This window comes from Shewanella maritima (assembly GCF_004295345.1).
In the GTDB taxonomy this organism is placed as follows: Bacteria; Pseudomonadota; Gammaproteobacteria; order Enterobacterales; family Shewanellaceae; genus Shewanella; species Shewanella maritima.
The window spans coordinates 57,672-115,342 of record NZ_CP036200.1 but is presented as its reverse complement, the minus strand read 5'-3'; the positions used below and the strand labels follow the sequence as shown (position 1 = coordinate 115,342).

The window sequence follows — 57,671 nt, the reverse complement described above, 5'->3', positions numbered from 1 at the left end:
GCAAGTGGTGATGCTATATCAAGCACGCAAGATGGATCAAACAGACCATTTCACCATTGCTCAAGGTGGCGAAATCAATGAGCTTTCTAAATCTGAGCTAAAAAAACAATTCAAGGGCGAGAGTATTGCAGCGTTTAAAGAGAAAGATCTGTAACGCGAATACTTAACCTGCAATGATGATAGACGAAGCCGCTAATAATGTTATTAGCGGCTTTTTTATATTGATGAACTCCAGAAGCAAGATAACCGTTACTTTAGCCATTCAGTTATTAAAAATCGCGTTTACGTATAAATCATGAGCAAATATTTGATGCAATTGTTCAAATAATGTGTTGAATTTGTTAAGCTTTATCCTTGTTTATTTTCTGTCAATTGGCAAATTCAATGCCGTATACAAGGATATGTTTTGATTAAAGACAAAATAAAAACGTTAAATTTAAATTGGGTCAAATTCTTACCTCTGTTATTGATTATTGTTGCAGTAATCAACTCCTATTACATTGTTATTGAAGGCCATGTTGGCGTAATCAAACGTTTCGGTGAAGCTAAAGGGCAAGAAAACCCTGGGTTACATTTTAAAATCCCATTCATTGAAACCGTCGAGATGATCGAAGTGCGTACCCGTAAAAATGCCGAAAAGATGGCATCTAGCACCAAAGAGCAAATGCCTGTTACTGTTGAAGTTTCTGTGAACTGGACGGTAAATAAAGAAGCTGCGCTAGATCTATTTAAAAAATATGGCGGCTTAACTCAGTTTGAACAACGCATTCTTGATCCGCGTTTCCGCTCAGCAACCAAAGATACTATCCCGCAGTTTGAAGCTGAGCAGCTTATTCAGGATCGCGCCAGCGCAATTCAAGGAATTGAACACCGTTTAGCTGCTGAGATGGAAGGATTCCCGGTTATTGTTGATAACATTCAAATTGAGAATATCGTGCTACCGCAAAAGTACATTAACTCAATTGAAATTAAGCAAACTGAAAAGAACTTAGCTGCCGCGGAAGAGCATAAACTTGAGCGTCAGCGCCTTGAAGCGTTACGTGCAGTAAATACTGCAGATGCAAAAGCAAAAGGTATTTTGAAAGTAGCTGAAGCTGAGGCGCAGTCAATTTTACTTAAAGGTAAAGCTGAAGCTCAGGCGATTGAAGCAAAAGCCAAAGCACTTAAAAACAATCCATTAATTGTTAAGCTGACTGAAGCGCAAGCTTGGGACGGTAAGTTGCCTTCAACCATGTTAGGTGACGGTGCGATGCCAATTATGGATTTAAGAGACGAGAAAAAGTAATTCTTTAAACACGTCTACCGTATAAATCCGGCACAAATGCTTATTTGCGCCGGCTTTTTTGTACCCAACTATTTCAACTATACAGCTATCTCAACTTCTATCTGGTGCATTAATTGGCTCATTCAATTGCTGTGATTGAAACTAACCCTCGATATGATTAAAGTATGCGCCAGTATCAAAGTAATTCATTGTTAGTTGTCCCTCACGAGTGCGTTATGTCATTACCCCCATGCCCAGTTTGTCAGTCCCAGTATGTATATCAAGATCAAAGTCAGCTAATCTGCCCTGAATGTGGTCATGAATGGAACCCACAAGAGTTAGCCGAACAAGAGTTAGTCATTGTTAAAGACGCTAATGGCACTGTCTTAACCGAAGGCGACAAGGTCACGATTGCCAAAGATTTGAAAGTGAAGGGCAGTTCCCAAGGATTAAAGATAGGCACTAAAGCGCTGGTAAGACGAATTTTTGATACTAAAGATCATCAGCTCGACTGCAAAGTTGATGGTGCAGGCGAAATGATGATCACAGCTCAGTTTGTTAAAAAGGCATAAGGGTAAGACTGTACTCTACCCTGGGTGCTAGAATCGAATTCATTAAACAGTTATGTTTAGGCTAACCATAACTGTTTGAACTAGAGAAAAAACGCCGAGTGAAAGCTAGTTTACTTGGTATCTAAGCAGTACTTCGTTATCTAATACCACATTGGTTGACCAAATAAAGCTTGCCCCCGCACCGCTGAACTTATCAATAAAGTTCATGTAGGCCTTTTTATTGTTCACGCCAATTTCATCGTCCGAGTAAAGTGTAGCTTGAGGCCAATCGTTTGAATCAAAGTCTTGCTTCATCCAACCATTAGGGGTTGCCCAGTGCGCAGCATAAGCATTTTCGCCATCATCGATGCCTTCAACTGTGCAAGATTCAGATAAACGCTTGTTACCCAGTTCAGTTAAACAACTTAAAGCATAAATAGGCGCGGTATAATAGGTTTGAGCTTGCCAATCTGCGTTAGTGACTGTGCCATCGCTAAAACTTGCGATAAATCCACCGTCACCTGGATGATATGCCTTGCCACGGTTATCTTCTGTGCCTAAGCCAAGGTTTTCTTCCCAATCAACTACCTTTACAGCAATGGTGTACGGCTTGTTTACTTTGAATTTAACGACACTTGAATTAAATGGCGTAAAAGGAACAGTATCGACAGCGATAAGTTTGCCATTTATGTATAGTTCAAAATAATTGTCGGCAAAAATATACCCTGTGATTTCTTCCCCGTCCGCATCAACGACAACAATGGGAATTGAGTCTTCATCTACACTAGCAATGTCTTTAGGTGTGATGTTGGCACACTCCTCATAAAGATCGTACGCTTTCAACGCACTGGTATAGTGATTTTCAGCGGGTACGGTCCAAACTGAGCCTTTATTGTCAGTAATTTCGCCAATACCAGCGATACGACTTCGACCATTGTTACACTGAAATAGATTATCAATTACTGTCGTAGCTCGGCCTTGTGTAATACTTGCTGTACCCGTGTAATCAGATATATCTGTGTTTACCGGGCGAGGGCTAGTTTGAGAGCAACCACTAAGTAATAGCGTTAATGCAGCTGAGGTTAACAAGTGTTTGTTGGAGATTTGCATTAAAGAATCCGAAATTGATTATTGAAGTGTAAGTGTAGCGTTTAATTGCTGGTGCGTTTAAATGACGCGTTCCAATGTAGATGATTAACTTGAAACAGTGCGGCGATTTTAGCTTATTAAAGTGTAAATTGACGTAAGCCATAGGCAATGTTGAGTAAATCTTAGTTGGTTCGCAGAGCGACCACTATCGGGTTAGTAGGCCTTTGCTATAGTTGAAACGAATATTCAGCTACGTCGAGGTGCGAGTAGTACAAACAAAAAAGCAATGCCAATGCATTGCTTTTTGATTTTTTCTGGGTGAAAGGAGTTAGCAAGGCTTAACCTAGCTGGCGTTTCAATTACTCAACGCTTAGTTCACCAAACAGGTTTTGCTGCATTTTGGCTTTGATCTGCTCGCTTGTTAAGCTAATTGAGAGTAAAAAGTGCAGTTTCGCAAGCGCAGCTTCTACCGTCATATCACCACCTGAAATGACTCCGGCGTTCGCCAACGCATTACCAGTCGCATAACCGCCCATATTAACTTGCCCCTGAAAGCACTGAGTTAGGTTGACGATGACAATGCCTTGCTCATCTGCTTGCTTTAGTGTGTCTAGCAGGGCTTTGTTTTGCGGTGCATTACCCACACCATAGGTTTGTAATATCAGCGCTTTAACGGGTTGCTGCAGAATATTCTTAAAAATATCCACCGCCATACCAGGGTAAAGCGTCACCACACCAATGGGTTGTGGGCTGATGGTGACAACATCTAATGGCAGCGCTGTTGCCGTACTTATTTTGCCTGCTTTTAGACTGATTTTAATGCCAGCTTCCAATAGGGTTGGGAAGTTTGGCGATGCGAAGGCATCAAAACCATCAGCATGAGCTTTGGTTGAACGATTACCGCGAAATAGCTTGTTATTGAAAAACAGGCATACTTCAGCCACAGGATAATTGGCCGCAATATAAAGCGAGTTAAGTAAGTTGGTTTGCCCATCAGAGCGCAGCTGCGCGAGCGGAATTTGCGAGCCGGTAACAATCACTGGCTTAGACAAACCATGTAACATGAATGACAACGCAGACGCAGTATATGCCATAGTGTCAGTACCATGAAGAATAACAAAGCCATCGTATTTATCGTAATTGGCTTTAATGTCGTTGGCGATCATTTGCCAGTCAGTTGGCGCCATATTCGATGAGTCGATCAGCGGGCTGTATTCATGAATCACAAAATCTGGCATTTCTTCATGATAAAACTCTGGCATAGATTGCACACAACCAGTTAAAAAGCCTGCCGCAGGTGCGAAGCCATTTTCAGTTTTTTGCATACCGATTGTACCGCCGGTATAAGCGACATAGATGGAGCGTTTAGTCATGAAGGGAATTCGTTACTTATGATGATTTATGGCGCAAGTATACGAATAAAAAAGCGTTAACCCAATAAAAAAGCCTGCGTTTGCAGGCTTTTATTTAGATTTGTGAGTTTTCTAGTCTTGTAGAAAACTAATGCAGCTAAAACGTATGTAGCTCACCCAAACTAAAAGTTACACGCTTCACAGTAGAGGTAAGCATGGTTTGGGTCATCAAACATAGCAAATTGCTCAAGTGCGCTGCCAAATTGATTTAGCATTTGGCTTGCAATAGAGCTGTTTACAAAGCTTGGTGGAATAAACTCTGCTGTCGCCCCCATTAGCTGCTGCACAAATACTTGCTCAGGTGATAGTGGCTCTTCAACCAACTTGGTATCAAACTTGTCCATATTTGCAAGCTCGGCAGCCTTGGCAACAGCTTGGTCAATATCTCCTAGCTCATCAACTAAGCCAAGTTGCAGTGCACGCTTACCTGTCCAAACTCGGCCTTGTGCAATAGCGTCAACTTGTTCAAGTGTCATTTCACGCTCATTGGCAACAAGCGAGATAAAGTTGAGGTAACCTTTTTCAATATGACGTTGAATTACGCTTTTAACGTTATCACTGAGTGGGCGCGCAGCACTTAAACCAGCCCATTCTGAAGTGGCAACACCGTCAGAGTTCACGCCAATGTGCGACAGCGCTTTATCAAATGTGGCAAACATACCGAAAATACCGATAGAACCGGTGAGGGTAGTCGGTGTTGCGTAGATAAAGTCGGCGCTGGCAGAAATCCAATAACCGCCTGACGCAGCGTACGAGCCCATACTAACAACAACTGGCTTACCCGCTTCTTTAAGTGCTAATACTTCTTGGCGAATTTGTTCTGACGCAAATGCGCTGCCACCTGGGCTATCGACACGCAAAACCACCGCTTTAATATTTGGGTTAAAACGCGCTTGCTTTAATAGCGCAGAAGTTGAGTCACCACCGATTTGTCCGGCAGGTTGTTTACCATTAAGAATATTACCTTTAGCGACAACAACACCGACTGAGTCAGTTTCTACAAAGGTAGGCAACTTAGCGTTAAGCTTTAGGTAATCATTGAAGGCGATATGCTTGTAGCTTTCACCATCATTGCTGACTCCGACCATTTCGATCATCGCGTTGCGAAATGCTTCAGCAGAAACGAGCTCATCAACCCAGTGCATATTCTTCGCAACAACTGCAAATTCACCATCGGCTTTATCGAGCTCAGCCATAAACCTTTCGTGCTCTAACACTAGGTCATCAGCGGGTACGTTGCGGTTAGCGCCAACAGTTTGTGAGTAGCTTTGCCAAAGATCGCTCAGTAATTGATCACTTGCTTGTTTGTCATCTTCTGACATGTCGTCGCGTATAAACGGTTCAACTGCCGACTTATATGTACCGACTCGGAACACATGCATGTCGATTTTAAGTTTATCTAAAGCTGATTTATAAAACAGGCGATAACGAGATAAACCATCAAGCGAAACGCTGCCTTGTGGGTTTAAATAAATGGTATCAGCGTAACTGGCGAGAAAGTATTGCTGCTGGTTATAGTTGTTGCCTTTAGCAATCACCTTTTTACCAGCATCACGAAACTCATTTAACGCTTCACCGATAGCGGTCATTTTGCTGATCCCAGCTGAGCGCAGCTGAGCGAGATCTAATACGATAGCCTGAATACGAGTGTCTTGGGTGGCGTTTTGGATAACGTAGAGAATATCAGCCAGTAAGATTTCACCATCAGGGTTATTGTTATTGCTTTGCTGTAATATGGCTTCAAACGGGTCGACATAGCGTTTCTGGTCAACAATGTGACCGGTTAAGTCGAGCACGAGCGCTGAATTATCTTCAACAATGATCTCATCTTCGCCAACCATTAAGGCCACGAAAATAATCGCTAATACGGAAAAGAAAACCAAATTAACAATAACTAGACGAATGCCATTAATGACTTTACCAATGAGGGTAAACATCTTCTTTAAAAATGACGGTTTATCAGCCATTAGCTACTCCTGTAACAATCTAATGTGCTTATGCTAACCGAATTCAAAGTTAAATGGTTAATTGAATTGTAAAGGATTTTAACAATCTGCTTTGCCAGGGATTGCCGTTGTTTAACTGAAAAGGTATGCTGGTTTAAATCACTTGTTTAAAAAGGATGTTTGAATGTCGTTTCCACATTTATTAGAACCTTTAGATCTAGGCTTTACGCAGCTAAAAAATCGCGTACTGATGGGCTCAATGCACACAGGCTTAGAGGAAGAAAAAGGCGGATTTGAGAAACTAGCTGCATTTTATAAGGAAAGAGCTGAAGGTGGCGTAGGTCTGATTGTTACTGGTGGTATTTCACCAAACTTTCGTGGTCGTCTAGCACCTCATGCATGTCAGCTAACTTACCCATGGCAAGTTAGTAAACACCGCATTGTGACAGACGCTGTACATGATGGCGGCGGTAAAATTTGTATGCAAATCTTGCATGCTGGGCGTTATGGTTATCATCCATTTAGTTTAGCGCCAAGTAAGATCAAATCGCCTATCACGCCGTTTTCACCCTCTGCCATGTCTTCAAGACAGGTAGACAAAACCATTAAACACTATGCTAATAGCGCAGAGCTTGCCAAACGCGCAGGGTATGACGGTGTAGAAGTGATGGGCTCTGAAGGCTATTTAATTAACCAATTTATTTGTGCTCGCACCAACAAGCGAACAGATAAATGGGGCGGCGCGTTTGAAAACAGAGCGCAATTCCCGTTGGAGATCGTTAAAGCGATCCGCGAAAAAGTCGGTAAAGACTTTATCATTATCTTCCGCTTATCCATGCTCGACTTGGTAGATAATGGCTCTACCTGGGATGAAGTCGTGCAACTTGGTAAGTGGCTAGAGCAAGCGGGCGTAAGCATTATTAACACCGGTATCGGCTGGCATGAAGCACGTGTCCCAACAATTGCTACTAGCGTGCCTCGCGGCGCGTTCGCTTGGGTGACTGAGCGTTTAAAATCTGAAGTTAAGGTACCGTTAGTTGCGACAAACCGTATTAACACGCCAGAAATAGGTGAACATATTATCGCCTCTGGTCAAGCAGATATGGTGTCGATGGCGCGTCCATTTCTTGCTGATGCAGAATTTGTGAACAAGGCTGCTGCAAATCAAAGCAAGCTAATTAACACTTGTATTGGTTGTAACCAGGCATGTCTTGACCATACTTTCTCTATGAAGCGTGCTACGTGTTTGGTTAACCCACGAGCATGTTATGAAACTGAGATTAACTTTAAACCCACCACAAATAAAAAGCGCTTAGCAGTAATGGGCGCTGGTCCTGCTGGTATGGCATTCTCTGTTTATGCGGCTTCACGCGGGCATGATGTCGTGCTGTTTGAAGCAAAAGGCGAAGTCGGCGGTCAATTCAACCTTGCCCGTAAAATTCCAGGCAAAGAAGAGTTTGATGAAACCATCCGTTACTTTCTTAACCAAATCAAGCTGCATAAGGTCGATTTGCGTTTAAATACTCGTCTAGATGCGGATGTCATTGCTAATGACAAGTTTGATGAGATTATCGTAGCCTCTGGTGTTGTGCCGCGCGATTTGAAGTTACCGGGCTTTGATAGCCCTAAAGTGGTTAATTATCAACAAGTGCTTAATGGCGACGTGGAAGTCGGCGAAAAGGTCGCACTTATTGGTGCTGGTGGCATTGGTTTTGATATGGCGCACTTTTTATGCGAGCAAGAGTCTTCGACGTTGCAACCTGAGAAGTGGCTCAAGCAGTGGGGTATTGATAATCAATACACTGATGCGGGCGGCTTAACAGAGCCAGAACAACATAAGCCTAACCGTGAGGTGCACTTACTACAACGTAAAACGACTAAGATGGGTAAAGGCTTAGGTAAAACTACCGGCTGGATCCATCGCAGCGTGCTTAAACAACATGACGTTAAAATGCATACTGGTGTTAGCTATGACAAGTTTGATGAAAATGGCTTACACATCACTATTGATGATAAACAGCAGGTACTCGATGTCGACAATGTTGTCTTGTGTGCGGGACAAGAGTCAAACCGCAGTATGCTTGAGCAAATGCAGTCGAGTGGTTTGCCTGTACATATGATAGGTGGTGTCGATGTTGCCGCAGAGCTTGATGCTAAGCGAGCAATTCGCCAAGGGGCGGAGCTGGCGATGCAAATCTAGCCTTTAGTCGCTCAACGTCAAATATAAAAAACCTAGCACTTCGCTAGGTTTTTTATGTCTATTTAGTTTAAATCCTTAGCCTAGCGTTTTTCGTTTAATACTAATGCCTTAAATATTTCTTAGTGATGCTATGTCAACTAGGATTAAAACAATACTTACATTAACTCCGCCTGCGAAGTGTATGGCGAGCGGATTTTTAGTTAAAGCAAGGACACTTCCATGAAAAACACTTTAATCAAGCTTGTAGGACTGCCATTTGCGGTATTGTTGATAGGCTGCGCAGCACAAACTGAGCCAAAGAACATGCCCGGTAGCGATCGTGATGAACATGGTTGTATTGGCTCTGCTGGTTACACCTGGTGCGCAGCGACTAATCAATGTGAACGTCCATGGGAGCTAGCGGAACAAAAGGGTTTTGAAAACACCGAGAAAGCATTCGACGCTTTTTGCAGTAAGTAATTGTTTGTTGTAAAAACAATCTGTGCTTGAATGTCACTCACTCCTAGCTGAACTAAAGTTGCCAGTTCTGGGAAACCACTTGAATAGATAGGTAATGCCTAATCGAATGGTCACGACCTACTGAAGGTGGCTGATAACAAAAAGGTGTTTCACTCTGCAGCGAAACACCTTTTTAATTGAGTGCCAACGTCACAAACGTTGTTGCCTTAACTCGGTAAGAAATCAATTGACCAAATCGTGGTCATGACTGAGACATCTTCTGCAGCAAACTTAATCTTGCGTAAGACTAGCGTTAACTGACGTTCAAGCTTGGCATTGTTTAACTCGCTAGAGTTAATTTTTACCGCACTGATGCTACCGTTTGGCTCAATAGTGATTTGGAACATAACCTTGCCTTTGAGCATAGGATCTTTCCTAAGTGCGCGGTTATACAAAGAGTACATACGCGATTTATTTGCTTCCAAGGTTCGGCGTATCGTTTCCTCTGAGCGTTGCCCCTTAGTGCTAGAAAGCTTGGCTTTCTCGGCTACGGCGCCTGCTTGTGCGAGCACTTCTTCTTCGGCAAGACGCACCTGTTGGGTGCTTTTAGTGCTTAACTCACCAGAAGACACAGTTTGAGTGACTGAAGATTTAGCTAAACTTTGAGTTTGCTCACTGGCTGCAGCAGCAATCATCTTGCGCTCAACTTTAACTTCATCGGCCTGACTGTTATCCAATGTGGTGGTTGAAGGTTTGACTTCAAACGCTTCACGCATAGAGAACAGCTCATCTTTCATTGCCGCTAACCCCGCGTTCTGGGCCTTTTCGCGGGCCTGTTCACGAGAGGGGGCAACAGGGATCTTAGGTGGCTCTTTTTCTGCTTCCTTAGGCTCGGGCTTCACTTGCTCTTTTTTAAGCTCTTCAGGCTCAGGTTTGGGTTGCTCTATTGGTTTAGGCGGTGGAGGAAGTTGCTTTTCCTTAAGAATGATCTTGGCTAATTGCGGTGGCAACTGCTCTTTAACTTCTCTTGGAATTTCAGCTTGCTCAAGCATTGGCACTAATACAGCGAAGAACAGGTAGCACAATAACAGCAGTGACAGAATCAGCTTAAACTGCTTATCTTGTTTAGAAGGCGTGAATAAATCACCCATCGACTGCTCGCTACTGGCACTAAATTGAGTTGAGGTTAAACTTGCTTGGCTCATTTACCCCTCACTTAGCTTTTTAGCTTGCTGTTCAACCGCTAACGACATGTTGCGATAACCCGTTTCGGCGCATGCTGCCATTATCTGCTTAAGCAGGGCATAAGGCGTTGAAGCATCGCTGAGAATGGTTACCGCCCGACCTTTAAGCTGCTCTGACTCTGTCAGTTCTGGTCGTTTACTTGCCTGATAGTTAAGCTCGTTGGTTAGCGCTTTGACAAACTCTTCATGTGGCTGATGAATATTGTCATCGGCCTGGCTTTGCCAAACAGCGCGGTCTTGGACAAGCACAGTTTGATCGATCACGGTAATGACTAGATTTTCCACCGGCAATTCTTCGGCTATCGACACTGGCAGCTTTATCTTCTCAATGTTTTGCAACACGCGAACTTCAGACTGATTCACAATCAAGAAGAACACTAAGATGGTAAAGATATCCATCAACGCAACCAGGTTTAACTTGTTGCCAGCTTTTAGGCGCTTGTGATGTTTTGCAAGGCGTTTAGCTCGTGGAGATTGCTTCATCATAAGTTGCTACCTCCGTTTGCAGCCTGACTGCGCTGCAGCGATGCATCACCACCACCTAGTTGCTCACTTGGTGCATCACCAAGAGAGATCAACGGAAACAACTCTGCATCAACAAGGTTGGCAGCGACGACGGCTTTAAATGAGCGTACCGTATCCATTGCAGAGACAATGGTTTGGTAATCAACGTTTTCACCAAGCAACAGCACGATGTCGTTTTTCTCAATCCCTTGCTGCTGAAAGGTCAGCTTTAAGTCTTGTAAGTAAACTGACAGCGCATTGAAGTCATATTGACCTTGCTCAAGCTCGAATCGCTTAAGCAAAATCCCTTCTGGGTAATTAAGGTCAAACCTGTCTTGGGTAATGACCAGCTCTAAAATTTTGGGTTTGTCATCGTTGTCTGCAGTGTTTTGCGAAAGCGTTGGCAGCTGCAGGTTCAAGATGCGCACCTGAGAGAAAACCAAACTCAATAACAATACCGGAACCAGTACGATCATTAGGTTCATAAACGAGGTAATATCGAGCTCCGCGTCTTCTCTATTTGGACGACGTCTTCTCATTGTTAGCCTCGGCTTTTATCCGACTGAGCGTTAAACGACAGCGAGTTTAATAGCTTGATTCCAGCGACTTCAATTGAGTCAACAATGGTGGCAGTTTTAGTCTGCAAACTAGAGTGAAATAGGATTAGCGGAATCGCGGTGATCAAACCAAACGCGGTCGTGTTCATCGCAACCGAAATACTCGATGACAGCAGATTTGCTTTTTCAGCAGGGTCGGCACTGGCAACGGCAGAGAACGCGGCAATAAGGCCCATAATTGTACCTAGTAGACCCAGTAGCGTAGCGATATTGGCGAGAGTGGCAATGTAAGGTGTGCGCTTTTCCAGGCGCAGCATGTACTCCATCATGGTTTCTTCCATGGCGTACTCAACATCCTCACGGCGATTAGCTTGACCTAAACGGCTAATACCACTGTGCAGCACGTCAAAAACAGGGGCTTTGTGGTTATTGGCGTGTTGCTTAATCGCGTCGATGTCGCCAGATTTAAGTGCAGCACCAATCAGGTTAAATGCTTGGCGGTTTTTACGGTTTACCGAGCTAAGGTATAGCCAGCGCTCAATAGTAATGGCTAAACCTACAACCAGCACTAGGGCAATAGGGTAAATAAATGGCCCGCCATTTTGTAAGAATGCAATAATATGGTCGGTAAAGCTCATGGTCACTTCCTTTTTATGTTATCCGCCGCTTATCTGCGACTTGTTGATTTGCAATTGTTTCTGCTATTTGTTTGCAGATTTAATTCTGTGTCGACTTGTTCTGAAGCGAATAGTCGAGCACTCGTTGTTGAAATTGTTTTGGGTTAATAGGCCGGAACTGCGGCAATTGAATTTGTGACTGTGCGCCCTCTACACGAATAGCCTGATCGATGCCTTGCCACGGCATAATGTAAATCACTTTTGGTTGCTCTGAAGTACCCGTTACCTGACTCTCAATCACTATGGTTTTTCCAGAGGCTTTAGTTTGCTGACTAGACTCGTTGTTTGCGTGAGCCATGTTGGATATAAGCCCCAAAATAGGTATCAAAATAATTGATAGTAAAGAGTCTTTCTTTCTTCCGTGTAGGGTGAAAGCAATGCTTAATAACTTTTTGGGTATGAATTTTATTAAACTAAATGTCAGCATCATGGCATTTGCTCCAAAGGTTGTGACTCGGTTGATGCTTCGGATTGTTGGCTAACGTTCGTGCCATTATTGATGTTAGGCTCGTTATCCGTTTTGGCTGGGATCTCAACGCCGCTGCGGCGCATTTTAATTTCAAGCCCAGCCAGATAGCGCTTAGCTAAATCATCAGTTGGATTGTAATTCAGGTACGCGCTGTAGTACTGGTGTGCTTCAAGGTACTGACCACGATATAACTCAAGCAGAATTGCCAGGTTAAGTTGGGCTTGTGGGTAAGCTGGCCATACCGATAGGGCGCTAAGATAGCTTTGCTGCGCAAGTTCAAATTCACCTTGCTGCCTTGCTACTTGTCCGCGAAGTTGCATTGCAAAGGGATTGTTGGGAGCCAAAGTTAACGCGTGGTCGATATTTGCTTTGGCTTGGTCAATATTACCTGTGTTTAATTTGATGATGGCAAGATTCACCCATACGCCGGAAAGATTGGGGTATTTACTTGCAAGGTCTTCAAGCTGCTGCGTTGCTTGTTGCCACTCTTGCTGCTTGATTAATTTAAGTGCTTGCTGGTACTTAGCTTTATCAGCGCTAGATACTGACTCAAGCTGGTTGCTGGCACTAAGTAAATACTGGTTAGCACCATTCGTTGCTGTTGCAGCACCACTCTGGGCATTTGCGCTGTTTGTTGTTACTGAGTCGCCTACATTTGGATTAACTTGATGCATCGCTGCCATTTCGCTGCCGATACTCTTAAGCTCTTCACTGGTGTTAGAAGATTGCTGCTCGCTTGACTGCTGCCCGTGTGTTGGTGATGTATTGCTAGCGCAGCCAGTGAGCGTGGACACAAGTAAAGCAGCTACAAAACTAATTATTTTTCCCTGTTTAAATCGCGCTTGATGCTTATAAGCAAAAGGGGCAAATGAACAGCGCTCATAACATTGATGCATGAATACTGCTGGGCTAATACATGGTTTCAATGACATCATGTGTTAACTCCTGTTTTTGATATAGTGCTGGGGTCATTTCTGCTAGTGCGCTAAAGCTTTTTTCAACCCATTGGTTGAATACATTTTGCCATGCTCGCTGACTATTACTCTCGTGGATTTCTATCGCCTTTTCCTCAAATGGATAAGCGAGCTCTTCGAGTAGAATTTCGTATTCTTCAAGTGCGAGTTCGTCTAGATCTGTCGGTCGTTGCGAGTCCATCACATCCGCCGCTAAAATCCGATACATTTGCGCTAACTGATATGTGGCTTGTGGCACGCGTTCTGCTAGTGCAAGATCAAGTACCTGTTGGTAATAACCAATCGCTAGCTTCATTTGTTTTTGCTTACGCTTTAGGCTTTTAGGTAGCGGATGGGTAAGTTTTACCCACTCAAAGCTCTGCTTGTGAGCCTGGCCAAGTTCAAATGCGGCAGACGAGGCGAGTTGTTTGTTACGGGTGGTAAAACTGGTACCGTTATGCACCTCTTGTTTATGCGCTGATAATATCTTGCGGTGCCAAAAATGCATCTTGTTGGTTTCACCATCTTCACGGTAAAACTCACTCATTTTGAAGCGAACTTCCTGAGCGATATCGAAAGGTTGAGGGTAGCTATGAGCATAAGTGCGGAAATGCTTAAGTGCATTATCGCGATCGCCTGCTTTAAGGTAATAATCTGCCGCTGTGTATTGAGCTTCTCGCTTAAGCGCTACGTCAGCTTCATCAGCACTCGCAATGATAACCAGCAGTTGCTCTGCCGCCAGATCCCAACGCTCTAACGATTCGTAAGATTGGGTTAACTTAGCTGGAATAGATGCGCTCATCGGGTTGTTTGGGTAGCGCAAGGCAAGGACTTTAAGTAAGTCGGCGCCTTGTTGCCATTGCTGCTGCGACAATAAAATATCAGCGGCTTCAAACTCAGCGTTTGCACGGTAGTCAGACTCAGGGATTTGTTCCCCTAGACGCAGAAAATGTTCTACTGCGACAAGTGGTTGCTCGCTCTTTGTCTCTTGCCCTTGCTGGTAAATACTCGATGCCAGCAAATTGCGCATTTCCTTATTGTTGCTAGGCTCGTTCTGAGTAAAGTTAAGCGCCAGGGCATAAGCAGACTCTGCCTGCGCATAAAGCCCAAGCTGATACTGTTGATGCGCATACAGCTGGCTTGCCAGCTGCACTTGTTTCAGGGCTGCACCTGAAAGGTTGGAATTGTTTGAATTTGCTGCTGTTAATTGCTGAGCTTTTCTTATGCGGCCAATATATGTCGGATTGTAACTAATGCGAGTTTGCCACATGTCTTGAGCATCGACTTGAGAGGAAGAACTCGTCGATAATAGATCCGCTGATCGTGCAGTTGATTGTGCTATTGATTGCGCAGTTGGCTGTTTAGCCACTTGATCGGCAAAATCGAATTTAGCATCTGTGCCAGCGTCACCAGTTTTATTCGTATTAATGCTAGCAATCGTCGTGGTCATAAGTGGCGCTAGGTTAGCGACAATCAATTTATTTCGCTCATCAACGCTACTGTCTTGTTTGGTTATCACTCCATGTTTAAGCAGTAAAAAGTCAGCATAGTGCATCAAGCGCTGCGGTTTTTCGGCTTTAAAAGCTAGCTCTGCGGCAACCGCTGCGAGCGCTAATGCGCGCTTATCATCGCTATAGTGGCTAATAAACTGATCGTCGAGCTGATCACGTAGACGTTGCTGCGCTAAGTGGGTGTCGCTTGTCACTGCCCTAAATTGTTTAAATTCACTTAATTTAAGTAAATCAATATCTTTACGTACAGTAATGGTCGCATCATAAGCTGCCTGGCGTTGCAGTTTACGTTGCTCCTCACTTGCCTGCGTCATTACCGGGTAGGCAATCTCTTGATAAGTGGCTAATGCCACGTGGTAGCGTCTCGCTTCAAAGTTTGCATCAGCGTAAAGGTATTTATCTTGTAGTAGATCGTTCGTATAAAGGTTTGCTTTTGCAAAAGGCTTAGATTGACTGACCTCGACTAACTCTAGGTAGACCTTAAGTGCATCGGCAGCGTTTGCAAATGCGTCGACGCGGCTAACAAATGTTTGCTCAGTAGCTTGAGACACTTCAGATGCTGGCGTAGTTTTTTTTGCGTCTGCGCTTGCATTGGCGTTGATCGATTGAGCATAAGCATAACGGCGACGACCTTCTTGCTCACTAAAGCTAAGTAGTTGTGGGATTAACTCGGTGCGGATGTCATCGTTTGCATTAAGCCAAAACTCACTATCTAAACCATAACGGGTTACATAGTTTTGTTTGAGCGCACGCATTGCTGCAAACTTGCCTTGAGTTTGATAAAGCTCTAACAGCGCTAGGCTATATCTAGCGGCCCAAACTGAGTTAGGTGCTAAATCTACGTAAGCTTCATAGGCGCGCTCAGCATCAGTAGGAAGCTGCTTACTCAATAAGAATTTAGCTAGGTTGTCGAACAAGATATGTTGGTATCTCGATAAGTGCTTAGCGTCCTGGTTGTCGGTGATCAGTTGTACTAACGACTCTGCCTGCAGTTGTTGACTAAGTGAAATACTCAACACCCTTTGGGTATCAATCGCAATATTCTGAAACTGCTGATTCAGTGTCTCAAAGCTAAAGTCTGCGGTTTTCGCAGCAGTTTGACTATCTGTAGAGTCAGTACCCGTTGTATTAGCTTTGAGCGCAGATGGACTTGATTCATGTAAGTCAATCATGGCGTCAAATACTGCAAGAAATTGATTGTCAGCCTGATAAAGCCTTGCTTGTTTAAACAGTGCCCAGCCAGACATGTACATACTATTTAACCGGTACTTATCGCCATTTGGCGCAGCAATGACTTGCTTATAGGCATCATAAGCTTGTGCATATTGCTTTTGGTTGTAATAGATTTCACCGCGCCTAAAGTTGAGCTCAGCTAAATAAATACTATTTGGATAGCGAGATAGTAAAGATTCAATTTCACTGAGGCTTTTTTGTTGATTACCCTGCAGTTCATAAGCTTTGGCTAATTGATACTGGATCTGCTGATTTTCCGGGCGGCTAGGGTAGCGTTTTAGCAATGACTCATAATCAGTCACAAGCTCATTTAACGCTTTGGCATCGCTGGCGAGGATCAGCTCGGCATTGGCATTGGGATCGCTGTCGATTTGATCCAGAGCCGCCAAAGAGTCATGTTCATAAGACTCTGTATCGAGCTGCACTAGTCGATACTCTACGGCACTGCGGGTAGTCGGGTCTGGCTCAGTCAGCAGCAATTCACTATAAATTGCTGCTAATTTTTGCCTGCGCTGGTTTTCAGATAAACGTGCATTGGCAAGCGCTTGTTGGTTATTAGCCTGTAGGTTGGCATCGCCTTGCCGTTGCTCTGCCATTTGTCCCAGGGTAGCGCGACCTTGATTGGAATAATCTTGCTCGCCGTGCTCAGAGCTTGAGCAGGCAAACAATAAGCTAGTAGTGATCAACACCGCCAGCGGCTTAACCTTTGGTTTGTATTTAATATCAGTAAAAGGATTCATTGCCGAGGCATGCTTGTGTTTCATATCTGTGCCTCTTTAATGTTTACTTGTTGACGATATGCTGCCTGGGTAAATGTACTGGTTTCATTCATCGAAAGGCTATTTTCAAGCACATGGCTTTTGTCAGGCTCATGGCTGCTAAGAGACTGCTCTAGCTGGGTTAGCTGCTCTAATAAACTTGCTAATTGGTGACGACTTTCTAGTAAGTGAGATTCAAGCTTTTGCTTTTCCATCATCACAAATTGCGCTACTTGCGCTTTAATGTCGGCTTGCAATACCTGGTTAACCGTGACCAGTTGTCTACTAAGCGAGTCTATCTGGGACTGATATTGGCGTTGTGCCTGGGCATATTGATTTAATGTGTCGCTGTTAGCACTACTTTTTTGTAGCGATTGATATTGCAGGTTCAGCGAATCAGCGGCTTGCTTTAGCTGTTTAGCTTGAACTTGATGCTGCCACAGCGCCTCAGGAAACTGCTGAGACAATTGCCAGTTTAATACGCCTTGTACACGCTTTAGACGGTCAATGTAGTCGGTTAAATCCTTTGCACCATCCAATTGGCTAATACGTGTTAAACCCAATTGGCTGCGTTGAATACGAGTGAGCCAGTCTTGCTGCTGACTATTGGCAAACAGGGTTTGAGACTTAACAGGCGCAAGCTTTGCCTGCTCAACTTGGTCGGTAAGCGCAGTAACTTGCTGGTTAAGTTCGTTAATCAACTGCTGATAATTAGTGTTTGCCCTTTGGGTAATAATTGATTGTCTGCGCTTTTGATTCATTGCAATGGTGTCAGCTAACCACACACTTTGATCGTTTAAATCAGTAACGGACTGCGAAATCGCACGCATACTGGTTAATGTAGTAAAACTGTGCTTAAGAGCCGGGCTGTTGAGTGCTTTATTTATCCATGGTGAACGACTATTGCTAGAGACTAAGCCCAGTTCTGCTATTTGCGAGTCTGAGTTTAAGGTTGTAGGTCGCGGAGAGCTCAGCGCCAAAACATCAGCACTGTTAGCAAAGGCGCTTGAAAATTCGTCTAATGACTTTATCAGTTGTGTATATTGGTTTTGTGAATACTCAAGTTGGACGATGGCTAGATATGCATCTTCAATCCGCTCAAGGGTTAGCGAAGGATTTAGCTGGCTTTTATTTAGCTGGCGTGGACTTAGCTGATCGCTATTCAACTGCGCATCTGTGTGATCGTCACTCAGGCTTTGACCATATTGATGACGAAAAATAAGTGGTACTTGAAGCAAATACGCCTGATAAGCCAAATCAGAATAGGGCGCTTGTTCGGTTAGCAGTTGATACATTTGCTTAGCTAACTTTCTGTTGGCGTGTCTGTTGTTATGTTCAACACCAGTAAGTTCACTTGCGGCATGGGCGTACAAGAAAACAGCGCTGTTAGCATAGGGGCTTTGGCCTGGAAAATCTGATAGTAGTTCAAACGCTTGGATGTAATCTTGCTCTAGGGTATAGGCCTGCGCTTGTAGCAAAGTCGCATAATCTACAATGGCTTGTTGCTGCATTTGCGAATGTACACTTTGTGAGTGGTAAGCGACGCCTGAACCAAGATTTCCATCTTCTGAGTATTCATCCGCAGCAAATGAGAAAAGCGATTGCCAGAAGCCTTGTGGTTCATCTTGCCAATGGCGGTTTTTAACCTGCTCAAGCTTAGTGATAGCTGATGAGTTATCACCGTTTTGCATATCGATAAGCGCTTGATTAAGTTTTAAATAGGCTTGCTCTAACGACTGACTATGCTCTGCATCAGCTAATTCAGACTGTGATTCATCTTGATTTACCACTAAGCCTGCTTGTTCGTCATCGATTGCTGTCACTAATGAAGGCGCGCTACTTGGCCAATGTGCCAACTGATTCATAATGCCGTATTTAGCGGCATAAGATTGTGGTAACCAATCGATGCGAGCTAGGCTACGTTGAGCTTGAGTGAACTTGCCTTGTTCTATGTACTGCTCAGCTAATTGTAATAAGGCAATTAATTTTAGTTCTTTGGTGGTAGTGGTATTTTCATCTCGATTAGTGGCAACTGTTTGTTCAGGTTTAGTTGTTAGTGGTTTAGTTGCCTGTGATTTAGATGTACGGGAATAGTTAGTAAGCTCAGTTAGGGTCTGTGTTGCCCGCGCATTTAGCCCAAGGTTAACTTCAAGTCCTGCCTTAAATAACTGGCTTTTAAACGAGCTACTGTTATAACGGGTTTGATTTAGTTCGACCTGTGCAAGGGCGCGTTCAAAGTCACCCGCAAAATAGTGAAATAACGCTAGGCGGTAACGTTTCTCGTCAATATCTGTGTGCTTTTTAATTGCGTTAGTAAGCTCTACCTGTGTGCTGCTAGCGTTCTGATTAGCTGTTAGATCAGGACTTTCGTTTTGCTGAGCAAGTGACAGCCGTGGGCTTACTGCCATGAATAGGCCGAGTAAAGCGCAAGCTAAAGGCTTAAGTCTAATGTGGGACTTAATAGGAACGTGTTTCTTCGCACATAGGTTGACGCGATTTTGAGATTTGCGACTCGAGTCTTTGATTAGTGCTACATTGCAGTGCATTACAGGACCCATTGCTCTATCTGCACGTCAGCGCGGTAACTTGACTCACTATCGACAACTTTTAGTTCCAGCATCACAGCTTCATCATCTTTTTCGAATTGATAGTTTGCTGCGCGCTGCACAGTGCGGCCTTCGTTGTCTAATCCAGTAACTATGGCTGTTAACTGGTGTTGGCCTGTTTTTAAATTACCTAGATATAAACGCTGTATTCCGCCGCGCTCTAGTGCTGCTCGTTGGCGTTTGGTGTAAAGTGCGCCTGCAACGTTATCGCCGTTAAGCTTGACCTCAACACTATCAATCTTAAAGAAACGTCCTACATCTACTGATACGAACACCGCAACTTGCGTGCTTGCAGGGAACAATAGATCTTCTTCAAGTACAAACAGATCGCGGTTAAGTTTCAATACTTCGCTTTTTAATGACTCGATATCGTTACCAAGTTGTGTACGCGTCTGTTCAGTGCTGGTGGTCGCATCATTAGCTGCTGCCGAGAAAATGCATAAACACGTCACTAACAGCGCGCAGCTGATCACCGCTTTAAAAAACGCTACGATTTTTTCTATTAGCTGCTCTTTATTCATATAAAAGACCTTTAACATCCTGTTGTCGCTAATTGTTAGAAATACACGCTATAAAAAGCGCGGATTACATTGGCGGAAAACTTATAAAACGGTTCGTTGCCTACGCCGCCTTCAGCGGTAGGGTCGCGGAAATTGTTGTAGTTAAATTGAATATAGTCCCATTGCAGTGACGCTTCTGATGGCCAATCATTGATGCTCAAGCTTTTTGGCATTGTGTACGTCACCCCTAGGCCGTAAGTCATGTCATTAAAGTCACTCAGCTCCTTGTCGCGCGCCATAAAGTTTTGTGCATCGCGGTAAGGAAAGAGGTCGCTATAAAAAGAGGCTTGGGTTTGTTGGTAATAACGCAGCTTTAATTCAAGTTCGAATGATTCGCCAATAGGGTGACGGTAGCCAAGCTCAACATCATTTGCCTTAATGTCCCAACTGTCGCTGAAATAGCGATAGTGTAAAAACAGCGCAGCTCGATAAGGTAAGAAATAACTTGTTGATAGCTTGCTGGCAAAAGAATTGCGGGTTTCTGGGTAGACTTCTGCTTGATATCCGACACCCGATGGCACTGAGTTATCGATAAAACGTACTGTGCGGTAGGGGTTATTGAGATAACCTTTGTCGGCAATCGCTTCAAAGTTGAGCGCTGCAGTCATATTGCGAGTGAGGATCTGACTGATCCCCGCGCGCAGTCGGTATTGTTCGCTGGTCTCAAAGAAATTATCGTCACCATTGCGACGAATTTCATTATCGCCGTAGGATAAACCTAAACTTAAATTAGTGAGATCGCCAAAGGTATCCTGAGAAATTCCCAAACTAAACGACTTTGCGAGGTAATCATCCTCATGGCTTTGGCGAGCATTGACTGTCATTAGTGTTTTATCGTTAAGGTATTCAAGCCCTAATTGCCCCTCATGACGAGTTTCTTGATAGGGACTTGCCGTACTAACAACATCAATGGATGCTGATGAAATGCTATCTAGATAATAATATGCAGTAACAGCAACCGATTCGGTTGCTTTTTTACGTAGCAGCACAGAAGGGCCGTCGATCTTCATGCCGCCGCCCTCATAGCTGTGGTACAAGACATCAGCGCGATCTGGCTCTAAAATCGCAGCTTGTACATTTGCAGTTAATGCCAAAAGAGCGAGACTACAAACAGAGCAACTCAATAATGATGTTGCAGTTAATAAAACACCCTTGATGCGAGATATGCCCATAAGCATCCAATTTACCATTGAGCAAGCTTGGTTAGTTACAGCCACAACCGCCACCTCCGGTACCTTCAGCGCCGCGACTGGCTTCACGGCCCTCTAACACGTGCGCAACGTGCATGTTGGCAACAGGGTGACGCGAAAATTTCATAATCGGATCAGCCAGATTTTGCCTTTCATAAGGTTTTACCCAAGGTTCAATATTCATTGCGCTGCAACCTGTTAACGCAGAGAGTGAAGTTAACAGGGCAATGAACAAAGCAGGCCTTTTCAATGCAGACAAGCTATAAACTGGTGAATTGTAAACAGACATAAACGATTCCTTTGGGTTACTTATTCGCGAATAAGCGTCTTAATGGCTTTGGCATATTTTTTCTCATAGCCATCCTGATAGCCGTAATAGACATTACGAACACTGCCACTGCGATCGATGATGACAGTGGTCGGCATCGCTTTAACGTCATAGTCTTCTGAAAGGGTGTTGGTCTGGTCAAACAGAATAGGGAAGCTTAAATCTAAGCCTTTTAGAAAGTTGCGACCGGCTTCGTTGTCTTGTTCAACGTTTACGCCCCATACCTGTACGCCAAGGTCTTGGTATTTATCCTGTAATTTTTGCAGTATCGGCATTTCTTTACGGCATGGCCCGCACCAAGAAGCCCAGAAATTAAGCACAATAATTTCGCCGCGCTGCTCGGTCAGGTTTAAATTGTCGCCAGTTAAGCTCTTAAGGGTAAAATCAGGTGCGCTGTCACCAACCTCTACGGCTTGTACGCTCGCGCTTAATGCTAGACAAAGTGGCGCGGCAAAGCACAGTGGTTTGATTAACGTGTTTTTGATAGTCCTGATCATTATTGCTTTGTCCTTGATTAATTCTTTTCTGTTTGTGACTACTACTGATTATTCGTGACTAATATTCACTGTTCGCAATGGCTAAATTTGTGAGTTAGTGATTGTTTGGTTCGCTAATCTCACTAAAAGTACCAGGCAATACCCGTTGCGAACGTCAGGTTATGAGTGGTTTTAGACTCGCCAGTTACCTCTGTATTAAACAGGTAATCACTCATGCTGATGTCCCAGGCCAAACCATCAGTAAAAAACACTCGATAGTTAGCGGTAATGTCTATGGTGAATTGGCTATCTCCTGCAAACTCGGTACTGCCGCCACCTAGCTCGAATGAAAAGATGCTGTTAAATACTGTATTTTCAGAGAAGAAAATTTCACCTGGTAAGAAGTTGTAGCCAAGGTTTAACCCGTAGTAGGTCATCTCGCGCTGCTCGTCAGTAAGCAATGGCGCTGTGTTGGCTAACTTCTCAAAACTTGTGAGTCCGGCTTTGGCTCTGGCGTAACGCGCTTTTACATAAAAATGCTCGCTGATGTGATAACCAAGGTGACCGCTAAGCCACAAGCTAGACTCAAAGTCTTCAATAGACATCAAGCCAACTTTGGCGCCAATTTCCCAATTTTCTGAGTCAATGACATCGTCTAGCACTTCGCGTCGGTCGACATCGGCTTTTACTGGAGTTTGCTCTGCGCTATGGATCACTGGCGAAAATACGCTGCCAGCCATTAGCGTAACCACACCCAGTTGACGAATGGCGCGGGTCTTAACAGCTAAAGTCTGTGACACCGAAGGTGTTAAAGCCCTTCTCTTTAAAAACAAGGGGTTTAAAAATATACGCTGAAACCAATTTTCCATGTTTCTATCTCTTCGTTAACGTCTCTGTCGGTTAGTGCTAATGACAAGTTGTACTCTGCGCGAATAATAAAATTACGGGTAAACGGGTATTTAACCCCGAGTGCGCTAGTCATAAGTGTGTGTTGTCTGTCATGGGCATCAGCAATAATGCTGTGTGGCTCAATTTGAATGTAACCGCCACCTACACCTAGGTAGGGGACGACATACCAATTCGGAAAAGGGTGTGCTAGCAACATACCGGTGTAAAGCGTGCTATCTGAGTTCTGACCAAAGGCTTTAGCGAAGGTGAGCTCTGCACTAAATACATCGCTAAAAGCGTAATCTGCGTATACCCCAAGGTAGTTAGCACCCTCTAAGTCGCCATACATAATGCCAAACTCGCTATCGCGCTCAGCAAATGGGTACATTTTTGGCGCAATAGCGACCGTTTCACCTTGATGAGCAAGGCTTTGCAGTGCGTCTTCGTGAAACCATCCTTCAAGCCCTGAGCGAGTTTTTACCTTGTACCAAGAGGTGCGCTTTAAAATAACTTCAACTTGATCGCCTTGTTCAATAACATGCTCAACCGGATAACCCTTACTAGGGCCTGAGTGCAGCTCGATAAACGGCACTTGAATGGTGACCTGTATTCGGTCGTTTTCTTGTTCAGTTCTTTGAGTGGCTTTAGTTGCTTTAGGCGCAAGGTTAATATTCTGGCTGTCGTTATTGGCATACGCAGGGGCTGATGCAATTGAGCCTGTCGCGAATAAAGTTGAGACGAGTAAAGATGCGACAAGCAGACGTGTGTTAACTGACACGTACTTAGATGGCATAAAGTTATTTATTATTGTTGTTCTCACTATGCTTGCCTGTATTTTTATCTGCTTTACTAAAGTTCATCGATGCTGCGCAAAGTTTTTGCACTCATGCGCAGCAAATCATTCTTGAGTGTAAAACGGGGTGTTGTAGTACTGCGCCCCAATATCTAACCATTCGCTAATCAGCTTTAATTCTGCACTCGTTAACATGCCTTGATGGGTAGGGTTAGCCATGACTTCAAAAAAGCGACTACTTGCTGCCGCACCGCCGGTACGCAATATGCTGTTAACCGGCACAGTGGTCATCACTGGGATAGGATTGCCGTCTTCATCAAGAATTAGCTCGCCGTCAGCATCGGTTTGATATACCACGTCACCATTTTCGTCGAGTAGCTCGACTAAGCGGTCAACCAATACACCTTCAATTTCTTCTAGCTCAACATCATTGAAAAACAGCTCGCGATAACTGGTCATGTGAGCAGCTTGATCGCTTGAAGGCGAGTTTAGTAATTCAAGTTGTCCTGCTGGCACCATGGCTAACGCGTCGCCATCAACGCGGTTATGACAAGCAATACAGGTGTTATCAGCGATAAGTTCTTGAGTTTGCTCATCAACAACCAATCTTGGCGTTTGCCATAGTGGCTGAATATGTTCTTCGTAATTAATTTGGATCCGGCAGTAGGCGTTCCACTGGTTAAAACAGCTACTGCCATTAGGTACTAATGTAGTTAAAGCTTGGTACTCATGTCGCTCATCAGGGTTCAACTCCGAGAGAGCTTCATCTGTCCAAATATCTTGGTAAACAAGGTCACTACTTAGCTCTGGTAAACCTAAGTGAGTCTCTACCACTTCGGCCATGGTTTGACCTTGCTCGGCAATCAGTGACGGCTTGGTATTAGCAAATGCGCTACCGCCAGTCGCGCCAGAGTTAATTGATTGTGGCTGGGCGTCGTATCGACCATGGGGCGCGGTACTTGAAGCAGTGTGACAGCCGATACAATTTAAGGTTTCGCCAGGTCTTACTGACATCCATTGTTGATGACGACCACCAATTCTTTGGCCGTTAGCATCTAACATGCTAATGGCAAACGGTGTATTGGCTGGCACTTTAACTTTTACTGAGCCGTCAGGTTGCACTGGTGTATAGCCAATAATTTCACGCATCAACTGATTACTGCTGCGGCCAAAGTCGGTATTGGCAATATCACGAACTTCATCTGGCGGCATCGGCACGCCGCGCACTATCCTTAAATAACGTACCGGGCGCTGAGCAGCCGTGACTTTCGTTGGGTCTTTAATATCATTAATGCCGTTAGGCGTTGCGTTGGTGATGGTGACGTCTTGGCCGTCAAAGTCATATACGCTTCGAATATGCAGTGCGCCTGCTTGGGCTTGATAAAGCTCAAAATCAAGCTCGTTGCCGGCAACGCGATCTGCGATAAAGGTTTTAGGTGTGCTTGTCGCTTGCATGACCAAGGCTTCGGTAAAAAAGGTATTTGACTCAGGTGTTGCGACTAACTGCTGGGTATTATTAGCGTTATCAAGCAGCCATAACTCATACAAAGCGGGCGCTAATTTTATATCTGGGCTTGCTAATTGCTCGTCTGTTAATTGGCCACAGCTTCTAATTTGCTCTTCAACAATCACACGGCACAAATCCCAGGAAATTAAATAGCGCTGACTCTCATCGGGTAGGGCAAATAGCGAAGATAAACGTCCATCAGGATTAATTTGATCGCTGAAATTAAATTGGTAACTGGTAAATTCAATATCGGCGATGGCACTGCCTGTGATATTGCTATCGGCAATTGTTTGGCGATTATCAATAAAGTCGGTGATGTTGATGGATATTGGCTGACGGTTAGTTAAGGTTTCATCATTATTTTGCGCCAGCAGATAAACTTGACCATCTGGTAATTGCTTAGTACCGATATAGTTTAAATTGGTCAATTGCCCATTTAATTCTTCATTATGAGAGTGCCAACCGAATACTAACTGATTGTCAGTACCATCTGGGTTCATCGAATAAAGGTTAATGCCGTGATTGCCACCCATGGCATCGAGACGGCTGTACAGTACTTTGCCGTTTTGCAGTATCAATGGATAAAAGTCGTGGCTTAGATTAAACGTTAACTGCTTAATATTGCTGCCATCGCCATCCATAATATGGATATTAAATGTTGGGTCGTCACGAAACTCATCAAGCGCAGTGTATTGAGGTTTACCTTCGTCTAACAAGATCGCGCGTGATAGCTTTTGCCTAGTTGATGCAAAGATAATTCGCCCGTCAGGTAAGTAAGAAGCCATTAGATCATCAGCCAACTCGGCAGTAGTATCGTCGGCAATAATGCGACTAAAACTTTTTGTTGCTAAATCAAATCGCCAAATGTTCCAGCTAGGCTGCTCATCTTCATCTACGCCTTCGATTTCAGGGGCGCGGATAGAAACTAAAAATGATTGACCATCATCAGCAAGGCTTAAATCACGAATATCTATGATTGGGTGAGGGGATTCATCTGCTGCTGATTCAGCACCGTCGGTTGCAAACAAAGCATGACTGATGTTTTCCGCGAGGGTATCTGCAAACGCATTTTGTTTAAACCAAAGCTCGGCTCCGCCATTAAATCGGGTTGGGTCGCTGATATCAAATATTGGCGCGGCAATATTATTATCAATATTTTCGTGACTGCGCTGCAGCATAATCACAGGGTATTCAACTAGTACAGGATCGACCTGTTGTTCACGAACGGCTGTTTCCGTATTGCATGCAGTTAATAGATAGCAAGCGAATACCGCTGATGTTTTAAATGCAAGCGGTGATCGCGATCGAATATGAGTAAGCCGATTAAAATTATTGCGCTTTATGTTTATTTGATTACTTAACTTGTGAACAAAATTAAGTGCCATCTATCGTTCCTTGATCCTAAATCTAATGTGTTAAATTTAGGTTTAAACCTTGTAATAATTCTTGACATTATTGCCGTCTAGCCCCAGTGTTTCAATACTTTTTTAAAAATATATTTGTTAACAAAATGAATTTAACATCAACAAATTAGCTAAATTCTACGTCAACAATTTGTCGTTTTGATTAATTTGTAAACAAATGAAAATAAGTATCTGGGAAGTGTGTATGGACACAAATACACAAAGAATCAACAAGGAACGCAAAATGATTCCATTTAAAACAACGTTTAAATGGTTCGGTAAAAATGATCATAAGAAAGCGTCAATTTTTTGCACGAGTTTGATCGTTTTGTCTATGGGCTACAGTGCGAATTTGACCGCTGGCAGTCTTGAACAAGCTAAAAGATTACATGATCGCTTAGCTGGCGTACCGCCATCTGAGCAAATAATTTTGGATATGGCTCAGTTAATCGACGACAACAAGCCAATTGAAGCTGCCTACATGGCGATGTCTTCACCCGCTTTTTATTCCAGTACCTTAAAACTGTTTGCAACGCCCTGGACTAATATCGATCAAGATAGTTTTGAGCCACTCAATGACTATTCCGCGACAGTGATTGGTATGGTGCGTGACGATGTTGATTTTCGGCAAATTTTGCAGGCCGATACTGTTTATGTTGGTGACGATACGCTTAATCTGCCTGCTTATAACACTAACAACAATGCTCATTATCAGGCGCTAGAAGATGGATTTATCGATTTGCAGCAACATCTAGTGGCAACCAGTCAATCGTCTGTTTCAAATGTTCCAGCAGACGCAACAGCAGGTGTACTTACTACAAGGGCTGCAGCTAAGGCATTCTTTTATCTTGGAACCAATCGTGCCATGTTGCGCTTTACCTTGATGAACCACTTATGCACTGACTTAGAGCCGCTAAAAGACAACAGCTTGCCTACTGATAGGATCCGTCAAGACGTTAGCCGCAGCCCAGGTGGCGATAGCCGGTTATTTATTAACAATTGTTCTGCCTGCCATACTGGCATGGATCCGCTCGCGCAGGCGTTTGCTTATTACAACTATGAGTTTGATTTAGACAATGACCCACAAGGTGAAAGCGGCGCAGTAGTATATAACCGCGCTGGCCAAATTGACCCTGAGACGGGGACGCGTGTTCAAGCTAAATATCATATTAACTCCACGACTTTCCCATATGGCTTTGCCACGCCAGATGATGAATGGCAGAACTATTGGCGAAGCGGTATCAATCAACATTTAGGTTGGAGTGATTCGTTGCCGGGCAAAGGCTATGGCGCGAAATCTTTGGGGCAAGAGCTAGCAAACAGTGAAGCCTTCGCACAATGCCAGGTTAAAAAAGTATTTAAAGCGGTTTGTCTGCGCGATGCAGAATCTAATGCCGACTTAGCGCAGATAAGCGCAAGCACGGATTCGTTTAAGCAAAATGGTTTTCAACTAAAGCGCACCTTTGCTGAAGTTGGCAACTACTGTATGGGAGAGTAAATGATGAAATCCATGAATACGCTTTCCCTTACCGCATTGTTGATTGCCCTATATGGATGTGGCGGCAGTGAGGTAGAGCAAAATCCACCTCAGCAGCAAGACCCAACCTCAGATGTTTATAGTGGTCCGCCACCAGCAACTGAAGACATTCAAAAGTATAAAGTCGCCTTGTGGGATAATATTTCGACTCAAGATAAATGTGGCGCCTGCCATACCGAAGGTTTGCAAGCACCGTATTTTGCTAGTCGTAATGACGTAAATGATGCCTATGCTGCGACAAACCCGCTTGTCGATCTTGCAACTCCGGCAGATTCTCGTCTCGTTGAAAAGGTAGCTGGCGGACATAACTGCTGGCTAGCAAGTGATGTTGCCTGCGGTGAAACCATGGCGCAATGGATTAAACTTTGGTCAGATGATCGCGTATCAACAGCCAATACAATTGAATTAACCGCACCAGTTATTCGTGACCCGGGCTCAAGTAAAAACTTTCCTGAAGATGCTACGTTGTTTAGCCAACATGTTTATCCGATAGTGAATCAATACTGTGTGCAGTGTCATGATGAATCCGCTGACTTTGCCCAATCGCCATTTTTTGCCAGCAATGATTTAACTTCAGCCTATGAAGCGGCCAAAACGGTGATTAATCTCGGTGAACCAAGTCAGTCCCGTCTTGTGGTCAGGCTAGGTAGCGAGTTCCATAATTGTTGGAGCGATTGTCAGGCGAACAGTGCAGAAATGCTAGTTGCAGTGAACGCGATGAGTGATGCAATTGAGGTCGATGCGATCGATCCAGATATGGTGGTGTCTAAGTCTCTACGCCTTGTTGATGGTATTACAGCATCAAGTGGCGGGCGATTTGAAAATGACATGATTGCGCTTTATCAGTTTAAAGCCGGCGAAGGTAACATTGCCTATGACACATCTGGCATTACACCTGCGGCAAACTTAACCTTACAAGGCGATTATGACTGGCTTGGCAGTTGGGGCATAACTTTCCGTAATGCTAAAGCGCAGGCCAGTACTGCATCGAGTAAGAAGTTTCATGACTTAATCACCGCCACCAATGAATTTACCATTGAAGCCTGGGTAACACCCAACAATGTGGTGCAAGAAGGGCCTGCACGCATTGTGTCTTATTCAGCCGGCGACAACGATCGTAACTTTACTCTAGGACAGACTCAGTACAATTATGACTTTATGCTGCGAACAGCAGCGTCTAACGCCAATGGCGATCCTGCGCTGAGCACGCCTGATGCCAGAGAAGTGCTACAGGCAACACTGCAACATGTTGTTGTAACCTACAATGCGCAAACTGGTCGCAAAATTTATGTTAATGGTCGTTTGATCGACATAGTCGATGAGGATATTGCACCGCTAGCAAGCTGGGACGATAGCTTTGCACTCATTCTTGGGCGAGAAGCATCAAATCAGCATGTGTGGCAAGGTGACATCCGTTTACTCGCATTATTTAATCGTGAGCTAGAAGCTGAGCAAATCGCGCAGAACTATGATGTCGGTGTTGGTGAGAAGTTCTTCTTGCTGTTCTCAATTAGCCATTTGATTGACTTAGCCGAAACATACGTGATGTTCGAGGTGAGTCAGTTTGATAACTTTAGTTATCTATTTAACGGCGCATCCATTGTCAATATCAATGGCGATAGCGTTGCCGAAGGTTTTGAGGTAAACGGCATCCGCATTGGTATGAATGGTAAAGAGAGTGCTCAAGGGCAATCTTATGCAAATCTGACTCGAAATATCTCAGCAGGTCAGGCTCTTGGTGAACCGCATCCTATTTCACCATTGGGCACGATTATAGGTTTAGAAAAAGGCCCAAGCCTTGATGAGTTTTTCTTAACCTTCGATAAGTTAGGTGAGCACACCAATGTGCGTGTGCCTGGGGTGATTGTCACACCAGAAGAGCTACCCGCAACGACAGAAACCGCCCATATCGGTATTCGCAACTTTGCCGAAATAAACCATTCTATGAGTAGTTTAACCGGCGTTAGCCCTGCAAATATAAAGGTGTTCGATACCTACCAGTTGGTGAAACGCCAGCTACCTAGCATTGAAAATATTGACACCTTCATTTCAGCTCAGCAGATGGGCGTAACCCAACTAGCTATCGCATACTGTGATCAAGCGATTGAAGATGTCAGTATCCGCGATGCCTGGATGCCAAATATTGATTTTAATCAACCGCCCGCGGTTGCACTGAGTCAAGCTAATCGCGCCGATATGATTGACCCAATTGTCAATCGTATGATGCCACTGAGTTTATCAACGCAGCCACAAGCCCTTGATGTGAGCGATGAGCTAAGTGACCTAGTCGATAAGCTATCGCAGTGCTCAACAAATTGTGATGCGCAGCGTACTCGCACTATTGCAAAAGCAAGCTGCACTGCTGTGCTTGCTAGCGCAGTCATGCTTGTGCAGTAGGAGGCGCGGTTAAGAGTATGAAGATAAGTATCAAACAAAGTAAAAACTTCAACTTGGTAGGCGTTTTACACAATAGCAATTTGAAAGGACATCATTATGAGTAAACCAAGGACCAAAGGCGTTAATGAGCCGTTGCTATTTGCCGATCACCGCCGTCCAATTAGTCGCCGAGACTTTATTGCAACCGGCTTAGTAAAAGGTGGGCAGGCCGTTGCAGGCCTTTCGCTGTTTAGTTTGTTTGCTGATGTTAATCAGGCGCAAGCAGCGTTATCGCCTGATCTTGAAGCGCTACGCAATACCTGTGGCATAAATGTACAAGGTGCAGGCAAAATTCCGTTTATCAGCTTTGACTTAGCAGGCGGTGCAAACATCGCCGGTTCCAACGTGCTAGTCGGGGGAGCTGGCGGTCAGCAGGACTTTTTGTCGACCGCAGGTTATAACAAGCTCGGGCTACCTGGCGATATGGTGCCTTCGGTTATGGATCCGAACACAGGTGCATCAGATTTAGTTAATACCGACCTTGGTTTAGCCTTTCACTCAGATTCAGGCTTTTTGCGAGGCATATTAGAAAAAGTGTCAGCCGACACGGCAGCTAAGATTAATGGTGCAGTAATACCGTGTCGCTCAGACAATGATACTGGCAACAACCCCCACAATCCCATGTACGCGATTGCTGCAGCTGGAGCCGATGGTTCATTAATGCCCTTGATTGGTTCGCGCAATACTGATTCTGGTGGTAATTCGATGCCAGCTGCCAATTTCATCGATTTAAGTAAGAGGCCAACCAAAATTGACCGACCAACAGATGTAACAGGTTTGGTGGATGTAGGTGATTTATTTGGGCTGTTATCGCAATCTGATGCCGTCACTGTTATGGAAAGTATTCAGCGGATCAGTGCGCAAAAAATGGCGAGTGTGAATACTCAAGTAACCCGAGAAGATGTCATCAAAGACCTGGTTAATTGTGGTTATGTGAAGAGCGCCGATTTAGCTGACAGGTTTGGCGATCCATCAACGCTTAACCCTGTGCTTGACCCTGATATTGTAGGACCAGCCGGCATTTTCTCCATTAACGAGTTTGATGGTGAATCTGAGTTTCAAAAAACAGCTTCAATCATGAAACTTGTGGTTAACGGATACTCGGGGGCAGGCACGGTCACAATGGGCGGCTTTGATTACCACACTGGCGAGCGTGGCACAGGTGAGCTAAGGGATCTACGCGCTGGTCGCTGTATGGGAGCATGTCTTGAATACGCAGCTCGTCGCAATATGCCGCTTATGCTTTATGTGTTCAGTGATGGGTCAGTAGCCAGTAATGGCCGAATCGACGACTCTGAAAATGGTCGCGGTAAAGGTGAGTGGACAGGTGATAATTCATCGACGGGCGCAGCTTTCTTCTTAGTATTTAATCCAAATGGTAAGCCGCAACTTATGGGCGGCAGCGAAGAAGAAATGGCGCGTCATCAACAAATTGGTTTTATGCGTGACGATGCATCAGTCGATACGGCTTCGGCGCCGTCTGCAAATAACGTGAACTTGTTGGTTGATACAGTGCTACTTAACTATATGGCGCTCCATGGTGAGCAGGGCATGTTTAATCAAGTAGCACCAAGGCAAGGGTTAGGACCCAATGCGATGTTAGATGCATTAACGGCTTTCCAACCAATAGTGTAGATTTATATATTAATGGAGTTAACTAGGTTAACTCCATGTGTAAATCATTATCGACGATGCACTGAGACTAAATGCCTGATAAACACAGCAGCACGTATTCTTGTTGTCGTAATATGGAATTAACCAGCTATACAATGTTTAATTTGTCTGCAGACCTGTTGAAAAATGCATTGTTTGCTGGTTATCGATAATCACAGCTTCAAAGTCTTTTAAGCGGTTAACTAGGTTCATTCCATCTTGTAAACCAAGTACAAACACGGCGGTTGAAAGAGCATCGGTATAGGTGGCGTCGGGCCCAATTACCGATACGCTAACGACTTTTCGTGCTGAGTCGCCTGTTTGTGGGTTAATGATGTGGTGGTAGCGTTGACCATCTTCAATAAAATAGCGCTCATAATCCCCCGATGTTGAGATTGCTTCGTTTTCTAACGGCAACCTTACTGCTGTTTTGTCTTCAGCTCTAGGGTGTTTGATACCAATCAGCCAAGGTCTTCCTACTCGATCGCCAAGTAACAAAGTATCACCTCCCGCGCTGACTAACGCGTGTTCTACTCCGGCATCTTTTAGCAAGTTAATCGCTTGCTTGATTGCATGCCCCTTAGCTATGCCGCCCAGATCAATCTTTGTTTTTGGGTGACTAAACGTGACGGTAGTCGAATTGTCGTCTAATTTCACAGCTCGGTAGTTAATCGCATCGAGTGAGGTTTGGATAGTATTTTCATTTGGCTTTTGCTTGGCGCGATAATCATAGTGATAACCAACTGATGCATAGGTAATATCAAACGCCCCTTGGGTAAGGTTGGCGATTTGCTGAGCTTGTTTTAACAGCTTAAATAACTCTTCACTGACTTTGACGGTTTTTTGGGCTGCTTTCTGGTTCACCATAGAAAGTTCACTGCTTGCTATATACGGGCTCATGGATTGTTCGATGCGATTAAGCTCTGCTTTGACCTCTGCGATAAGCTGTTTACTCGTTTGCTCTTCTTCCTCAAGTTTAAGTTTCTCAGAATCGAGATAAAACTCTACGTGAGCGCGAGTGCCCATAACATCGAAACTATGTTGATACCATTTAGCTTGAACATTAGTGCAAAGCAGCATGAGTGGCATAACAATCAGTTTGTTGGCGATAAACTTTCTATGGCGTAGTTTTGAACATGTAGTGATGACAGCTGAACGCATAATAAGAATTTGTTTGAATTATAGTGCTGTCAGTTTAAGGAATTATTGTCTAGTGCGTAAGGGGAAATGTTAACTATTAACCTAGCATTTTACACTCGATACTCGGCACAACACTTAGCACTTACTATCTTCTACTAGGTGTTAATTGCAAAGTGCTCAGGACGAAGATGATTAAAGACCATTGCCAAAACATAGTTTTAGGCAACGGTCTCACGTACATAGAATTAGTGGGCTAATAGAGCTGCCACACTAGGGCGCAATTTTATTAACCTTGTATTCTAGATTGTAGAAATGTGCTTCGCCTTTACCGTTTTCAAACTGGTTATACACGCCGGCTTTGAAGTAACTTAATAGGTGTTTCCAATAACTAATATCGTGATTAACTTTGGTGACACCATCCACTTTAACGACCAACTTCTGATCACCGACGATAATATCAAAGTGGGTTGGCTGCTCACTATCATAGGCAGTAAGCGGCAGCTTTAAGTAGGCATTTTTACACTCAGCTGAGCCTTTGTTGCCACTTTTTGATGAGCAATTAACTGCATTGTTCTTAATGATTGCCCAGTAATAGTCGTTATAACCCTTACGACTTTTTTCATAGACGATACGCAGCAGTGGATGGGGAATGTAACCAGTTCCATCATCATCGATGCCTTTATTATGAACTTGTAGATAGGTCATCGCATCATTTTTGGAAGGGCTGTTTTCCATTGCACCGCGAGGGTCAATAGGCATGACATCGGCTGACAGTTGATAGAAAGTATCAGCTAGGTTTGATGGGAAGTTATTTTTAACTCGCAATTCGTTACGTAGTTTGTAGCCTTCCATACTCACAATAAGTGCTTCAGAACCCTGATCGACATAAAAATGCTCATTGACTAAACCACTGAAGTTACTGTCTTTAGCAAGCTCATACTTAGAGCCTGGTTTTGCATTCGGTTCTGAAATCTGCAGTTTAGACTCACTCAAAATTGAGTCGAACTTTTTGTACTCAGCAGGCGCTACTTTAACGCCATTATGTGGCTTCATAGGAAAGTCTGGTTTTACTACCGTATCTGTTGCAGCGCACCCAACTGTGGTCATCGCTAATGCGATAGTTAATGGAATGACCTTTTTCATATTTATGTCTCTCGTCCGTCAATTTATGTTGTAAATCTTGTTTGTAATTCTAAGGTTGACTAGATTTTAAATATAATAATACAAATAGTTTGTGGACTAGATCTTATTTTTTGGTAGTGACTTTGTGATTAAACCGGGCTCTGTACAGATAAGGTAATACTTCTCAATGAGTTGTAAATATTACATTTGCCAGTATTAATCACTTAATTAAGCTGGTTTAATAGTCGAAAACAATCTCAACTAAAAAATGAGGAAGCGATAGATGCAAACAGTTGCGATTACCGGAGCCAATAGAGGAATAGGCTTAGAATTTGCGCGCTATTATCAATCTCAAGGTGCAAAGGTATATGCGTTATGCCGGAGCTCAAACGCAGAGCTTGAGAGTCTGGGCGTTAACGTGATTACTGGCGCAGAAGTCACAACTGACCAAGGATTAGATGTTATTGCACAAGGCCTAGCTGGTGCTGAGCTAGATATCTTGATTTGCAATGCAGGTATTTTGCGCGACGAACAGCTTGGAAGTCTGAATATTGAAACCATAAAACAGCAATTTGAAGTCAATACCTTGGCGCCTTTGTTAATCGTAGAGCGATTGGAATCGCAGCTTAAATCCGGCGCAAAAGTCGCGATGATCACTTCTAGAATGGGCTCGATTGAAGACAACACTTCAGGTGGGCGCTATGGTTATCGTATGTCCAAGGCCGCGCTGAACGCTGCATCTAAATCGTTAAGCCATGATTTACGATTAAATAATGTGTCAGTAGGAATATATCATCCAGGCTATGTTCAAACCGATATGGTTGGTGGTCGCGGTGACATTAGCGCTGATGTAGCAGCGACGCGTATCGCCAATTTGATTGCACAGCTATCGCTGCAAAATACAGGTGTTTTCTATCACTCCAATGGCCAACAGCTACCTTGGTAGTGTTTATTGGTTGATTAATGACAGTGATGTCACCTCGTGTTGACTTAACCTGAGTTTAGATTATTTAGAGTCTATACTGTCATTAGTTACTGTAATTCAGGATAAAATTACTCGATATGCCGGGTTTTAACATTGACTCCACCTATGGTGTTGTCATTATTCAAGACTTAAACGTCGTTAACGTTGATGAGAATTATGCCAAGATCTACGGCTATGATTCTGCGGCTGAATTGCTCGAAAGTATCGAGTCATTTTTAGATCTTATTCCTAAAACCTATCATCAAGCAGCAGTACAAAATTATCACGACACCATCGCGGGCACGATTGTTCCTCGTGGGCATACTTTTAAGAATGTTGATAGGCATGGCCGAGAGTTTACCGTGTTTTCGGTTGATCATGTTATCAAGTGGCAAGGACGTGACGCGCTGCAAGTTACCGTAATCGATCTGTCTATCGTCGTCGAAGCGCAAAATAAACTTCGGGAGCAGGAGCAAGCATACCGTCAGCTGATCATGAACTCAGGGCAAGGCATTATGGTACACAGGCAATTCAAACCATTAATGCTTAACCAGGCATGGGTTAATGCTATGCACGCAGAGTCTATTGAGCAGGTGATGGCGTTAGACTCTATCCTTGAAGTGATCCCGCCAGAAGATAGACTGTTAATGGCTGATAAGTATGACGAAATCTTACAAGGTAAACTTATCGGTAAAAGTAAGGTTGTCGAGAACATCTGTTTTGATGGCAAACGTCGATTTTTCAATGTGTATGACAATGTAATTGAATGGCAAGGTGAAAGCGCGGTTCAGGTTGTTATTGAAGATTGCACCGACAAGGTTGAGTATGAAAAAGCGCTCGCCTACAAAGCCACTCACGACGGCTTAACCGATCTTTATAACCGTAGTGCCATCAACGAGTGGCTAAGCAAATTATTTTATCGCCAACGTAAGTTGTTTTGTCTATTAATTGATATTGATGATTTTAAATTGATAAACGATCGCTACGGTCATCAAACCGGGGATGTTGTGATCCAATCCATTGCCAAGATTCTAAAGAAACAACTTAAGCTGTTATCAAGTCAAGGTGCGGTTGGACGTTGGGGCGGAGAAGAATTTATTGTATTCCTGACCGATATCGATGAAACCCATGCGCGTGAATTTGCACTGTCAATAACCCAAGCATTTGCTCGCAGCCAGTTTGAACATAGGCTAGGGGAGTTTAATGCAACCACCAGTATTGGAGTAAGCGTGATAGACACCGAGCTCAATCAAACACGTATAGATGAGTTGGTTAATACCACTGACAAGTATCTCTACCTTGCCAAAGCTCGCGGCAAAAACCGCGTGGTGAGTAGTTTTGACCCCGCCAGCTAGTGTTCAGTGGCATTAACTAAAAAGCGCATCTTAGCCGTTTTTGACATTTAAACTCATATATTTAATGCTCTAGTTTCAGATCAAAACCTAGATTTAGCAAGGAAAGCACGAATATGAAATTAGCATTTCGCTCTAGTAAACCACACTGCAGTGTTAATCTATTTAATATGCACGCCAGAAAGCTCGCTTTTTCATTATTGGCTGCAGCACTGACAGTGCCAGTTTGTCTAAGCCAACAAGCGATGGCCAATCCAGATTATGTTGAGCATAAAGCTAAGTCTGTAGGCGCAGACGAATATGGTATGAAGCGATACGTGATGGCGTTTTTACGTAAAGGTCCAAGCCGTGATAGACCCAAACATGAGGCCGATGAACTCCAAGCTGCTCATATGGCCAATATCAGTCGATTGGCTGAAGAGGGAAAGCTAGTGCTAGCTGGGCCATTTTTTGGCGATGGTGAACTTCGCGGTATTTATATATTCGATGTCGAAACGGTGGCCGAGGCCAAGGCGCTAACAGCAACAGACCCTGCAATTAAAGCTGGTAGCTTATCCATGGAATTAGTGCCTTGGTATGGAAGTGCGGCGTTAATGGAGATTAATGAACTGCACAAGCAAGTAGCCAAAACGTTGTTTTAAGCAAGCGCGTTTAGATTGGTATTTGCCGTTCAACTAAACGCGCTAGATAACCTTACGCCGACGCTAGTTCGTTGATATTGTTTGTAGTTGATGCATACCTTTCCTTATCCGCTTTTGCGTTAAGCGTACGTAACTCTTTAATAAAAGTCGGTAGCAATAAGGTACAAAGCGCTAGGTTAGAAATAGGCACAGCAAGCCAAATACCGTTTATTCCCCAAATTGTCGGCAGAATCAGTAAGAAAGGGATTTGAATCGCCATGTTAGCGACAGATATTTTGGTCGCCAACCCTCCTTTATTAATTGCAACATAATACATAGTCGCAATAAACATCACTCCATCTAGCAGTAAAGCAAGCAGATGTAAGCGCATACCGTTTATTGTTTCAGCAACTAAGGTTGCATCGTTGCTAACAAACATACTCACTACTAACTCAGGCACCAGATTAATGGTTGCCACAGTAATGATTGCAATGCTTGCGGCAATCTTTAATGCCAACAATAAGGTAGCACGTACATTTTTGTATTGTTTAGCACCAAAATAGTAACTAACTGGTGGTTGCATACCGCCAGAAATACCCTCAGCCAGTAGGTAGAACAAGGTTCCAACATAACCAATGACCGCAAACGCAGCAACATGGACTTCATTGCCATACTCTAGTAACAAGCGATTGTGCACTGACAAAATAAAGCTGAAATAGATAAACATGAAGAAGCTTGAAAGCCCCACGTTTAGAATGGCTTGTATTTGCTGTTTTGATATCAATTTGCTGCTAATTGTTAGGCGTGTATTGGCATATCCGCTGAAGAAATAGCCGATACCTATCACACAGATTGTTAATTGAGCGATTAACGTCGCGATTGCTGCACCTGTAAGCCCCATCGCGAACTGACCGATCAACAAGTAATCCAAAACGATGTTTAACCCTGCACCTGCGACCAGTAACCAGGTCGAGAAATTAGGATTGCCATCGTTGCGGATCATTAAAGGTAACGCTGTTGCGCCAGCAGTGAATAAGGCGCCGTAACAGAAGATCTGCATGTAATCTTGCGCCATCGCAAGGCTGTTATCTGTTGCAGACTGAAGCAGCAGCAAGTCTGTACCGAAGAGCGCGATGACTGTGGTAATTAGGCCAGAGAGCAACAACAATAAAACCAGAGCGTTAACTAAGACTTGTTTTGATTTAGTTTGATTTGCTTCACCGCGGCTGATTGACAATAAGCTGCCGCCGCCCATACCGATTAGCATGCCAAAACCGACGACCATGTTAATGATTGGCCACGCAAGATTAATACCGGCAAGCCCTGATGCACCGATGAAATGTCCGACGAATATGCCATCGATTACTTGGTATAGACCGCTGACCACCATAGCGGCAATGGATGGAATGGCATACTTCCAAAATGTTTTGCGTACTGAACTCGCGTTCGCATCAGTTCTGTTGGTCGTTGTATGTGTCATAGGGCTACTGTTGTCATTATTAGCTTGTCGCGTTATCGATTTATCACGTACTAGGGAAACGACAAGCACGTTAAGTGTTGATTGACTATTGTTGATTGAGAGTGGATTATGACTGAAAATTGTATATATCAAAGTTAGCTTCTATCCGTTTGGCGTATACATGCGTTGTATTTACGGGTGATAACTCTTAACAAACGGTTTATACGTAAAACCTGACTTGTCGTAAGGAGAAACCGTTGAACTGGTCACTGGATCAACTGCAAGCTTTTGTCTGCTCGGTCGAAGCAGGCTCATTTTCTGCCGCCGCCAGAAAGCTGGGTAAAGCGCAATCAAGAGTCAGTAGTGCTATCGCCAATCTTGAGCTAGATCTCGGTGTAACCTTGTTTGATCGCAGCGCAAAACTGCCGGTGCTCACGCAAGACGGTAAGCAAATTTACGCCGAAGCAATCGCAGTGCTGGCTCAATGTCAGCGATTAGAAGCCCGCGCCATGTCAGTCACCAAAGAAGTTGAGATCTCTTTGACGATTGCCATGGATGAAGCGGTATTAATTGACCCGTTTGAGCTGATGTTTATGCAGCTCGCTGAAGTTTATCCTCTGTTAAAGCTCACGATTATTAACGGTACTCGCAGTGACATTTCAGCCTGGGTTGAACAAGGCAAAGCGGACATTGGTATTATTTTCAGCGCCGATGATTTAAGTGAGCAGTTAGAGTACTACTCGGTTGATAGGTTTTACCAAACCTTGATCGTATCTGAAAAACACCCGTTAGCTAAATCCAAACGCCCGAGCTTAACGGAGTTGGTTAACCACCGGCAGTTAGTGATTTGCGATCTGCAAGGCAAAGCGAGTAAGCCAATATCACCTAATTACTGGATGCTGGATAGTTATTACTACATTACAGGTATGGTGACGCGTGGTATCGGTTGGGCGCTTGTGCCTGAGCATGTTGCTCGCTCAGATTGGTATATCGAGCACGGCTTGGTAGAGCTAGACACTTACCATATTCCTGAGTCGTTATTGATTGAGGTTGGTGTGGTTAAGCGCCGAGATAAAGGAGTTGGCGAAGTACTAGAGTGGTTATTTGCCGAGCTTGAAACCATGTTTAAGCAGACTAGGCGTTAACAGGTATATCAACGCAAGGGCTAGTATTGTATTAACTCGCCTCTATGCTGGTTCTTTTATCTTACTAGCCAGCGCAACCACCCCTGGGTGGGTACTGATGTCTTGCTCGATAGCCAAGTCTAAATTTGAATCTGGGCGACAGCAGCAAGGCAGGCATTCATCTTTTTCTAACGCGACAAGTGGCGGCGTGTGGTAAGTCACGCTACCACTTAACACTTTTGTTTTACAGGCGCCACAATACCCGTTACGACACTCAGAGAATACTTTTATTTTTTTGTATTCAAGTGCTTCAAGCAGGGTAGTTTTGTCGTCGTTAAAGAGCAGTACGGGCTGCCCTTTAACGCTAACAATCGGCGCTTTTTTAAATGGATTGTTATAGGTCAAAGTCAGCAAACTCATCGCTATCTACCGAGGCATCAATTTGCCCAACAAGGTAAGAAGAGACTTCCACTTCTTGAGGTGCTACCTGTACTGCATCACTTTCTAACCAGTTCTTCATCCATGGAAGCGGATTAGTTCTGTCTTCGTATGGCTGGATCAGGTTAACTGACTTCATACGTTGGTTAGTGATGTACTCAACGTACTGGCAAAGGATTTGCTCGTTAAGGCCAATCATAGAGCCGTCTTTAAACAGGTATTTTGCCCATTCTTTTTCTTGCTCAGCAGCCTCTAAGAACAAATTAAATGCCTCAGGCTCACACTCTTTGGCAATTTCAGCCATCTCAGGGTCATCTTTACCGCCTTGCATTAGCTGTAAGATATGCTGAGTACCATTGAGGTGAAGTGCTTCGTCGCGAGCAATTAATCGAATGATTTTTGCATTACCTTCCATAAGCTTGCGCTCAGCGAAAGCGAACGAACAGGCAAAGCTTACATAGAAGCGAATCGCTTCTAGCGCGTTAACCGACATCATACAAAGATACAGGGCTTTTTTAAGCTCGCGAGAATTAACGGTAATGGTTTCACCGTTGATCTCATGGGTGCCTTCACCATGTAGCTCATTTACTTGAGTCAATTTAATCAAGTGGTCATAAAAATGCGCTATATCGCCAGCGCGCTTGAGAATTTGCTCGTTCTGTACAATATCGTCAAATACAGCAGATGGGTCATTGACGATATTACGAATGATGTGCGTATATGAGCGAGAGTGAATTGTCTCAGAGAATGACCAGGTTTCAATCCAGGTTTCTAACTCTGGGATCGACACTAAAGGTAAAAACGCGACGTTTGGCGAGCGGCCTTGAATCGAGTCGAGCAGTGTTTGATACTTAAGGTTTGAGATGAAAATGTGCTTTTCATGCTCTGGTAATGAACCATAGTCAATTTTGTCACGGCTAACGTCTACTTCTTCTGGACGCCAGAAAAAAGACAGCTGCTTTTCAATGAGTTTTTCAAATACTTCATATTTTTGCTGATCGTAGCGTGCAACGTTCACTGGCTGGCCAAAGAACATTGGTTCGTTAGTTGGATCATTAGGTGTTTGACAAAAAGTAGAGTAAGCCATTATTTCCGTTCCTAAAAAAGCGGGGCAGCCCCCGCGATTTCATATTAATTATTATTAAATCTTGCACGCACCGCCGGCACAATCGTTGTCTTCTTTCTCAACAGAGGTAATGTCATCATGTTGATCAGACGCGCCGTCACGAGTGTTGTGATAGTAAAGGGTTTTCACACCTAACTTGTACGCAGTTAACAAATCTTTTAGCAGCACTTTCATTGGTACTTTTTGATCGTCAAAACGCGCAGGGTCATAGTTAGTGTTAGCTGAAATTGCCTGGTCAACGAACTTCTGCATTAAACCAACAAGTTGTAAGTAACCTTCATTGCTTGGCATGTTCCAAAGTAGTTCGTAATCATGCTTTAAGGTTTCAAAGTCAGGCACTACTTGTTTCAACTGACCGTCTTTACTCGCTTTAACACTAATTAAGCCGCGTGGTGGCTCAATACCGTTAGTGGCGTTTGAAATTTGCGATGAAGTCTCAGATGGCATAAGTGCAGACAAGGTTGAATTACGTAGGCCATGAGTTTGAATTTCACTACGCAGCGTTTCCCAGTCAAGATGCAATGGCTCATCACAAATTTCATCAAGCGCGCGCTTGTAGGTATCGATAGGCAGAATACCTTTAGCGTAAGTGGTCTCGTTAAATAGCGGGCAAGCACCTTGTTCTTTAGCCAGATTCATTGACGCTTTTAATAAGTAGAACTGAATTGCCTCGAACGTTTTATGGGTCAGGTTATTGGCTGAGCCATCTGAGTAACGCTTACCATTTTTAGCAAGATAGTTTGCAAAGTTAATAACACCTATACCCAAGGTGCGGCGATTCATTGAACCAAGGTGCGCCGATTTAATCGGGTAGTCTTGGTAATCAAGTAGATTGTCCAACGCGCGCACAGCAAGGTCGGCTAGCACTTCAATTTCATCTAAGTTTTCAATTGCACCTAGGTTAAGTGCAGATAACGTACAAAGGGCAATTTCACCATTTGGATCGTCGATGTTGTTAAGTGGCTTAGTTGGCAGCGCAATTTCTAAACACAAGTTCGATTGCTTAATTGGCGCAACTTGTGGGTCAAACGGGCTATGAGTATTGCAGTGGTCAACGTTTTGTACGTAGATACGACCTGTAGAGGCACGCTCTTGCATCATAAGTGAGAACAAATCGACTGCTTTTAGCACCTTACGACGAATGCTCTCATCTGCTTCGTATTTTACGTAAAGCTCTTCAAACTTAGCTTGATCGGCAAAGAATGCATCATAAAGGCCAGGTACGTCTGATGGGCTGAACAAGCTAATGTCTTTACCTTGGATTAAGCGTTGGTACATTAACTTGTTTAATTGCACACCATAGTCAAGGTGACGTACGCGGTTATCATCAACGCCACGGTTGTTTTTAAGAACAAGTAACGACTCAACTTCTAAGTGCCAAATTGGGTAGAACAGCGTTGCTGCACCACCGCGCACGCCGCCTTGCGAGCAAGACTTAACTGCGGTTTGGAAGTACTTATAAAAAGGTAGGCAACCTGTATGGAATGCTTCGCCGCCACGAATAGGGCTACCAAGCGCACGAATGCGACCTGCGTTAATACCAATACCAGCGCGTTGACTCACATACTTAACGATTGATGACGCTGTTGCATTAATTGAATCCAGGCTGTCATCACATTCAATGAGTACACATGAGCTAAATTGGCGAGTAGGGGTGCGCACACCAGCCATAATTGGCGTAGGCAGTGAGATCTTAAATGTCGATGTGGCGTCGTAAAAATCTTTTACATACTTAAGGCGCGTTTCAGCTGGGTATTTTGCAAACAGGCAAGCTGCCACCAGCATGTATAGGAACTGAGCACTTTCATAAACTTCTTGGGTCACGCGGTTTTGAACCAGGTACTTACCTTCAAGTTGTTTAACCGCAGCGTATGAGAAGTTCATATCGCGCCAGTGATCAATGTAACTATCTAAAGTATCTATTTCTTCACGGGTGTAATCGGCAAGAATATGTTGGTCATATTTTCCCATCTCAACTAATTGAGTCACATGGTCATACAACTTCGGTGGCTCAAACTGACCGAATGCTTTTTTACGTAGATGGAAAATAGCTAAGCGAGCGGCAAGGAATTGGTAATCAGGTGATTCCGGAGAAATTAAGTCTGCAGCTGCTTTAATAATGGTTTCGTGGATAGCTTCGGTAGGAATGCCGTCGAAGAATTGTAAGTGAGAACGTAACTCCACTTCTGATACTGAGACGTTGTTGAGTCCTTTTGCCGCCCAAGTGATCACTCGGTGGATTTTATCTAGATCAATAGTTTCGCGTTCGCCACTACGTTTAGTGACCATCATGTTGCTATTCATTAAGGATTTGCCTTGGTTTTTATTATCAATATCTGCTGGTGCAGTTTTGTGTTGATCAAATACGCGATCAGTAATAGTTGAGTCCAGTTATCTATTATTGTCGCCTTAATATTCACGCTCTGGGTTAACAAGCGGTTAAACTTTAAGCGCACCCCATATATATTGGGATTTTTATGGTTAACCTAACCCTAAGTGTAGTGTATTCCATCAACAGCAACACACAAGATATAGTGCTGTTAGAAATTAATGATACAAGATAGTGAGGTTTTAGCGGATTTGCAAGCTGCAATTTCGATAACATCCTGTGGATAAGTTGAGGATGTTTATTCGCTTAATTATGCAGGTTTGCTAAAGGGCAGAGCTACAGGCATATTCTGCGAATGCAACAGATTTTTAACATTAAAATTAGAACGGATTGATCGCTAAAATAAACACCATTCACAAATTTGATCGGCAAAATTTTAAGCAGTCTTTCTCAAACTTGATTTCGCTTTAAATTTATCTAGCAACTTGGGAACTATACGTTGCCCAAACAAAAACACATCTGTTAGACAATGAGTCCACTGAAAAGTAACAAACTAACATTAGAGCTTGGTCAAATTGACGACTTTGAAATTACCCAAGGTTGAGCAGAAGAGCTGCGATAGCAATGCAAAACTAGCGCTGAACTATTTACCTTAATAAGGCTACTTGAATAGCGCCAGGTAGTCCTGTGCTGATCCGAAGCGATATCGCGCAGGCCATTCATCAGGTGTATCTGTTTCATTCAAATAACCCCATAAGGCAACGCCGCCAATCATGTTAACGTTTTGAGCGGCCGCTAGGTCGCGCTCTGCATCGCCTATATACAAGATGTGTTCAGGGTCGATACCCAATTGCTGCGCGGCAAGTAGCATAGGTTCACAGTTAGGCTTAGGGAACTTGGTAGTATCCCCGCTAATGATTGTCTGACAGCGTTGAGTTAACCCTAGTGCTGCCATTAGAGGGCGGGTGAAACGGGCATGTTTGTTGGTCACAATGCCATAGGGAATTTGCTTAGCATCTAAACTATCGAGTAATTCACCCATACCCGCAAATAACTTAGCGTGTGAGCCATTGATTTGGTGATAGCGAGTAAGCATTTGTTGTTGAAGCGTATGCTGCAAAGTTTCATCAGCGTGAGGCATCGCCGTTTTTACTAGGAACAAACTGCCATGTGATGCAGCGAACCTTAACTGTTCAAGAGGTTTTGTCGGCAGTTGGTTATCGAGTAATACATCGTTGAGCGCAGCAACAAGATCTGGGGCGGTATCGGCTAACGTGCCATCCAGGTCAAAAAGTACACCTTGTATTTCATTGTTACTGTTTGTTTGCATTATTAATTCCTTAGCGCCCAAAACAAATCGCACATTAATGTATTATTGATGTGCGATTGTTAAGTTATACAGTACGAGTACTATATTTGATGTATAGCGAATTTATGTAGAAGGTTAGTCAACCTTTTGCGTCGCAATCATATAGTTAACATCGACACTAGGTGTGTACTTAAAGACGCCAGAAAGTGGGTTATAGGTAATTCCTAACGCATCGCGGCAGATAAGGTCGGTGTTATCAACCAAAGCTATAAGCTCTGAAGGCTTGATAAACTTTGCGTGCTCATGAGTGCCAACAGGTAACATCTTTAAAATGTACTCAGCGCCGACAATGGTTTGAATATACGACATGAGATTGCGATTAATGGTTGAGAAAAACACATAACCACCCGGTTTAACCATGTCGCAGCATGCTTGAATGACAGATTGTGGGTCTGGTACGTGTTCTAGCATTTCCATACACGTCACCACATCATAATATTCTTTATGGTCATCACGGTGCGCTTCAGCCGTGTTTTTAAGGTAATTAACGCTCACACCTGCTTCAAGAGCATGCAGCTTAGCCACCTCTAACGGCTCTTCACCCATATCTAAGCCGGTAACATTTGCACCAATGCGTGCCATGCTCTCGGCTAGAATTCCGCCGCCACAACCAACATCTAATACTTGTTTGCCAAAGATGCCTTTACTGGTGCGATCGATATAGTTAAGGCGCAGTGGGTTGAGTTGATGCAGAGGCTTAAAGTCGCCATTTGGATCCCACCAACTTTCTGCCATAGCTTCAAATTTAGCAATTTCTTGTGGATCGACATTTAGCGATGGAGATGATTGTTCAGACGGAGAGTATGTCATAACGCTACCTTGCTTTTTATAATGCTCGCCATTATAGCGACAAGATTTTCAGCGTGAATAGCTTATTAATCACAATTTCACCGCCAAGGTGATAATCGGTCAGTTTTTACCCAATATATGAGCCAACGTTTAATGTTATCGAGGTTAGCAATTAAGCACCTCATAGCTTTTATTAAAATGCCCAGAAAACGATGGCGTTTTTTTGAGCATTCAGACGTAAATACCTGCCTGAATAACAAGCTGTTACGAGAAATTTACTACAAAAAATCAAATGACGCTCCTTAGCCCTAGCACCAATATTATTCTGTGTTAGAATGCCAAATCACGTTTAAAAGCCAAACTGTAATATGGAAGTTTTGCAGTAAGCTAATTTTCAGGGGAACGAGCAGTTTATGACTGATCTGGCATCATCAATTTCGCCAATTAACATTGAAGACGAGCTGAAGAACTCGTACCTAGATTACGCCATGAGTGTAATCGTTGGTCGTGCGCTTCCTGATGTTCGTGACGGTTTAAAGCCGGTTCATCGTCGCGTGTTATTTGCGATGAACGAACTTAAAAACGATTGGAACAAACCATATAAAAAATCCGCTCGTGTCGTCGGTGACGTAATCGGTAAATATCACCCACATGGTGACTCTGCTGTATATGACACAATTGTACGTATGGCGCAGCCATTTTCGCTACGTTATACATTGGTTGACGGTCAAGGTAACTTTGGTTCGGTAGACGGTGACTCTGCAGCGGCAATGCGTTACACCGAAATCCGTATGGAGAAGTTAGCGCACTCTTTACTTGCAGACTTAGATAAAGAAACTGTTGACTATGTACCTAACTATGACGGTACAGAGCAAATTCCAGCGGTATTGCCAACCCGTATTCCTAACTTACTTGTTAATGGTGCTTCAGGTATTGCGGTTGGTATGGCAACCAATATTCCGCCGCACAACTTAACTGAAGTCGTTCAAGGCTGTTTAGCATTAATTGAAGAGCCAAGCCTTTCAATTGAGCAGTTAATGGAGCACATTCCTGGCCCTGACTTCCCAACAGCTGCAACTATCAACGGTCGAAAGGGCATTATTGATGCTTATAAAACAGGCCGTGGACGCGCTGTTATGCGCGCCAAAGCAGACATTGAAGAAGAAAATGGTCGCGAGCGCATCATTGTTACTGAAATTCCTTATCAAGTTAACAAAGCGCGCCTGATTGAAAAGATTGCTGAGCTAGTTAAAGATAAGCGTATTGAGGGCATTTCAGGCCTGCGCGATGAGTCTGACAAAGACGGTATGCGTATAGTTATCGAAATTAAGCGCGGCGAAGTAGGCGAGGTTGTACTTAATAACCTGTACGCTCAAACGCAAATGCAATGCTCTTTTGGTATCAACATGGTGGCATTGACCAATGGTCAGCCTAAGTTGTTCAACCTTAAGGAAATGCTAGAGAGCTTTATTCTTCACCGCCGTGAAGTTGTTACTCGTCGTACTGTATATGAGCTACGTAAAGCTCGCGAACGTGCACATATTCTTGAAGCACTAGCCATCGCACTTGCCAACATCGACCCTGTTATCGAGCTAATTAAAAACTCGCCAACCCCAGCGGAAGCGAAAGTTAAGTTAGTCGCACAAGGTTGGGATTTAGGTAATGTTAAAGGCATGCTTGAAAAAGCAGGTGATGATGCAGCGCGCCCTGAATGGTTAGAGCCAGAGTTTGGTATCCGCGATGGTCAGTACTACCTAACTGAGCAACAAGCACAAGCTATTCTTGAACTTCGCTTACACCGCTTAACCGGCCTTGAGCATGAGAAGATCTTACAAGAATACGAAGAGCTATTAGAGTTCATCGCAGGCCTATTACATATTCTTAATAGCCCAGTTCGTTTGATGGAAGTCATCAAAGAAGAGCTAGAAGAGATCCTTGAGCAATACGGTGATGAGCGCCGCACTCAAATCAACCAAAATGAAGTTGATATGAGCCTTGAAGATCTGATCAATGAAGAAGACGTTGTCGTGACGCTTTCTCACCTTGGCTATGCCAAGTACCAACCGCTAACTGACTATCAAGCTCAGCGCCGTGGTGGTAAAGGTAAAGCAGCAACGAAAGTGAAAGATGAAGATTTCGTTGAGAAGCTACTTGTTGCTAATACTCACGACACCATCTTATGTTTCTCTGACTTCGGTAAGATGTACTGGTTGAAGGTATACCAATTACCATTAGCGAGCCGCACTGCACGTGGTCGTCCGATCATTAACTTGCTACCGCTAGCAGATGGCGAGCGCATTACTGCAATTTTACCGGTTCGTGAATACGCCGATGATAAGTACATCATTATGGCGACAGCGCACGGTACAGTTAAGAAGACAGCATTAACTGCCTACAGCAACCCTCGTGCAAACGGTATTATTGCTGTGAATCTGAAAGATGGCGATCAGCTAATTGGTGTTGATATTACTAATGGTAATGACGACATCATGCTGTTCTCAGACGAAGGTAAAGTAGTACGCTTTAATGAGAAAGCACGTGATGCTGAAACCGGTCAAGTGAAGATTGACCCAGAAACGGGTGAAGAAGTCATTGCACTTCGCGCTATGGGACGTACCGCAACAGGTGTTCGTGGTATTAAGCTTGAAGGCGATCAAAAAGTGGTTTCACTTATCGTACCTAAAGGCGATGGCGCAATCTTAACGGTAACTGAAAACGGTTACGGTAAGCGTACTGAGCTAACTGAATACCCAGCTAAATCTCGCGGCACTAAAGGTGTGGTTTCTATCAAAGTTAGCGAGCGTAATGGCGCAGTTATTGGTGCAACGCAAGTTGGTGAAAATGATGAAATCATGCTTATCTCTGACAAAGGTACATTAGTTCGTACTGCTGCAGAAGGCGTTTCAATTATTGGTCGTAACACCCAAGGTGTGACCATTATTCGCACCGCAGAAGAAGAGAAAGTCGTTGGTTTGCAACGCATTGATGAAATTCAGTCAGAACAAGAGCTTGATGAAGAGGGCAACCCTATCATCGAAGGCGAAGTGGCTGAATCAACTGACGGCGAACAAGCTGCTAGCGAATAGTCATCTGACGAGTAGCATATAAGTTAAGCACTAGGAATTACACCTGCTAGTGCCAACTAAACAGATAAATGAGCACCTTTGGGTGCTCATTTTGTTTGTATCGAAAAAATGAGTTTTTTTCAGTGTTATAGGGCAAATTAACACTATTCATCACCTCATAAACTGCCTAGTATTAGGCATCTACCGCAATTTATCATTCGCATTAATCACTTAAGGAGTGAAGAGTGACTAGCCAACTGAACCAGCAGACTTTAACTACCCAAAAACCAGGTCAAACGCCAAAATACAACTTCTGTGCAGGGCCGGCGATGTTACCAACAGAGGTAATGGCTATCGCTCAAAGCGAACTCGTTAACTGGAATGGTATGGGCGTGTCGGTAATGGAGATCAGTCACCGTAGTAAAGAATTTGTTGCCTTAGCCAAACAAGCAGAGCTTGATCTGCGCCAGCTGATGAATATTCCTGATAACTACAAGGTGCTATTCATGCATGGCGGCGGGCGCGCGCAATTCACTAATGTTGTCACCAATTTTCTTGGTGATAATGGCCGCGCTCTTTATCTTACCAGTGGTCAATGGTCTCGCTCGGCTATCAAAGAAGCTAAGCTCATTGCAGGCGAAGATGCCATTGACGAAATGAATATTGTTGAAAAGGACGACGACAAATCAAAAGTCGTTTTACCTGATCTTGAGCAACTAAAACAAGCTGGTCAGAAACAATATCGCTATGTTCATTATTGTCCTAATGAAACAGTCGACGGTATTGAAATCTTTGATGAGTTAAATAGCCCTTGGCCTGTCGTTGCAGACATGTCGTCCACCATTATGTCGCGTGAGATTGACGTGAGCCGTTATGCGGTAATTTATGCTGGGGCACAAAAGAATATCGGCCCATCAGGGTTATCAATCGCTATCGTGCGTGATGACATGCTTAGCTTGCCAAAGCTAACTCAATCTTCGGTAATGGATTATTCGATAGCAGCGCAAAATGACTCTATGTTCAACACGCCGCCGACGTATGCCTGGTACTTGGCATCGCTAGTGTTCAAGTGGCTTAAAAAGCAAGGTGGTGTAAGTCAAGTTGCGAAAGTTAATCAGCAAAAAGCTGAGCTGCTATATCAATGCATCGATGACAATCCGTTTTACAAAAACGGTGTAGTTGCAAGTAATCGCTCCCGCATGAATGTGACATTTCAATTAGCAGACTCAAGTTTAGATCAAGCCTTTTTGCAACAAGCTGAAGAACACGGTTTGCTGACGTTAAAAGGTCATCGTATTGTCGGTGGTATGCGTGCAAGCATTTACAACGCAATGCCACTTGAAGGCGTGCAAGCTTTGGTCAAATTTATGCAAGCCTTTGCTAAGGCAAACAGCTAAAGAAATTTGAAAGCCAAAGCTCGAAGCAAAAAGCACAGTTATTGATAAGGAACATAGAAACATGGAACACAAGATCAACACGAGTCGGTTAACTATGTCGATGATGACTTTAGACGACATCGATTTATTTGTTGATCTTGATAGTGACCCTGAAGTGATGAAATATATCACGGATGGTAAAACCACAAGCTATGAAGATGCGAAAGCACTCTTTATCCCACGACTGGCTAAATACCTTAATCCTGAGAAAGGGTGGGGGCTTTGGAAAATTATCGTAAATGACTCGCAAACCTTTGCCGGCTGGATCTTGATTAGGCCATTGGATTTCTTTACTGACAATCCCAAAATGGATCAGCTTGAAGTTGGCTGGCGGTTAAAGCAATTAACCTGGGGCAAAGGCATCGCGACTGAAGCTGCACAAGCGGTTGTCGATTACTGTGTATCACTAGATGATAACATCAAAGCTGTTGGCGCAATTGCAGTGCCAGAGAACAAAGCATCAATTAATGTCATGCAAAAGCTCGGAATGGAGTTTGTATCGCAAGGGCCTGATAATGAAATGCCAGATATTAAAGTTGTGTATTACAGCAAGACTATTTAGCGAATGGTTAACTAGCTTAGCTCAGTCCGAACCATCACCGAAAGTTGAGAAAAGCTAACTAGAAAGCTCTAAACAGAATCAGCAAATAAAAAACGGTTTAGCTTTTGGCTAAACCGTTTTCGTTACTTGCATTAGAAAATGTCGTTTTAATTAATAGCGCAAGCATTCAGCGAATGGGGTATGCAGCTTTAAGCTACAACTAGTACTTTACAAGTGTTAGTACCGCCGATTGTTTCCATTGCGTCACCTTTGGTCATCAGCACCATGTCACCAGATTTCAGGTAACCGGCTTCAACCATTGCTTCTAGCGCTGCTTTTGCTAACTCGTCAGCACGGTACTGAGTAGAGTCAAAGTGCATAGGTTGTACACCGCGGTACAATGCCATTTTCGCCAGTGTTTTCTCGTGACGAGAAAGCGCGAAAATTGGTAACGACGAACTGATGCGTGACATTAGCTTAGATGTGCGGCCAGATTCAGTTAGCGAGATAATCGCTTTAACACCTTCTAAGTGGTTCGCTGCATACATAGTTGATAGTGCGATAGTTTCTTCAATTGAACTAAAGCTCTGATCTAAACGATGCTTAGAAGCTGTAACACTTGGGTGCGTTTCAGCGCCAACACAAACATTTGCCATGGCTTTAACTGTTTCTTCAGGGAAGTCGCCGGCTGCAGTTTCTGCAGATAGCATTACCGCATCTGTACCATCAAGAACAGCGTTTGCAACATCCATTACTTCTGCGCGAGTCGGCATTGGGCTAGAAATCATTGACTCCATCATTTGCGTCGCAGTGATCACGGCTTTGTTTAACTGACGTGCACGAAGGATAAGTTTTTTCTGTACAGCCACTAGCGCGGCATCGCCAATTTCAACACCTAAGTCACCACGTGCAACCATTACAACGTCACATGCATTGATAACATCATCCATTGCTTCTTGGCTTTCGATTGCTTCAGCACGTTCAACTTTAGCGACGATTAATGCTTTACTACCGGCTTCTTCTGCAAGTGAGCGCGCCAAATCAAGGTCAGCACCAGTACGTGGAAAAGAAACGGCTAGGTAATCAACTTGGATCATCGCGGCAGTTTTGATGTCTGCGCGGTCTTTGTCGGTTAGGGCAGGAGCAGTAAGGCCGCCACCTTGTTTGTTGATACCTTTATTGTTGCTTAAAGGACCAGCAACAGTCACGCTAGTAAATACTTTTTGGCCTTCAACACGCTCAACACGAAGCTGTACGCGACCGTCATCTAGCATCAAGATGTCGCCAACGGTTACATCTTGAGGTAATTGTTTGTAGTCAATACCAACTTGCTTCTCGTCGCCTTCACCTTTACCCAGTTCAGCGTCAAGAATGAACTCGTCACCTAGGTTAAGTTGAATTTTCTTGTTGTCTTTAAAAGTAGAAACACGAATTTTAGGACCTTGTAAGTCACCTAAGATAGCAACATGTTTGCCCAACTCTTTAGCAATGTTGCGTACATCTGTCGCGCGCTTTAGGTGATCTTCAGGTGTGCCATGAGAGAAGTTTAACCTAACGACGTTAGCACCGGCTTGAATGATTTTGCGTAAGTTATCATCGCGGTCAGTAGCTGGACCAAGGGTCGTAACGATTTTTGTTCTGCGGAACATGAGAAACTCCGTTAATGATTATCAAATTTAAATTAAAAGTACAGCTGCTAACTTGGTACTTCTAAGATGGATTCATTCTAACAGACTAAAGTAAAAAATGTAGTAAAGTTACAATCAAAATAGACCATATTGGTGTTTAATTTTTGTGACAGACTATAGGTTTTTGACATAAAAAAAGCTGAACTATCATAATAGTTCAGCCTTTGAGCGTTTGTTAAGTAATTTAACTTGTCACCAACCTGATTCAATCTGTAAATAAAATTACCAAATTCGTTTGATAATTAATCACTTACAAAAACGTCATCTTTTGGATGCTTAAATCGTTAGATCCTTGTTTACCCGCGACTCTTTCAGCACTTCTTTCACTCGCTTCAAGTTATCTCTAAAGCGTGGGCCACGGCGAAGTGTAAAACCAGTCGCTAACACATCGACAGTAACAAGTTGCGCTAGACGTGATGTCATTGGTAAGTACTGCTCAGTGTCCTCTGGTACTTCCATAGTCACGGGCAAGGTACATTCTAATGATAGTGGAGAGTTACGCGCGGTAATGCCAATCACAGCGGCACCATTTTCACGAGCAATACGTGCAATCTCGATTAATGATTTAGTGCGACCTGTGTGTGAGATCAGCACCACAACATCACCCTCGTTGCAGTTAATGCAGCTCATGCGTTGCATTAACACATCATCGAAACAAATCACGGGTACATTAAAACGGAAGAACTTGTTTTGTGCATCATGAGCAACAGAAGCCGATGCACCTAAACCGAAAAATGAAATGGTTTTAGCTTGAGTAAGAATATCCACCGCTTTATTAATAGCAACTGGATCTAAGCTTTGACGAGCAGTGTCTAATGAAGCCATTGAAGATTCGAAGATTTTAGTCGTGTACGAATCTGGCGAGTCATCTTCTTCAACGTGGCGGCTAACATACGGCGTGCCATTAGCAAGACTTTGGGCCAAATGTAACTTAAAATCAGGGAAACCTTTAGTGTCAAGGCGGCGACAGAATCGGTTAACAGTAGGCTCACTCACATCGGCCATTTTAGCCAGGGTAGCAATACTTGAATGAATTGCCGTTTGTGGGGATGCCAGGATCACTTCAGCAACTTTACGTTCTGATTTACTGAATTGAGTCAGGCTTTTTTGGACCTTTTCTAGGGTATTCATAAGCATGTATCCACTAAAATGGTGATGTTGTTTGTTATTGTTTTTAATTCCCCCACGTATAAAGAAGGGGACGAGTAGCTAGGAATACGACAAAAGTAAGTAGCTTTTTTACCTATGTTTGCTGCCCGTAAGATATTTACACGTTATAAAACGATCAAAAAACATCAGAATTAAATTGTTTCAATTAAAAATCATATCAGATTATAAGATGATATGCCTAGAATCATAACAATAGAATAAGAGTAAATTAAAGGTGCATTCGTCACGTTCTGTTGTTATATTACAACAAAAGAGCGTTTTTATTCACCATGTACTAACAGATGTAGACGCACAAAATAAATGGAGAGCTCGGAGCTATGGGTAAATCATTAGGCGCAAAAGCATGTGACTTTGTCCTATTTGGAACTAAAGGTGACTTAGCAAGACGTAAGTTACTTCCCGCTTTATATCAACTAGACAAAGCGAATCTACTTGATTCAGAAACCAAGGTAATCGGTGTCGCCAAAGATGCGTTTACAGAACAACAATTCAATGAGTTAGTTACTACTGCATTAAATACCTTCGTTAAAGATGAACTGTGTGATGACACTGTTGAGCGTTTTCTTGGCCGCTGCCATTATGTAGGAACAAATTTCACCGAGCCAGAAGGCTACAGCGCATTTCATGAGTTACTTGAACCAAGTAAACGCGTGATGGTGAACTACTTCGCAACTCCTCCAGCTATTTTTGGCGACATTTGTCGCTGCCTACATCAACAAGACCTCATTAAAGAAGATACCCGCGTTGTGCTTGAAAAGCCGATTGGTACAGATCTAGAGTCTTCTAAAGTCATCAACGACCAGGTCGCCGAGTACTTTAACGAGAATCAGGTCTACCGTATTGACCATTATTTAGGTAAAGAAACGGTACAAAACCTGATTGCGCTGCGTTTCGCTAACTCATTATTCGCATCTAAATGGGATAACCGCACCATTGATCATGTACAGATCAGTGTTGCCGAAGAAGTGGGCATTGAAGGGCGCTGGGGTTATTTTGATGGCGCAGGGCAAATGCGCGATATGATCCAGAACCACTTACTGCAAGTACTAACCCTTGTGGCTATGGACCCGCCGGTTAACCTCAATGCAGACAACATTCGCGATGAAAAAGTAAAAGTGCTTAAGTCGCTTCGCCCAATTAATCAAACCAATGTGTTTGATAATACAGTTCGCGGCCAATACTCATCAGGTTATTTAAAAGGCTCACCAGTGCCAGGTTATTTAGAAGAAGAGGGCGCCAATACCAACTCTGATACTGAAACCTTTGTTGCACTACGCGTAGACATTGATAACTGGCGCTGGGCTGGCGTGCCATTCTACTTACGTAGTGGTAAGCGTATGCCATTTAAGAGCTCTGAAATTGTGGTTCACTTTAAGAATCCGCCGCACAACTTATATAGCAATAGCTACCGTAGCTTGCCACCGAATAAGCTTACGATTCGCTTGCAGCCGCACGAAGGTGTCGAAATTCAAATGATGAATAAGGTGCCAGGGCTAGAGCAGCAAACGCGCTTACAAACTACCAAGCTCGACTTAAGTTTCACCGACACTTTCAAAAACGAGCGCATTGCTGATGCCTATGAGCGTTTGTTGTTAGAAGCTATGCTCGGCAACCAAGCCTTATTCGTTCGCCGTGACGAAGTTGAGCAAGCGTGGACTTGGGTCGACGGAATTATTGAAGCATGGGAAAACAGCGGCGAGAAGCCAAAACCTTACCCAGCAGGCACGTGGGGGCCAGTGGCCTCAGTTGCACTTATTACTAAAGACGGCCGTTCTTGGGACGAGTAAAGGAAAACCTAATGATTAAAGAATCAGTATTTAAGTCATTTGACTCGACTAATGAACTGGAATCTGTACTTGCAGATAAGATTGCTGGTCAACTTCAAGATGCGGTTGATAGTCGTGGTAAGGCAAGTCTTATTGTTTCTGGCGGCTCAACACCGTTGAAGCTTTTTCAACTGCTAAGTAAAAAAGCGATTGATTGGAGTGAAGTGTATATCACCCTTGCTGACGAGCGCTGGGTTGAAAGTGACGAAAAAGACTCAAATGAACGCCTGGTACGTGAAAATCTATTACAAAACCGCGCAGCAAATGCCAAGTTTCGCGGCTTAAAAAATATGTTTGCTACGCCAGAACAAGGCTGTGCTATGACGTCAGAGTCATTAGCTAACTTCCCAAGGCCTTTTGATGTTGTGGTATTAGGCATGGGTACTGATGGCCACACTTGTTCATGGTTCCCATGTAGCAAAGAATTAGACAACGCGCTAACTAGCAAAGAATTATGTGCAGCTGTTAATCCAACGACTGCACCGCATCCACGCATTACCCTGACACAAGATGCAATCTTAGCAAGCCGACAGATTTATCTGCATTTGGTAGGCGAAGCTAAGCTAACCGTTTATAAAAAAGCGCTGTTAAATGAGAACGTTAAAGAAATGCCTATTAGAGCTGTGCTTGCTCAACGCAAAGCACCTGTAGATGTGTTCTATAGCGCATAAGGAGTTATTAAAATGAACTCAGTAGTTCAAGCAGTTACAGAGCGTATAATTGCGCGAAGTCAAAAAACACGAGCTGCATACTTGCAAGCTCTGCAAGACGCTAAAGGCAAGGGCGTTCATCGCAGCGCGTTAAGCTGTGGTAATTTAGCCCATGGTTTTGCAGCCTGTCAGCCAGTAGAAAAGGAATCACTACGTCAGTTAACCAAAGCCAATGTTGGTATTGTGACTGCTTTTAACGATATGTTGTCGGCGCATCAGCCTTACGAAACATATCCTGAACTACTGAAAGCTGCATGTGCTGAAGTAGGGAGTGTGGCACAGGTTGCCGGCGGTGTACCGGCAATGTGTGATGGTGTAACCCAAGGCCAACCTGGTATGGAGTTAAGCCTGCTTAGCCGCGAAGTCATTGCGATGGCAACAGCCGTTGGTTTGTCTCATAACATGTTTGACGGTGCATTACTCCTTGGTATTTGCGACAAAATCGTTCCTGGCTTGTTAATTGGTGCACTTAGCTTTGGTCACTTACCTATGTTGTTTGTGCCTGCTGGGCCAATGAAATCAGGTATACCGAATAAAGAAAAAGCACGCATACGCCAACAATTTGCTCAGGGTAAAGTAGGGCGTGAAGCACTGCTTGATGCAGAGTCTAAGTCTTATCACAGTGCGGGCACTTGTACCTTCTACGGCACGGCCAACTCAAACCAATTAATGCTAGAAGTCATGGGCTTACAGTTGCCAGGCTCTTCATTCGTTAATCCTGACGATCCGCTACGTGAAGCATTAAATAAGATGGCAGCGAAACAGGTTTGCCGTCTAACAGCGATGGGCACGCAATATGCGCCAATCGGTGAGATCGTCAACGAGAAATCCGTAGTTAATGGCATTGTTGCGCTACTCGCAACAGGTGGCTCAACAAACTTAACCATGCATATCGTTGCTGCGGCGCGCGCTGCTGGCATCATCATCAATTGGGATGACTTTTCAGAGCTTTCTGATGCTGTGCCTTTACTCGCACGTGTTTACCCTAATGGTCATGCAGACATTAACCACTTCCATGCAGCTGGCGGTATGGCGTTGCTAATCAAAGAGTTGCTTGATGCTGGCATGCTACACGAAGATGTACTTACTGTGGCTGGTCAAGGTTTGCGTCGCTACACCCAAGAACCAAAACTTATCGACGGTGAGCTCATTTGGGTAGATGGCCCAACGGAAAGCTTAGATAAAGAAGTATTAACCCACGTAGACACGCCGTTCCAAAG

General features: G+C 43.8%; 46 protein-coding genes (2 of these 46 cut by a window edge). 18 read left to right on the top strand and 28 right to left on the bottom strand.

The features are described 5' to 3' along the window. The 3 genes from EXU30_RS00635 to EXU30_RS00625 all read left to right on the top strand — a co-directional run. On the top strand, nucleotides 1–154 hold the 3' portion of the coding sequence (locus EXU30_RS00635) for a YeaC family protein (protein ID WP_130597343.1). 128 nt of this gene lie to the left of the window's left edge; 154 of the gene's 282 nt are visible here — the last part of the coding sequence; its start codon lies off the left edge, out of view; it ends in the stop codon at nucleotides 152–154. Nucleotides 155–406: 252 nt separating this feature from the next. Continuing rightward, nucleotides 407–1,285, top strand: a complete 879-nt coding sequence (locus tag EXU30_RS00630; protein ID WP_130597342.1) for a prohibitin family protein — start codon at nucleotides 407–409, stop codon at nucleotides 1,283–1,285. Between the two features lie 215 nt (nucleotides 1,286–1,500). Continuing rightward, the gene (locus EXU30_RS00625) at nucleotides 1,501–1,836 is read left to right on the top strand and encodes a zinc ribbon domain-containing protein YjdM (RefSeq protein WP_130597341.1); all 336 of its coding nucleotides are present in this window, start codon (nucleotides 1,501–1,503) and stop codon (nucleotides 1,834–1,836) included. Nucleotides 1,837–1,941: 105 nt separating this feature from the next. Here the strand turns inward: EXU30_RS00625 and EXU30_RS00620 are convergent, their stop codons facing one another. The 3 genes from EXU30_RS00620 to sppA all read right to left on the bottom strand — a co-directional run bounded on the left by EXU30_RS00620 (nucleotide 1,942) and on the right by sppA (nucleotide 6,283). Continuing rightward, nucleotides 1,942–2,925: a hypothetical protein gene (locus EXU30_RS00620; protein WP_130597340.1), complete on the bottom strand. Its 984-nt coding sequence runs from the start codon at nucleotides 2,923–2,925 to the stop codon at nucleotides 1,942–1,944. A 338-nt stretch (nucleotides 2,926–3,263) separates the two neighbouring features. Then, entirely contained in the window at nucleotides 3,264–4,277 is a 1,014-nt protein-coding gene (ansA, locus tag EXU30_RS00615) for an asparaginase (RefSeq protein WP_130597339.1), read from the bottom strand. A 161-nt stretch (nucleotides 4,278–4,438) separates the two neighbouring features. After that, entirely contained in the window at nucleotides 4,439–6,283 is a 1,845-nt protein-coding gene (gene sppA / locus EXU30_RS00610) for a signal peptide peptidase SppA (RefSeq protein WP_130597338.1), read from the bottom strand. Nucleotides 6,284–6,446: 163 nt separating this feature from the next. Here sppA and EXU30_RS00605 point away from each other — a divergent pair, with 163 nt between their 5' ends. Both EXU30_RS00605 and EXU30_RS00600 read left to right on the top strand, forming a co-directional pair. Next, a complete protein-coding gene (locus EXU30_RS00605; RefSeq protein ID WP_130597337.1) occupies nucleotides 6,447–8,462 on the top strand; it encodes an oxidoreductase in 2,016 nt (671 codons plus the stop codon). A 219-nt stretch (nucleotides 8,463–8,681) separates the two neighbouring features. After that, nucleotides 8,682–8,921: a serine protease gene (locus EXU30_RS00600; RefSeq protein WP_130597336.1), complete on the top strand. Its 240-nt coding sequence runs from the start codon at nucleotides 8,682–8,684 to the stop codon at nucleotides 8,919–8,921. Between the two features lie 206 nt (nucleotides 8,922–9,127). Here the strand turns inward: EXU30_RS00600 and EXU30_RS00595 are convergent, their stop codons facing one another. From EXU30_RS00595 to EXU30_RS00525, 15 genes are all read right to left on the bottom strand, one after another. Then, nucleotides 9,128–10,105 carry an AgmX/PglI C-terminal domain-containing protein gene (locus EXU30_RS00595; RefSeq protein ID WP_130597335.1) on the bottom strand — a complete coding sequence of 326 codons (978 nt, stop codon included), beginning with the start codon at nucleotides 10,103–10,105 and terminating at the stop codon, nucleotides 9,128–9,130. Further along, nucleotides 10,106–10,630: an ExbD/TolR family protein gene (locus EXU30_RS00590; protein WP_207234089.1), complete on the bottom strand. Its 525-nt coding sequence runs from the start codon at nucleotides 10,628–10,630 to the stop codon at nucleotides 10,106–10,108. After that, nucleotides 10,627–11,187, bottom strand: coding sequence for a biopolymer transporter ExbD (locus tag EXU30_RS00585; RefSeq protein WP_130597334.1), 561 nt, complete (start codon nucleotides 11,185–11,187; stop codon nucleotides 10,627–10,629). The genes EXU30_RS00590 and EXU30_RS00585 overlap by 4 nt, the downstream gene beginning before the upstream one ends. 2 nt (nucleotides 11,188–11,189) lie before the next feature. After that, nucleotides 11,190–11,843: a MotA/TolQ/ExbB proton channel family protein gene (locus tag EXU30_RS00580; RefSeq protein WP_130597333.1), complete on the bottom strand. Its 654-nt coding sequence runs from the start codon at nucleotides 11,841–11,843 to the stop codon at nucleotides 11,190–11,192. 79 nt (nucleotides 11,844–11,922) lie between these two features. Next, the gene (locus tag EXU30_RS00575) at nucleotides 11,923–12,180 is read right to left on the bottom strand and encodes a hypothetical protein (RefSeq protein ID WP_130597332.1); all 258 of its coding nucleotides are present in this window, start codon (nucleotides 12,178–12,180) and stop codon (nucleotides 11,923–11,925) included. A 128-nt stretch (nucleotides 12,181–12,308) separates the two neighbouring features. Further along, on the bottom strand, nucleotides 12,309–13,286 hold the full coding sequence (locus EXU30_RS00570) for a tetratricopeptide repeat protein (protein ID WP_130597331.1): 978 nt from the start codon (nucleotides 13,284–13,286) through the stop codon (nucleotides 12,309–12,311). Continuing rightward, entirely contained in the window at nucleotides 13,261–16,812 is a 3,552-nt protein-coding gene (locus EXU30_RS00565; RefSeq protein WP_130597330.1) for a tetratricopeptide repeat protein, read from the bottom strand. The genes EXU30_RS00570 and EXU30_RS00565 overlap by 26 nt, the downstream gene beginning before the upstream one ends. After that, nucleotides 16,809–19,214 (bottom strand): hypothetical protein, encoded by a 2,406-nt coding sequence (locus EXU30_RS00560; protein WP_130597329.1) that lies wholly within the window; start codon nucleotides 19,212–19,214, stop codon nucleotides 16,809–16,811. Before EXU30_RS00560 ends, EXU30_RS00565 begins: the two co-directional genes overlap by 4 nt. A gap of 137 nt (nucleotides 19,215–19,351) precedes the next feature. Next, complete coding sequence (locus EXU30_RS00555; RefSeq protein ID WP_207234088.1) at nucleotides 19,352–19,933, bottom strand: AraC family transcriptional regulator; 582 nt, start codon at nucleotides 19,931–19,933, stop codon at nucleotides 19,352–19,354. A gap of 35 nt (nucleotides 19,934–19,968) precedes the next feature. Further along, the gene (locus EXU30_RS00550; RefSeq protein ID WP_242620284.1) at nucleotides 19,969–21,189 is read right to left on the bottom strand and encodes a DUF3570 domain-containing protein; all 1,221 of its coding nucleotides are present in this window, start codon (nucleotides 21,187–21,189) and stop codon (nucleotides 19,969–19,971) included. Further along, nucleotides 21,176–21,451: a DUF4266 domain-containing protein gene (locus tag EXU30_RS00545; RefSeq protein ID WP_130597328.1), complete on the bottom strand. Its 276-nt coding sequence runs from the start codon at nucleotides 21,449–21,451 to the stop codon at nucleotides 21,176–21,178. The genes EXU30_RS00550 and EXU30_RS00545 overlap by 14 nt, the downstream gene beginning before the upstream one ends. Nucleotides 21,452–21,471: 20 nt before the next feature. Further along, complete coding sequence (locus EXU30_RS00540; protein WP_130597327.1) at nucleotides 21,472–21,987, bottom strand: TlpA family protein disulfide reductase; 516 nt, start codon at nucleotides 21,985–21,987, stop codon at nucleotides 21,472–21,474. A gap of 122 nt (nucleotides 21,988–22,109) precedes the next feature. After that, nucleotides 22,110–22,766 carry an outer membrane beta-barrel domain-containing protein gene (locus EXU30_RS00535; RefSeq protein WP_242620283.1) on the bottom strand — a complete coding sequence of 219 codons (657 nt, stop codon included), beginning with the start codon at nucleotides 22,764–22,766 and terminating at the stop codon, nucleotides 22,110–22,112. Between the two features lie 38 nt (nucleotides 22,767–22,804). After that, a complete protein-coding gene (locus EXU30_RS00530; protein ID WP_130597326.1) occupies nucleotides 22,805–23,674 on the bottom strand; it encodes an SH3 domain-containing protein in 870 nt (289 codons plus the stop codon). Between the two features lie 78 nt (nucleotides 23,675–23,752). Further along, nucleotides 23,753–26,539 carry an HzsA-related protein gene (locus EXU30_RS00525; protein WP_130597325.1) on the bottom strand — a complete coding sequence of 929 codons (2,787 nt, stop codon included), beginning with the start codon at nucleotides 26,537–26,539 and terminating at the stop codon, nucleotides 23,753–23,755. Nucleotides 26,540–26,801: 262 nt separating this feature from the next. On the opposite strand from EXU30_RS00525, the gene EXU30_RS00520 reads away from it, so the two are divergent. The 3 genes from EXU30_RS00520 (at nucleotide 26,802) to EXU30_RS00510 (ending at nucleotide 32,165) form a co-directional block, all read left to right on the top strand. Continuing rightward, nucleotides 26,802–28,055: a hypothetical protein gene (locus EXU30_RS00520; RefSeq protein WP_130597324.1), complete on the top strand. Its 1,254-nt coding sequence runs from the start codon at nucleotides 26,802–26,804 to the stop codon at nucleotides 28,053–28,055. Then, complete coding sequence (locus EXU30_RS00515) at nucleotides 28,056–30,491, top strand: LamG domain-containing protein (RefSeq protein WP_242620282.1); 2,436 nt, start codon at nucleotides 28,056–28,058, stop codon at nucleotides 30,489–30,491. Nucleotides 30,492–30,587: 96 nt separating this feature from the next. Beyond that, nucleotides 30,588–32,165 carry a general secretion pathway protein GspF gene (locus tag EXU30_RS00510; protein ID WP_130597323.1) on the top strand — a complete coding sequence of 526 codons (1,578 nt, stop codon included), beginning with the start codon at nucleotides 30,588–30,590 and terminating at the stop codon, nucleotides 32,163–32,165. A 138-nt stretch (nucleotides 32,166–32,303) separates the two neighbouring features. Here EXU30_RS00510 and EXU30_RS00505 read toward each other — a convergent pair whose 3' ends face one another. Both EXU30_RS00505 and EXU30_RS00500 read right to left on the bottom strand, forming a co-directional pair. Further along, nucleotides 32,304–33,344: an FAD:protein FMN transferase gene (locus tag EXU30_RS00505; RefSeq protein WP_207234087.1), complete on the bottom strand. Its 1,041-nt coding sequence runs from the start codon at nucleotides 33,342–33,344 to the stop codon at nucleotides 32,304–32,306. A 249-nt stretch (nucleotides 33,345–33,593) separates the two neighbouring features. After that, a complete protein-coding gene (locus EXU30_RS00500) occupies nucleotides 33,594–34,466 on the bottom strand; it encodes a polysaccharide lyase family 7 protein (RefSeq protein ID WP_242620281.1) in 873 nt (290 codons plus the stop codon). A 262-nt stretch (nucleotides 34,467–34,728) separates the two neighbouring features. Between EXU30_RS00500 and EXU30_RS00495 the strand changes: the two genes are divergently transcribed. From EXU30_RS00495 to EXU30_RS00485, 3 genes are all read left to right on the top strand, one after another. Next, nucleotides 34,729–35,391, top strand: a complete 663-nt coding sequence (locus EXU30_RS00495) for an SDR family oxidoreductase (protein ID WP_130597322.1) — start codon at nucleotides 34,729–34,731, stop codon at nucleotides 35,389–35,391. A 116-nt stretch (nucleotides 35,392–35,507) separates the two neighbouring features. After that, a complete protein-coding gene (locus tag EXU30_RS00490; protein ID WP_130597321.1) occupies nucleotides 35,508–36,764 on the top strand; it encodes a sensor domain-containing diguanylate cyclase in 1,257 nt (418 codons plus the stop codon). Nucleotides 36,765–36,877: 113 nt separating this feature from the next. Continuing rightward, nucleotides 36,878–37,402 carry a YciI family protein gene (locus EXU30_RS00485; protein ID WP_242620280.1) on the top strand — a complete coding sequence of 175 codons (525 nt, stop codon included), beginning with the start codon at nucleotides 36,878–36,880 and terminating at the stop codon, nucleotides 37,400–37,402. 52 nt (nucleotides 37,403–37,454) lie between these two features. Here EXU30_RS00485 and EXU30_RS00480 read toward each other — a convergent pair whose 3' ends face one another. Then, complete coding sequence (locus EXU30_RS00480) at nucleotides 37,455–38,861, bottom strand: MATE family efflux transporter (RefSeq protein ID WP_130597320.1); 1,407 nt, start codon at nucleotides 38,859–38,861, stop codon at nucleotides 37,455–37,457. A 236-nt stretch (nucleotides 38,862–39,097) separates the two neighbouring features. Between EXU30_RS00480 and EXU30_RS00475 the strand changes: the two genes are divergently transcribed. Further along, nucleotides 39,098–39,985 carry a LysR family transcriptional regulator gene (locus EXU30_RS00475; RefSeq protein ID WP_130597319.1) on the top strand — a complete coding sequence of 296 codons (888 nt, stop codon included), beginning with the start codon at nucleotides 39,098–39,100 and terminating at the stop codon, nucleotides 39,983–39,985. 42 nt (nucleotides 39,986–40,027) lie between these two features. Here the strand turns inward: EXU30_RS00475 and yfaE are convergent, their stop codons facing one another. The 5 genes from yfaE to ubiG form a co-directional block, all read right to left on the bottom strand. Continuing rightward, complete coding sequence (yfaE, locus tag EXU30_RS00470; protein WP_130597318.1) at nucleotides 40,028–40,384, bottom strand: class I ribonucleotide reductase maintenance protein YfaE; 357 nt, start codon at nucleotides 40,382–40,384, stop codon at nucleotides 40,028–40,030. After that, nucleotides 40,359–41,489, bottom strand: coding sequence for a class Ia ribonucleoside-diphosphate reductase subunit beta (gene nrdB / locus EXU30_RS00465; RefSeq protein ID WP_130597317.1), 1,131 nt, complete (start codon nucleotides 41,487–41,489; stop codon nucleotides 40,359–40,361). The genes yfaE and nrdB overlap by 26 nt, the downstream gene beginning before the upstream one ends. A gap of 54 nt (nucleotides 41,490–41,543) precedes the next feature. After that, entirely contained in the window at nucleotides 41,544–43,832 is a 2,289-nt protein-coding gene (nrdA, locus tag EXU30_RS00460) for a class 1a ribonucleoside-diphosphate reductase subunit alpha (protein WP_130597316.1), read from the bottom strand. Nucleotides 43,833–44,518: 686 nt separating this feature from the next. Continuing rightward, nucleotides 44,519–45,187, bottom strand: a complete 669-nt coding sequence (locus EXU30_RS00455; RefSeq protein ID WP_130597315.1) for an HAD family hydrolase — start codon at nucleotides 45,185–45,187, stop codon at nucleotides 44,519–44,521. Nucleotides 45,188–45,301: 114 nt separating this feature from the next. Then, nucleotides 45,302–46,036: a bifunctional 2-polyprenyl-6-hydroxyphenol methylase/3-demethylubiquinol 3-O-methyltransferase UbiG gene (gene ubiG / locus EXU30_RS00450; RefSeq protein ID WP_130597314.1), complete on the bottom strand. Its 735-nt coding sequence runs from the start codon at nucleotides 46,034–46,036 to the stop codon at nucleotides 45,302–45,304. Nucleotides 46,037–46,428: 392 nt separating this feature from the next. On the opposite strand from ubiG, the gene gyrA reads away from it, so the two are divergent. From gyrA to EXU30_RS00435, 3 genes are all read left to right on the top strand, one after another. Next, nucleotides 46,429–49,101 carry a DNA gyrase subunit A gene (gyrA, locus tag EXU30_RS00445; protein WP_130597313.1) on the top strand — a complete coding sequence of 891 codons (2,673 nt, stop codon included), beginning with the start codon at nucleotides 46,429–46,431 and terminating at the stop codon, nucleotides 49,099–49,101. A gap of 308 nt (nucleotides 49,102–49,409) precedes the next feature. Continuing rightward, entirely contained in the window at nucleotides 49,410–50,477 is a 1,068-nt protein-coding gene (gene serC / locus EXU30_RS00440; protein ID WP_130603131.1) for a 3-phosphoserine/phosphohydroxythreonine transaminase, read from the top strand. 61 nt (nucleotides 50,478–50,538) lie between these two features. Next, complete coding sequence (locus EXU30_RS00435) at nucleotides 50,539–51,078, top strand: GNAT family N-acetyltransferase (RefSeq protein ID WP_130597312.1); 540 nt, start codon at nucleotides 50,539–50,541, stop codon at nucleotides 51,076–51,078. A gap of 188 nt (nucleotides 51,079–51,266) precedes the next feature. On the opposite strand, the gene pyk is transcribed toward EXU30_RS00435, so the two are convergent. Together pyk and EXU30_RS00425 are read right to left on the bottom strand one after the other, a co-directional pair. Further along, a complete protein-coding gene (gene pyk, locus EXU30_RS00430) occupies nucleotides 51,267–52,706 on the bottom strand; it encodes a pyruvate kinase (protein WP_130597311.1) in 1,440 nt (479 codons plus the stop codon). Between the two features lie 315 nt (nucleotides 52,707–53,021). Then, entirely contained in the window at nucleotides 53,022–53,876 is an 855-nt protein-coding gene (locus EXU30_RS00425) for a MurR/RpiR family transcriptional regulator (protein WP_130597310.1), read from the bottom strand. Nucleotides 53,877–54,232: 356 nt separating this feature from the next. On the opposite strand from EXU30_RS00425, the gene zwf reads away from it, so the two are divergent. The 3 genes in view from zwf to edd are tightly spaced (at most 12 nt apart) and all read left to right on the top strand, a layout consistent with a single transcriptional unit that may run on beyond the window. Next, a complete protein-coding gene (gene zwf, locus EXU30_RS00420; RefSeq protein WP_130597309.1) occupies nucleotides 54,233–55,702 on the top strand; it encodes a glucose-6-phosphate dehydrogenase in 1,470 nt (489 codons plus the stop codon). Between the two features lie 11 nt (nucleotides 55,703–55,713). Next, nucleotides 55,714–56,412 (top strand): 6-phosphogluconolactonase, encoded by a 699-nt coding sequence (gene pgl / locus EXU30_RS00415; protein WP_130597308.1) that lies wholly within the window; start codon nucleotides 55,714–55,716, stop codon nucleotides 56,410–56,412. A 12-nt stretch (nucleotides 56,413–56,424) separates the two neighbouring features. Beyond that, nucleotides 56,425–57,671: the 5' portion of a phosphogluconate dehydratase gene (gene edd / locus EXU30_RS00410; RefSeq protein ID WP_130597307.1), read on the top strand. 583 nt of this gene lie beyond the right edge of the window; the window shows 1,247 of its 1,830 coding nt (coding positions 1–1,247); it begins with the start codon at nucleotides 56,425–56,427; its stop codon lies off the right edge, out of view.

Excerpts from the sequence above, each read along its gene's own strand:
- yfaE (WP_130597318.1), bottom strand. The coding sequence starts at position 40,384 with ATGAGTTTGCTGACTTTGACCTATAACAATCCATTTAAAAAAGCGCCG.
- EXU30_RS00565 (WP_130597330.1), bottom strand. The coding sequence starts at position 16,812 with ATGAAACACAAGCATGCCTCGGCAATGAATCCTTTTACTGATATTAAA.
- ubiG (WP_130597314.1), bottom strand. The coding sequence starts at position 46,036 with ATGACATACTCTCCGTCTGAACAATCATCTCCATCGCTAAATGTCGAT.
- EXU30_RS00480 (WP_130597320.1), bottom strand. The coding sequence starts at position 38,861 with ATGACACATACAACGACCAACAGAACTGATGCGAACGCGAGTTCAGTA.
- EXU30_RS00545 (WP_130597328.1), bottom strand. The coding sequence starts at position 21,451 with ATGTCTGTTTACAATTCACCAGTTTATAGCTTGTCTGCATTGAAAAGG.
- zwf (WP_130597309.1), top strand. The coding sequence starts at position 54,233 with ATGGGTAAATCATTAGGCGCAAAAGCATGTGACTTTGTCCTATTTGGA.
- pgl (WP_130597308.1), top strand. The coding sequence starts at position 55,714 with ATGATTAAAGAATCAGTATTTAAGTCATTTGACTCGACTAATGAACTG.
- EXU30_RS00620 (WP_130597340.1), bottom strand. The coding sequence starts at position 2,925 with ATGCAAATCTCCAACAAACACTTGTTAACCTCAGCTGCATTAACGCTA.
- EXU30_RS00600 (WP_130597336.1), top strand. The coding sequence starts at position 8,682 with ATGAAAAACACTTTAATCAAGCTTGTAGGACTGCCATTTGCGGTATTG.
- EXU30_RS00455 (WP_130597315.1), bottom strand. The coding sequence starts at position 45,187 with ATGCAAACAAACAGTAACAATGAAATACAAGGTGTACTTTTTGACCTG.
- EXU30_RS00510 (WP_130597323.1), top strand. The coding sequence starts at position 30,588 with ATGAGTAAACCAAGGACCAAAGGCGTTAATGAGCCGTTGCTATTTGCC.
- EXU30_RS00520 (WP_130597324.1), top strand. The coding sequence starts at position 26,802 with ATGATTCCATTTAAAACAACGTTTAAATGGTTCGGTAAAAATGATCAT.
- EXU30_RS00515 (WP_242620282.1), top strand. The coding sequence starts at position 28,056 with ATGATGAAATCCATGAATACGCTTTCCCTTACCGCATTGTTGATTGCC.
- EXU30_RS00525 (WP_130597325.1), bottom strand. The coding sequence starts at position 26,539 with ATGGCACTTAATTTTGTTCACAAGTTAAGTAATCAAATAAACATAAAG.
- EXU30_RS00575 (WP_130597332.1), bottom strand. The coding sequence starts at position 12,180 with ATGGCTCACGCAAACAACGAGTCTAGTCAGCAAACTAAAGCCTCTGGA.
- EXU30_RS00605 (WP_130597337.1), top strand. The coding sequence starts at position 6,447 with ATGTCGTTTCCACATTTATTAGAACCTTTAGATCTAGGCTTTACGCAG.
- ansA (WP_130597339.1), bottom strand. The coding sequence starts at position 4,277 with ATGACTAAACGCTCCATCTATGTCGCTTATACCGGCGGTACAATCGGT.
- EXU30_RS00500 (WP_242620281.1), bottom strand. The coding sequence starts at position 34,466 with ATGAAAAAGGTCATTCCATTAACTATCGCATTAGCGATGACCACAGTT.
- sppA (WP_130597338.1), bottom strand. The coding sequence starts at position 6,283 with ATGGCTGATAAACCGTCATTTTTAAAGAAGATGTTTACCCTCATTGGT.
- pyk (WP_130597311.1), bottom strand. The coding sequence starts at position 52,706 with ATGTTCCGCAGAACAAAAATCGTTACGACCCTTGGTCCAGCTACTGAC.
- EXU30_RS00570 (WP_130597331.1), bottom strand. The coding sequence starts at position 13,286 with ATGATGTCATTGAAACCATGTATTAGCCCAGCAGTATTCATGCATCAA.
- gyrA (WP_130597313.1), top strand. The coding sequence starts at position 46,429 with ATGACTGATCTGGCATCATCAATTTCGCCAATTAACATTGAAGACGAG.
- EXU30_RS00580 (WP_130597333.1), bottom strand. The coding sequence starts at position 11,843 with ATGAGCTTTACCGACCATATTATTGCATTCTTACAAAATGGCGGGCCA.
- EXU30_RS00505 (WP_207234087.1), bottom strand. The coding sequence starts at position 33,344 with ATGCGTTCAGCTGTCATCACTACATGTTCAAAACTACGCCATAGAAAG.
- nrdB (WP_130597317.1), bottom strand. The coding sequence starts at position 41,489 with ATGGCTTACTCTACTTTTTGTCAAACACCTAATGATCCAACTAACGAA.
- EXU30_RS00435 (WP_130597312.1), top strand. The coding sequence starts at position 50,539 with ATGGAACACAAGATCAACACGAGTCGGTTAACTATGTCGATGATGACT.
- EXU30_RS00625 (WP_130597341.1), top strand. The coding sequence starts at position 1,501 with ATGTCATTACCCCCATGCCCAGTTTGTCAGTCCCAGTATGTATATCAA.
- nrdA (WP_130597316.1), bottom strand. The coding sequence starts at position 43,832 with ATGAATAGCAACATGATGGTCACTAAACGTAGTGGCGAACGCGAAACT.
- EXU30_RS00485 (WP_242620280.1), top strand. The coding sequence starts at position 36,878 with ATGAAATTAGCATTTCGCTCTAGTAAACCACACTGCAGTGTTAATCTA.
- EXU30_RS00555 (WP_207234088.1), bottom strand. The coding sequence starts at position 19,933 with ATGAATAAAGAGCAGCTAATAGAAAAAATCGTAGCGTTTTTTAAAGCG.
- serC (WP_130603131.1), top strand. The coding sequence starts at position 49,410 with ATGTTACCAACAGAGGTAATGGCTATCGCTCAAAGCGAACTCGTTAAC.
- EXU30_RS00590 (WP_207234089.1), bottom strand. The coding sequence starts at position 10,630 with ATGATGAAGCAATCTCCACGAGCTAAACGCCTTGCAAAACATCACAAG.
- EXU30_RS00585 (WP_130597334.1), bottom strand. The coding sequence starts at position 11,187 with ATGAGAAGACGTCGTCCAAATAGAGAAGACGCGGAGCTCGATATTACC.
- EXU30_RS00595 (WP_130597335.1), bottom strand. The coding sequence starts at position 10,105 with ATGAGCCAAGCAAGTTTAACCTCAACTCAATTTAGTGCCAGTAGCGAG.
- EXU30_RS00490 (WP_130597321.1), top strand. The coding sequence starts at position 35,508 with ATGCCGGGTTTTAACATTGACTCCACCTATGGTGTTGTCATTATTCAA.
- EXU30_RS00495 (WP_130597322.1), top strand. The coding sequence starts at position 34,729 with ATGCAAACAGTTGCGATTACCGGAGCCAATAGAGGAATAGGCTTAGAA.
- EXU30_RS00560 (WP_130597329.1), bottom strand. The coding sequence starts at position 19,214 with ATGGCAGTAAGCCCACGGCTGTCACTTGCTCAGCAAAACGAAAGTCCT.
- EXU30_RS00540 (WP_130597327.1), bottom strand. The coding sequence starts at position 21,987 with ATGATCAGGACTATCAAAAACACGTTAATCAAACCACTGTGCTTTGCC.
- EXU30_RS00425 (WP_130597310.1), bottom strand. The coding sequence starts at position 53,876 with ATGAATACCCTAGAAAAGGTCCAAAAAAGCCTGACTCAATTCAGTAAA.